At 58.7% G+C, this 57,671-nt stretch carries 41 protein-coding genes (2 of these 41 running past the window's edge); 27 read left to right on the top strand and 14 right to left on the bottom strand.

Features of this window, described 5'->3' with window-relative positions; genetic code table 11:
- Nucleotides 1-1,063, top strand: partial view of an FtsW/RodA/SpoVE family cell cycle protein gene (locus tag ABD796_RS13160; protein ID WP_344908527.1) — the 3' portion only. The gene continues 263 nt to the left of window position 1, outside the view; 1,063 of the gene's 1,326 nt are visible here — the last part of the coding sequence; the start codon falls outside the window, past its left edge; it ends in the stop codon at nt 1,061-1,063.
- Between the two features lie 69 nt (nt 1,064-1,132).
- Here ABD796_RS13160 and ABD796_RS13155 read toward each other — a convergent pair whose 3' ends face one another.
- Nucleotides 1,133-2,131, bottom strand: a complete 999-nt coding sequence (locus tag ABD796_RS13155; RefSeq protein WP_344908526.1) for an inorganic phosphate transporter — start codon at nt 2,129-2,131, stop codon at nt 1,133-1,135.
- A gap of 122 nt (nt 2,132-2,253) precedes the next feature.
- Nucleotides 2,254-2,874, bottom strand: coding sequence for a DUF47 domain-containing protein (locus ABD796_RS13150; protein WP_344908524.1), 621 nt, complete (start codon nt 2,872-2,874; stop codon nt 2,254-2,256).
- Between the two features lie 218 nt (nt 2,875-3,092).
- Here ABD796_RS13150 and ABD796_RS13145 point away from each other — a divergent pair, with 218 nt between their 5' ends.
- The 8 genes from ABD796_RS13145 to ABD796_RS13110 all read left to right on the top strand — a co-directional run bounded on the left by ABD796_RS13145 (nt 3,093) and on the right by ABD796_RS13110 (nt 11,534).
- Nucleotides 3,093-4,388, top strand: a complete 1,296-nt coding sequence (locus ABD796_RS13145) for an amidohydrolase (RefSeq protein WP_344908949.1) — start codon at nt 3,093-3,095, stop codon at nt 4,386-4,388.
- 28 nt (nt 4,389-4,416) lie between these two features.
- Complete coding sequence (locus tag ABD796_RS13140; protein WP_344908522.1) at nt 4,417-4,905, top strand: cell wall elongation regulator TseB-like domain-containing protein; 489 nt, start codon at nt 4,417-4,419, stop codon at nt 4,903-4,905.
- Between the two features lie 204 nt (nt 4,906-5,109).
- Nucleotides 5,110-5,643 carry a hypothetical protein gene (locus ABD796_RS13135; protein WP_344908520.1) on the top strand — a complete coding sequence of 178 codons (534 nt, stop codon included), beginning with the start codon at nt 5,110-5,112 and terminating at the stop codon, nt 5,641-5,643.
- Nucleotides 5,636-7,141: an AAA family ATPase gene (locus ABD796_RS13130; protein ID WP_344908518.1), complete on the top strand. Its 1,506-nt coding sequence runs from the start codon at nt 5,636-5,638 to the stop codon at nt 7,139-7,141. Before ABD796_RS13135 ends, ABD796_RS13130 begins: the two co-directional genes overlap by 8 nt.
- A gap of 191 nt (nt 7,142-7,332) precedes the next feature.
- Nucleotides 7,333-8,202: a 3-hydroxyacyl-CoA dehydrogenase family protein gene (locus tag ABD796_RS13125; RefSeq protein WP_344908516.1), complete on the top strand. Its 870-nt coding sequence runs from the start codon at nt 7,333-7,335 to the stop codon at nt 8,200-8,202.
- The gene (locus ABD796_RS13120; protein ID WP_344908515.1) at nt 8,199-9,455 is read left to right on the top strand and encodes an acetate/propionate family kinase; all 1,257 of its coding nucleotides are present in this window, start codon (nt 8,199-8,201) and stop codon (nt 9,453-9,455) included. Before ABD796_RS13125 ends, ABD796_RS13120 begins: the two co-directional genes overlap by 4 nt.
- Nucleotides 9,456-9,515: 60 nt before the next feature.
- Nucleotides 9,516-10,808, top strand: coding sequence for an asparagine--tRNA ligase (asnS, locus tag ABD796_RS13115; RefSeq protein WP_344908513.1), 1,293 nt, complete (start codon nt 9,516-9,518; stop codon nt 10,806-10,808).
- A gap of 24 nt (nt 10,809-10,832) precedes the next feature.
- Complete coding sequence (locus ABD796_RS13110; protein ID WP_344908511.1) at nt 10,833-11,534, top strand: DnaD domain protein; 702 nt, start codon at nt 10,833-10,835, stop codon at nt 11,532-11,534.
- A gap of 18 nt (nt 11,535-11,552) precedes the next feature.
- Here the strand turns inward: ABD796_RS13110 and ABD796_RS13105 are convergent, their stop codons facing one another.
- The 8 genes from ABD796_RS13105 to ABD796_RS13070 all read right to left on the bottom strand — a co-directional run bounded on the left by ABD796_RS13105 (nt 11,553) and on the right by ABD796_RS13070 (nt 21,020).
- Nucleotides 11,553-12,200 (bottom strand): methylthioribulose 1-phosphate dehydratase, encoded by a 648-nt coding sequence (locus ABD796_RS13105; protein ID WP_344908510.1) that lies wholly within the window; start codon nt 12,198-12,200, stop codon nt 11,553-11,555.
- Nucleotides 12,193-12,867 carry a 2-hydroxy-3-keto-5-methylthiopentenyl-1-phosphate phosphatase gene (locus ABD796_RS13100; protein WP_344908508.1) on the bottom strand — a complete coding sequence of 225 codons (675 nt, stop codon included), beginning with the start codon at nt 12,865-12,867 and terminating at the stop codon, nt 12,193-12,195. The genes ABD796_RS13105 and ABD796_RS13100 overlap by 8 nt, the downstream gene beginning before the upstream one ends.
- Complete coding sequence (locus ABD796_RS13095; RefSeq protein ID WP_344908506.1) at nt 12,864-14,156, bottom strand: 2,3-diketo-5-methylthiopentyl-1-phosphate enolase; 1,293 nt, start codon at nt 14,154-14,156, stop codon at nt 12,864-12,866. Before ABD796_RS13095 ends, ABD796_RS13100 begins: the two co-directional genes overlap by 4 nt.
- Nucleotides 14,157-14,159: 3 nt before the next feature.
- Entirely contained in the window at nt 14,160-15,032 is an 873-nt protein-coding gene (proC, locus tag ABD796_RS13090) for a pyrroline-5-carboxylate reductase (RefSeq protein WP_344908504.1), read from the bottom strand.
- A gap of 35 nt (nt 15,033-15,067) precedes the next feature.
- The gene (locus ABD796_RS13085; RefSeq protein WP_344908501.1) at nt 15,068-16,315 is read right to left on the bottom strand and encodes a glutamate-5-semialdehyde dehydrogenase; all 1,248 of its coding nucleotides are present in this window, start codon (nt 16,313-16,315) and stop codon (nt 15,068-15,070) included.
- Nucleotides 16,316-16,394: 79 nt separating this feature from the next.
- Complete coding sequence (locus ABD796_RS13080) at nt 16,395-18,146, bottom strand: proline--tRNA ligase (protein WP_344908498.1); 1,752 nt, start codon at nt 18,144-18,146, stop codon at nt 16,395-16,397.
- 10 nt (nt 18,147-18,156) lie between these two features.
- The gene (gene proB, locus ABD796_RS13075) at nt 18,157-19,263 is read right to left on the bottom strand and encodes a glutamate 5-kinase (RefSeq protein WP_344908496.1); all 1,107 of its coding nucleotides are present in this window, start codon (nt 19,261-19,263) and stop codon (nt 18,157-18,159) included.
- Between the two features lie 554 nt (nt 19,264-19,817).
- Complete coding sequence (locus ABD796_RS13070) at nt 19,818-21,020, bottom strand: pyridoxal phosphate-dependent aminotransferase (protein ID WP_344908494.1); 1,203 nt, start codon at nt 21,018-21,020, stop codon at nt 19,818-19,820.
- Between the two features lie 204 nt (nt 21,021-21,224).
- On the opposite strand from ABD796_RS13070, the gene ABD796_RS13065 reads away from it, so the two are divergent.
- Nucleotides 21,225-22,043 (top strand): carbon-nitrogen family hydrolase, encoded by an 819-nt coding sequence (locus tag ABD796_RS13065; RefSeq protein WP_344908492.1) that lies wholly within the window; start codon nt 21,225-21,227, stop codon nt 22,041-22,043.
- Between the two features lie 306 nt (nt 22,044-22,349).
- Nucleotides 22,350-22,781 (top strand): methylglyoxal synthase, encoded by a 432-nt coding sequence (locus ABD796_RS13060; RefSeq protein WP_344908489.1) that lies wholly within the window; start codon nt 22,350-22,352, stop codon nt 22,779-22,781.
- A gap of 33 nt (nt 22,782-22,814) precedes the next feature.
- Here ABD796_RS13060 and ABD796_RS13055 read toward each other — a convergent pair whose 3' ends face one another.
- Nucleotides 22,815-23,594, bottom strand: a complete 780-nt coding sequence (locus ABD796_RS13055) for an MBL fold metallo-hydrolase (protein WP_344908486.1) — start codon at nt 23,592-23,594, stop codon at nt 22,815-22,817.
- A 5-nt stretch (nt 23,595-23,599) separates the two neighbouring features.
- The gene (locus ABD796_RS13050; protein ID WP_344908482.1) at nt 23,600-24,511 is read right to left on the bottom strand and encodes a LysR family transcriptional regulator; all 912 of its coding nucleotides are present in this window, start codon (nt 24,509-24,511) and stop codon (nt 23,600-23,602) included.
- 306 nt (nt 24,512-24,817) lie between these two features.
- Between ABD796_RS13050 and ABD796_RS13045 the strand changes: the two genes are divergently transcribed.
- Genes ABD796_RS13045 through ABD796_RS13035 form a run of 3 tightly spaced genes read left to right on the top strand, consistent with a single transcriptional unit; the run spans nt 24,818 to nt 30,906 of the window.
- Nucleotides 24,818-25,819, top strand: a complete 1,002-nt coding sequence (locus ABD796_RS13045; RefSeq protein WP_344908479.1) for a Gfo/Idh/MocA family protein — start codon at nt 24,818-24,820, stop codon at nt 25,817-25,819.
- Nucleotides 25,819-26,847, top strand: coding sequence for a Gfo/Idh/MocA family protein (locus tag ABD796_RS13040; protein WP_344908477.1), 1,029 nt, complete (start codon nt 25,819-25,821; stop codon nt 26,845-26,847). The genes ABD796_RS13045 and ABD796_RS13040 overlap by 1 nt, the downstream gene beginning before the upstream one ends.
- A gap of 51 nt (nt 26,848-26,898) precedes the next feature.
- The gene (locus ABD796_RS13035; RefSeq protein WP_344908475.1) at nt 26,899-30,906 is read left to right on the top strand and encodes a heparinase II/III domain-containing protein; all 4,008 of its coding nucleotides are present in this window, start codon (nt 26,899-26,901) and stop codon (nt 30,904-30,906) included.
- Nucleotides 30,907-31,034: 128 nt separating this feature from the next.
- Here the strand turns inward: ABD796_RS13035 and ABD796_RS13030 are convergent, their stop codons facing one another.
- Both ABD796_RS13030 and ABD796_RS13025 read right to left on the bottom strand, forming a co-directional pair.
- Nucleotides 31,035-33,902 (bottom strand): helix-turn-helix domain-containing protein, encoded by a 2,868-nt coding sequence (locus tag ABD796_RS13030; protein ID WP_344908472.1) that lies wholly within the window; start codon nt 33,900-33,902, stop codon nt 31,035-31,037.
- A 340-nt stretch (nt 33,903-34,242) separates the two neighbouring features.
- Complete coding sequence (locus ABD796_RS13025; RefSeq protein WP_344908469.1) at nt 34,243-35,838, bottom strand: FAD-dependent oxidoreductase; 1,596 nt, start codon at nt 35,836-35,838, stop codon at nt 34,243-34,245.
- 295 nt (nt 35,839-36,133) lie between these two features.
- Here ABD796_RS13025 and ABD796_RS13020 point away from each other — a divergent pair, with 295 nt between their 5' ends.
- The 13 genes from ABD796_RS13020 to ABD796_RS12960 form a co-directional block, all read left to right on the top strand.
- Nucleotides 36,134-37,477 (top strand): ABC transporter substrate-binding protein, encoded by a 1,344-nt coding sequence (locus ABD796_RS13020; protein ID WP_344908466.1) that lies wholly within the window; start codon nt 36,134-36,136, stop codon nt 37,475-37,477.
- A gap of 55 nt (nt 37,478-37,532) precedes the next feature.
- A complete protein-coding gene (locus ABD796_RS13015) occupies nt 37,533-41,321 on the top strand; it encodes a heparinase II/III domain-containing protein (protein WP_344908463.1) in 3,789 nt (1,262 codons plus the stop codon).
- A 230-nt stretch (nt 41,322-41,551) separates the two neighbouring features.
- Nucleotides 41,552-42,973 carry a 3-isopropylmalate dehydratase large subunit gene (leuC, locus tag ABD796_RS13010; protein WP_344908461.1) on the top strand — a complete coding sequence of 474 codons (1,422 nt, stop codon included), beginning with the start codon at nt 41,552-41,554 and terminating at the stop codon, nt 42,971-42,973.
- 34 nt (nt 42,974-43,007) lie between these two features.
- On the top strand, nt 43,008-43,607 hold the full coding sequence (leuD, locus tag ABD796_RS13005) for a 3-isopropylmalate dehydratase small subunit (protein WP_344908459.1): 600 nt from the start codon (nt 43,008-43,010) through the stop codon (nt 43,605-43,607).
- A gap of 517 nt (nt 43,608-44,124) precedes the next feature.
- Nucleotides 44,125-46,029 (top strand): N-acetylmuramoyl-L-alanine amidase, encoded by a 1,905-nt coding sequence (locus ABD796_RS13000; RefSeq protein WP_344908457.1) that lies wholly within the window; start codon nt 44,125-44,127, stop codon nt 46,027-46,029.
- 125 nt (nt 46,030-46,154) lie between these two features.
- Entirely contained in the window at nt 46,155-46,688 is a 534-nt protein-coding gene (locus ABD796_RS12995) for a GerMN domain-containing protein (RefSeq protein WP_344908454.1), read from the top strand.
- Nucleotides 46,689-46,846: 158 nt separating this feature from the next.
- Entirely contained in the window at nt 46,847-49,591 is a 2,745-nt protein-coding gene (locus ABD796_RS12990) for an S-layer homology domain-containing protein (RefSeq protein WP_344908451.1), read from the top strand.
- Nucleotides 49,592-49,700: 109 nt separating this feature from the next.
- Nucleotides 49,701-50,366 carry an endonuclease III gene (gene nth / locus ABD796_RS12985; protein ID WP_344908449.1) on the top strand — a complete coding sequence of 222 codons (666 nt, stop codon included), beginning with the start codon at nt 49,701-49,703 and terminating at the stop codon, nt 50,364-50,366.
- A gap of 35 nt (nt 50,367-50,401) precedes the next feature.
- Complete coding sequence (locus ABD796_RS12980; protein WP_344908447.1) at nt 50,402-50,674, top strand: NAD/NADP transhydrogenase alpha subunit; 273 nt, start codon at nt 50,402-50,404, stop codon at nt 50,672-50,674.
- 271 nt (nt 50,675-50,945) lie between these two features.
- On the top strand, nt 50,946-54,614 hold the full coding sequence (locus ABD796_RS12975) for a dynamin family protein (RefSeq protein ID WP_344908444.1): 3,669 nt from the start codon (nt 50,946-50,948) through the stop codon (nt 54,612-54,614).
- 279 nt (nt 54,615-54,893) lie between these two features.
- Nucleotides 54,894-55,487 carry a hypothetical protein gene (locus tag ABD796_RS12970; RefSeq protein WP_344908441.1) on the top strand — a complete coding sequence of 198 codons (594 nt, stop codon included), beginning with the start codon at nt 54,894-54,896 and terminating at the stop codon, nt 55,485-55,487.
- Between the two features lie 338 nt (nt 55,488-55,825).
- Nucleotides 55,826-57,598: an ABC transporter ATP-binding protein gene (locus ABD796_RS12965; protein WP_344908438.1), complete on the top strand. Its 1,773-nt coding sequence runs from the start codon at nt 55,826-55,828 to the stop codon at nt 57,596-57,598.
- Nucleotides 57,595-57,671: the start of an ABC transporter ATP-binding protein gene (locus tag ABD796_RS12960; protein WP_344908435.1), read on the top strand. It continues 1,789 nt past the right edge of the window; the window shows 77 of its 1,866 coding nt (coding positions 1-77); its start codon is at nt 57,595-57,597; its stop codon lies beyond the right edge, outside the window. Before ABD796_RS12965 ends, ABD796_RS12960 begins: the two co-directional genes overlap by 4 nt.

Raw genomic sequence — 57,671 nt, 5'->3', positions numbered from 1 at the left:
CGTCTTTGCAGCCATCGGTATTATGGCCATGTACGCCGTTCAGGAGGGCTTGCAGAACACTCGGCTCGGTTCGGCAATTTCGTTGCTGAAGTATTCGGTTACGGTGATGGGCGGCCTGCTGCTGGTAATCGCCCTCTATTTTTTCGACCACCGCAAGCTGCGGAACTTCTCCTGGGTGATCTATGCGGCAACGATGGGCGTCATGCTGATCGAGAGCTGGAAAAGTCCGGTTAACGGAAGCCTTTCTTATATCAGCTTAGGACCGGTGAATGTGGATGGGGTGTGGATCGGAACGTTTTTGCTCGTCATTGCCGCCGCCGGTATATTGAGCGACCGGGAGCGTAAACCGTATTTTTGGCCGATTGTCACTTTTGCGCTGCTGCTGGCTCCGTCGTTGCTTATAGCCGGTTCGGCGAGGCTTCCTTGTCTGCTGCTCTATGTCGTCGCTTTATACGCAATGACCGGCTCCTTGACGCGCAGCTGGGCCAAAACGACGCTGCATATTGCGCTGCCGGTTGTACTGGTCGCCACCTTCTCATTGGTCGGGTATGGTCCGAATGCGCTAAGCTTTCGTCTGGAACGGTTCGGCGCCTTCTGGGACCCGTCCCGCGACCCGTTCGGCTCAGGCTACGTGTATAACCAAATCCGACTAGCGTGGGAATCGGCAGGGTGGCAGGGAAACGGCTTTGCGAAGCCGCTTCCGACTCTTCCGCACATTCACGCTGACTACATCTTCGTCTATTTGGGGTATAACTTCGGCTGGCTGGCCGCAATCGGGCTTGGCGCCGCCTTTGCGGGATATGCCTGCTGGCTTATTCGCTCGGCGCTCCGGGTCCGGGATCGGTACGGTAAAATCCTTATGGTCGGCATCGCCTCTTTGCTCGGCTTGCAGACCGGCTACAGCTTGCTCATGTCGCTGGGGGCCGTTCCTTTGATGAGCATACCGGTTCCTTTCATCAGCTACGGGTCCAGTCATTTTATCGCGGAAATGATTGCCGTCGGCTTGGCGCTATCGGTATACCGACGAAAATCTATGATATCCGGCTCCGCATTGTCAGCATAACCCGGAGCTTCCGACGACGGAAAACGAAAAAAAGGCGGGGGAGGCGTCCCCCGTCTTTTTGCACATGTTTTAAAAAATCGAAAAAATCAGCTTGTACAGCACGTAAGCAAGCGCCATGCTGATCGGAATCGTGATGACCCAAGTCATAATCATGCGGCTGACCGTGCCCCACTTGACATCCTTGAAGCGGATTACGCTGCCCGTACCGATGATGGCCGAGGTGATGACGTGCGTCGTCGACAAAGGCTGACCGATTGCGGTCGAGGTTTGGATAATAATCGATGAGGTCAAATCGGATGCGAATCCGTTGACCGGCTCGATTTTCATAATCTTCTTGCTGACCGTTTTGATGATTTTCCAGCCGCCGATCGAAGTGCCCAAGCCCATCGCCGTCGCCGCGCTGATTTTTACCCACAACGGAACGTCCAGCCCTACATGGTAGCCTCCGGCCACCAAAGCGAAGACGATGATGCCCATCGCCTTCTGCGCGTCGTTGCCGCCGTGCGAGAACGAGAGCAGACCGGCCGACACGACCTGAAACGAGCGGAATATCCGGTTCAGCTTGGAACGGGACTTGTTTCCGCTGATCAGAATGAGATATTTGATAATCCACATAATAATAAAACCGGCCGCGAAGGCAATAATCGGCGATAAAATCAAAATTTTAATGATACCCAGAAAACCGCTCCAATTGAGTGAATCGCTTCCGGCGCCGGCGATAACCGCGCCGCCCAATGCCCCGATCAACGTATGAGAAGAAGAAGATGGAATGGCATAATACCAAGTGAACAGGTTCCACGCGATGGAGGCGATCAGGGCGACCATGACGATTTTGGCGCCATTGTCGATTTCCGCCGGGTTGGCTATGCTTCCTCCCACGGTTTTGGCCACTTCGGACGATAGAATCGCTCCGATAAAGTTCAGCACCGCCGCATAAAGCACGGCGAACCGGGGAGACAACGCTCTTGTGGATATCGAGGTGGCGATGGCGTTGGCGGTGTCGTGAAAGCCGTTGATAAAATCGAACAGCAACGCCAATAGGACAATGAATATGATCAAAGTTAGCATGGTGGTCTCCTAACGCATAGTTTCACAACCGGTCGCATGAGCTGTTAAATGCCGGGCCGGGAGCCGGTGAGCCGTCCGCGGCACAGAAGGTACCGGGCATAATCGCAACGCGGAGCCGCTAATCAGGCGTACCGCAGAACGACGCTTTCCAATATATCCGCCACATCCTCGCAGCAGTCGGTCGTTTGCTCCAGACGCTCGTACAGCTCTTTCAGCTTGAAATCATGGTAGGGTTCTGTCGGGTGGGTGAAAATTTCACGGATGCCTTCGCGCATTAGCCTGTCGCCCTCGTTTTCCAGACTGTTGATCAATAAGGTATGCTCCTGAATCTGCATATATTTTTTCTTGGACAGCAGCTTGAAAGCGGCAAGCAAGTGTTCGCAAGAGGAGACGAGCACTTCGGAGAAATCTTTCATGTATTGGTTGGTGAACGTGATGTTCAAATAATCAAACCTGGCGATGGACGCTTCGATTCCGTCCAGGACGTCGTCGAGCCGGACGGCGAGCTCCATAATGTCTTCGCGGTCGAGCGGTGTAATGAATACTTTGTTCAGCCCTTTGAAAATTTCGTGAGTGAACGAATCGCCTATATTCTCGATTTCCTTCAGCGCCTCGAAGTATGTAGCAGGCGGCTTGTCTCCCATCATTGCGTTGCGGAACATATGAGCGCCCTTCAGCGTGTTCTCCGCGCCTTGAATGAGGAGATTAAGAAAATCGATCTCGCCCTTTTTGTTGAAAATCATCAAACGTAAAACCCCCAATGTGGTATAGATGAAATCATTAATTTACACAAAATTAAAATTATCATACAGGGGCAGGGAAAAGCAAACGAAACATGTCGAACATTTGCGGATTTTGGCTCGCGTGCGCCCGTTTCGCTTGATTTTGCTTAGATGAAGAGGTACATTGGAAGACGTACGCAATGATACGATAGTAATTCTTAGGCGAAAGGCTGATGGCCATGGCAAAAATCATCGTCCGCAACGGAACGTTCGTTACCGTCGGCGGAGAAAAACCGGTAATCCGGGGCTGTATGATCATTGAAAACGATACGATCGTATATATCGGGGAAAACGAGCCCGAGGGCAACGAAATATACGACCAGACGATCGACGGCACCAACAAATTATATATGCCAGGTCTGGTCAACACGCACTGCCATGCCGCCATGTCGCTGCTGCGCGGCTACGGCGACGACCTGGCGCTCCAAGTATGGCTAGAGGAGAAAATGTGGCCGAACGAAGCGAAGTTTACCGGAGAAGACGTTCGCTGGGGGACGCTGCTGTCGATCGCCGAAATGATCAAGGGCGGAACGACCAGCTTCGTCGACATGTATGATCATATGGACGAGGTGGCCCAGGCCGTCGAGCAGTCCGGCATGCGCGGCTGTCTGACCCGCGGAGCGATCGGCTTATGCCCGCCGGACGTGCAGGATCATAAGGTCAAGGAAGCGATCCAGTTCGCCAAGGACTGGCATGGCAAAGCAGAAGGTCGCATCACGACGATGATGTCGCCCCATGCACCGTACACGTGCCCGCCGGACTTCATCGAGAAGTTCGTACAGGCGGCGCACGATCTCGATCTGCCCCTGCATACGCATATGTCGGAAACGCTGCACGAGGTGCTGGAGAACGAACGCCAGTACGGCCTCCGTCCGGTCGATCATCTGGCGAAGCTCGGGCTGTTCTCGCGGCCGAGCCTCGTGGCGCACGCGGTGCATTTGACCGATGCCGAGATCGAGACACTGAGCGCACATCATGTACACGTATCGCATAACCCGGGAAGCAACCTGAAGCTTGCTAGCGGCGTCGCCCGCGTACCGGACCTGCTGAAGGCGGGCGTACTCGTGTCGCTCGGCACGGATAGCTCGGCGAGCAATAACAATCTCGATATGTTCGAGGAAATGCGCCTTGCCGCGCTCATTCACAAAGGCGTGTCCGGCGATCCGCTGGCCGTTCCGGCCACGGAAGCGCTCAAGCTCGGCACCGTCAACGGCGCCAGATCGATCTGGCTGGACCGCGTCGGGACGCTGGAGGTCGGCATGAAAGCCGATTTTATCGCGCTGGATACCGATCAGCCGCACTTTTTGCCGAAAAGCGATTATGTGTCCCATATCGTCTACTCGGCTTCGGCGAAAGATGTGGTCGACGTGTTCGTCGACGGCAAGCAGATCGTCCGGAACGGCGAATGCCTGACGCTGGACGAAGAGCGGATCAAGTACGAGGCGCAGAACCGGTTCGAGCTGTTGACACGCTAATTTCGCCAGGACGAAGGAGAAGACGGCAGTGGTTAAAAAAATCGCATACGGGACTGTTATCGGTCTAGTGTTGATCGCGGCCGTGCTCGTTTTCTTCTACCGGACGATTCATGGAGAGGAATGGGCGCTCGAAGCAGCCGCGAAGCAGACGGTCACCGAAACGACTTATATGAAAACGGTCGACAGGGTCGAGTCGTTCGTCGGCGAGAAGCCGTATATAATCGTTTTCGGGCAAGACCCGGACGGCAACAAAGCGATTGCCTGGGTGAACGACGGCAACGCCCACATGCAGTATGCCAGCACGGGGGTTAGCGAGGACGACGTGCGCGGCGTCGTCGAGCAGGCCAACCCGGACAACGAGGTGCTGCGCATCGTGCCCGGCGTGCTGAACGACAACTACGTGTGGGAGGCGCTGTATAAGCGCAAGGAGGAAGACGACAGAATCCGGTATTATTACGGCTATTATCGCTTCGACAACGGAGCGGAGATCGATACGTGGCGCATGACGAAGCGTTAATGCGTTGTGCGGGTCGTCGCGCATCAAGCAAAAAGAAAGAGCGGTTTCGGAGCTTAGGCTTCGCGAATCGCTCTTTTTTTGCATTTTGCAGGCTATTTCCACACATTGCATCGGAAATCGTATATATGATGTGCTATACTTTAGTATATCAGTTTGATCATCAAACTATTCATAAACAGAAGTCGAAGAAAGGGGGACGTAACCGTGAAGTTGCGTCTATGGCCTATTGTAACGAGTGTTATCGTTTCTTCGGTCGTCTTGTTCGGCGGATGGTTTCTATATGACAGTCTGGCAATGGAAAATCCTTTGTCTCGCATCGTGCAGGAGCAGCCCGGCATTGAGCAGTCCAAAATCAATATCGGCAGCAAGACGGTAACCGTCGAACTCACGCCGAAGGCGGATGCCAACCTTCGCGAAATTTACCAATCGATCGTAGAAAAAGGCGGTTCGATTATCGGCGCGCGCAACGTGGAGCTGGTCGTGAAAGATTCCAGCACGCCCGAGCTCGACCGCTGGTGGTCCGATGCTTTGTTCGATGTGGCGGAAGCGATGGAAGGCCGGCGTTATGCCGCCATACCGGCAGCGCTCGAAGCCAAGAAGTCGACATTCCCCGGCTTGCAAGTGACGACGGAAATGGATGACAAATACGTGTACATCCACCTGACGGACGGCTCGCATGACAAGTTCAGACTGCTTCCGCGTCAGGCCCAGAAGATAGGGGTGTGGCCGAATGAGTAAATTAGGTAAAGAGGTGCTGGCCGGCTTCGTGCCGGTTTTGCTTATCTTTCTGATGTTTCTCGGGGTTAATGTCATTCCGATCGTGCTGGCCGGCGTCATTCTATTTTCATTATTGTACCTCACGCGGATGCGCGGCAATCTGGGAGTCGCTTCCTCCGAGCGGAAAGCGCGGAGCCGGGCGCCAGCTTACTTGACGTTCGACGATATCGGGGGGCAGGACCGGGCCAAGCGCGAATTGGTCGAAGCGCTCGATTTTCTGATCAAGCATGAAGAGATTAGCAAGTTCGGCATCCGGCCGCTGAAAGGCATATTGCTGACAGGCCCTCCGGGGACCGGCAAGACGCTGATGGCGAAAGCCGCCGCCCACTATACGAATTCCGCGTTCGTGTCTGCGTCGGGCAGTGAGTTCGTGGAGATGTACGTCGGGGTCGGTGCAAGCCGGGTTCGCGATTTGTTCAAGGAGGCGCGCAGCCGGGCCGCGAAGGACGGCAAGGACAGCGCGATTATTTTTATCGACGAGATCGACGTTATTGGCGGTAAAAGGGAAGGCGGACAGCAGCGCGAGTACGATCAGACGCTCAATCAGCTGCTGACCGAGATGGACGGCATTCATACGGCGGATACGCCGCGCATTTTGATGGTGGCCGCGACAAACCGCAAGGAGATGCTGGACAGCGCCCTGCTGCGGCCCGGCCGGTTCGACCGGCACATTGACGTCGATTTGCCGGACAAGAAGGGCCGGCTGCACATCCTGCAGCTGCACGCCAGGAATAAACCGGTTGCGCCGGAAGCAAACCTGGAGCGGGTGGCGGGGGAAACGTTCGGGTTCTCGGGCGCCCAGCTCGAGAGCGTCATGAACGAAGCGGCCATTTACGCGATGCGCGATGCCCGAACCGAGGTCGACCAGCAGCATTTCTCCCTCGCGATCGATAAAGTCATGATGGGCGAGAAAACCGACCGCGAGGCGACGATGGAAGAACGCAAACGGGTCGCCCTGCATGAATTGGGACACGCTATCGCCGCCGAACGGGTCAAGCCCGGCTCCGTCTCGATGGTTTCGCTCAGCCCGCGCGGTCAGGCGCTCGGCTACGTGCGGCACAACCCGCAGCAGGATCAGTATTTGTATACCCGTACCGAGCTGGAGCAGCAGATTATGATCGCGCTCGGCGGAGCGGTTGCGGAGGAAATGTTTTACGGCGGGCGCAGCACCGGATCTCGCAACGATTTCGAGCAGGCGCTGCATCTTGTCCGCACGATGATGGATTCAGGCTTGACTTCGCTCGGCATTATCGACCGGCAGATGGTGACGCAAGAAGAGCTGATGAAAGAGAATTCGTCCATCCTGGACGGCCTGCACGGCTCTACTCGTACGATGTTGGACCAAGAGCGGCATGTGTTCGAGCAGTCGCTGGACATTTTGATCCGCGAGGAAGTGCTGACCGGCGATCAGTTTCGTCTCCTGCTGGCCGATGCCGGGGTGCCAATGACATCGGTATAGGACAGCGTATAGAAACAAAGCCTTTGCGTTCCGTCCCCACAGGCGGCCGCCAAGGCTTTTTTGTGTCGTTTTTGCGCAGGAAGCGCTTCGATCGGGTACTTTTTGTGTCCGGGATGAAAAATTTCTCTATTCGGTGTATCATTTAAGATAGAGCAAGAATAGCAGCGAGAATGGCGTAAAGGAGATTGGCCATGCAGATGACGAGAATCGGTGTAATCGGCGCGGGCACGATGGGACAGGGAATAGCGGAAATGCTGGCCGCGAGAGGAATCGATGTGCTGCTGCTGGAGAAAAGTCCGGAGCGGCTGGAGCAGGCATGGAAAAGCATAGAGATGAGTCTGGCGAAGCAGCTGGAGAAATGGGCGATTACCGAAGCCGAGCGGCATCTGACCTTGAGCCGCATTCACAAGACGTTCGCGGTCGAGCAGATGGCTTCGTGCGAGATGATCATCGAGGCGGTAACCGAGGATGCCGAGGTGAAAAAGGAGCTGTTCGCCAAGCTCGACGCGATATGCCCCGACGCAATATTGGCGAGCAATACGTCGACGCTCAGCCTGACGGAGCTGGCGGGAGAGACGAAACGGCCGGAACGGGTAATCGGTCTTCATTTTACTTACCCGGCCCGCAAAATACCGCTCGTGGAAATCGTCCGCGGCCTGAAAACGTCCGATGAGACTTACGCGGCGGTGCGGCACTTTGTCGAGCATACGATCGGCCGCAAAGGCATCATGGTGTACGAGTCGCCCGGTTTCGTAACGACCCGGCTGATCTGCATTCTGATCAACGAGGCGATGCATACGCTGTCCGAAGGGGTGGCCTCCGCCGAGGATATCGACACCGCCATGCGGATCGGGTACGATTTTCGCTACGGGCCGCTCGAGATGGCCGACCGGTTCGGGCTGGACTCGGTGCTGGCGGCGATGGAGCGGATGTTCCGCGAATACGGCGATTTGAAATACCGCCCGTCTTTCCTGCTGAAGCAGATGGTCCGGGCGGGACACCTCGGGGCGAAGACGGGGCAAGGCTTTTTCCATTATGACGAGGACGGTGACCGCATATGAATATACTGGTAATCAATGCGGGCAGCTCGTCGCTCAAATATCAGCTGTTCGACATGACCCGCGAAACGGTGCTCGCCAAAGGCAAGGTGGAGCGGATCGGGATGGAGACCGCCATGCTGACGCACGAGCCGGCGGACCGCCCGGAGCTGCGCGAAGTGAGCGAAATCTGGGATCATACGACAGCGATCCGTAAAGTGCTGCGCATTCTGGTTGACCCGAAGGAAGGCGTGCTCGCTTCGATGGAGGACGTACATGCCGTAGGCCATCGCGTTGTCCATGGCGGCGAGACGTTCTCCGGCTCCGTGCGGATCGACGACGTCGTCAAGCGCGAGATCCGGCGGCTGTTCGACCTGGCCCCGCTGCATAATCCCGGCGCGCTGACGGGCATTCTAGCGGTAGAAGCGAATCTGCCGCATGTGCCGCAGGTCGCGGTGTTCGATACGGCGTTTCATCAGACGATGCCGCCGGTTTCGTTCCGGTATGCGATTCCGAACGTATTTTACAAAAAGCACGGCGTGCGCCGGTACGGCTTTCACGGCACGTCGCACCAGTACGTCAGCGAACGGGCCGCACAGCGCAGCGGCAAGCCGCTGGACGACATGAAGATGATCACCTGCCATATCGGCAACGGAGCGAGCGTCGCGGCTATTCTGAACGGCAAATCCTTGGATACGAGCATGGGCATGACCCCTCTAGAAGGGCTGATGATGGGGACGCGCAGCGGCGATATCGACCCGGCGATCGTGCCTTTTGCGATGGATAAGGAAGATTTGTCGCTCGGCGAAGTGAACTCGATGCTGAACAAGCACAGCGGCTTGTTCGCCGTATCCGGAGGGATGGGCGACATGCGCGAAATCGTCGAGGCGGCGTCGGAAGGCGACCGCAACGCGAAACTTGCGTTCGACATGTACGAATACCGGCTTCGCAAATATATCGGTGCCTACGCGGCGGCGATGAACGGGCTCGATACGCTCGTCTTTACGGCCGGCGTAGGCGAGAACAGCGCCTTGCTGCGGAAAACGGTGTGCGAGCGTCTGACCTTTATGGGCGTCAAGCTGGACGATGCGGCCAACGAAAGCGGAACAGGCGGAGACCGCCGGATTTCCGCCGACGATTCGCAGGTTGACGTCTGGGTTATCCCGACGAACGAGGAACTGATGATTGCCAGAGACGCATTCCGCGAAGCGTCTGCGTCGTCGGAATGCGAGGGGCAGGCAAATCCGGACTCGACGGCTCCGTCACCTGCCCTATAGCAGGGGCGCATTCGCCACGGAAGATAGCGGGAAAAGGAAAACCATACGGGAGGCGTACATATGGAGCTTGCCACGATCAGGGACGTAAGCCGGCACGCCGGGCAATCGGTGCGCATCGGCTGCTGGCTGCACAACAAGCGGTCCAGCGGGAAAATTCAGTTTTTGCAGCTTCGCGACGGAACGGGATTCATCCAAGGAGTCGTTGTCAAAAGCGAGGTGCCCGAGGACGTATGGGAAGCTGCGGTCAAGCTGACCCAGGAAAGCTCTCTGTATATAACGGGTACGGTACGTGAGGACACTCGCAGCCAGAGCGGGTTCGAGCTGAACGTGACCGGAATCGAAACGATCCAGATCGCCGTCGATTATCCGATTACCCCGAAGGAGCATGGCGTCGATTATTTGATGGACCACCGTCACTTGTGGCTTCGTTCGCCGCGGCAGCGCGCGATTATGGTCGTCCGCTCGCACATCATCCGCGCCGTGCAGCACTATCTTGACGAGAACGGCTTTTATTTGGTCGACCCTCCGATTTTGACACCGTCGTCTTGCGAAGGCACGACCAACCTGTTTCATACGAAATATTTCGACGAGGACGCCTATTTGACGCAGAGCGGGCAGCTGTACATGGAAGCGGCGGCGATGGCGCTCGGCAAAGTGTATTCGTTCGGACCGACGTTCCGGGCGGAGAAGTCGAAGACGCGCCGGCATTTGATCGAATTTTGGATGATCGAGCCGGAGATGGCGTTCGTCGATCACGAGCAAAACCTCGTCGTGCAGGAGCAGTTCGTATCGTATGTGGTGCAGTACGTGCTGAAGCATTGCCGCAAGGAACTGGAGACGCTGGGGAGAGACGTGTCCCGTCTGGAAAACGTGCAAGCTCCGTTCCCGCGCATAACGTACGACGAAGCGATTCGCCGACTGCAGGAAAGCGGCCACGAGATCGCCTGGGGCGAAGACTTCGGGGCGCCGCACGAAACGGAGATCGCCAACCAGTTCGACAAGCCGGTCTTCATTACGCATTACCCGGCTTCGTTCAAAGCATTCTATATGAAACCCGACCCGACGCGTCCGGAAGTGGTGCTGTGCGCCGATATGATCGCGCCCGAAGGGTACGGGGAAATCATCGGCGGCAGCCAACGGATCGACGACCCGCAGCTGATGCAGGAGCGGTTTGCCGAGCACGAGCTGGGCGAAGACGCATACCGCTGGTATTTGGATCTGCGCCGCTACGGTACGGTGCCGCATTCCGGCTTCGGGCTCGGGTTGGAGCGCACCGTTGCCTGGATTTGCGGACTGGAGCACGTACGGGAGACGATTCCGTTCCCGCGTTTATTGAACCGATTGTACCCATAAGAGCGTTGAGAGGGAGGCGTGCGCATGTCGAGAGGGGAAGACCGCAAAGCACCCGAGCGGGGCATGATCGCGGCGCTGAACGCCGGCGGCGTGTCGGTTCCGCTGCTGCTGCTCAGTCATTATAAGAAGCTGAAGATGTCCGATACGGAAGCGATGCTGCTCATTCAACTGATGGCGTTCAAGGACCGGGAGGGCAAGGAATTTCCGACCATCGAGGAGCTGCAGGAACGCCTCGCGGCGTCGCCGGACGCGGTAATCAAGGCCATCGAGCGACTGATGAAGGAAGGGCTGCTGCAGATCGACGAAGATATCGATCAGGTCACCGGCGTGTTAAGCGAGATGTATAACTTGACGCCTATGTACGAAAGGCTGGCGGCCGTCTGGCTGGCGGGGCAGGACCGGAAGGCAGAGCCTGTTGGCGCTTCGCGAGCCGGAAGGGCTGCGCCGACGCCTCCGTCGGAAACCGGCGGGGACAATATTTTTACCGTGTTCGAGAAGGAGTTTGCTCGGCCGTTGACGCCGATGGAGTGCGAGAACATTTCGCAATGGTTGGACCGAGACCGTTATCCGGAGGCGCTCATAATGTTAGCGTTGAAAGAAGCGGTGTTCGCAGGCGTCATCCATTTCCGCTATATCGACCGCATTTTGCTGGAATGGAGCCGCAACCGCGTCCAAACGCCGGAGCAAGCGAAGCAATATACGCAAAAATTCAGAGGGGCCCGCTAAGGGGCCCCTTTGAATTTGTTACAGGTTCAGCGCTTTCCAGCGGTAAGCATATTCGAACAAAAACTCGAAAGCTTCCAAATGCCGCTTCGCCTCGAATACGTTGGTGCCCCAGGCGTAGATGCCGTGGTTGCGCAGCACGATGCCCGGCACGCTCTTGTCGATGCGTTCTTCGACCAAAGCGGCGATCCGCGGAATGTCCGTATAGTTGGGGAGAATCGGCACTTCAATGCGGGCGTTTTCTTCCCAAATGTTGAACGCTTTGATCAGTTCCACGCCTTGGAACGGAACGCTGCCTTGCTCCGCGTACAGCTCCGACACGATGTTGTTAAATACGGTGTGGACGTGGAATACGGCTCCGCAGCCAGTCAAGCGGTAAATCTCGCAATGGATGAGCGTCTCGGCCGACGGCTTCAACGTCGTCGCTTCGATGGGCCGTCCGCTGCCGTCGACGATCAAGTAGTCTTCCGACGTATGCTTCGACTTGTCTTTGCCGCTCGACGTAACGGCGAAGGCGAAGCGGTCACCAGCGAAGTCGCCGACTCGAACGGACAAGTTGCCGCTCGTTGCCGGGAACCAGCCGCGCGCCGCCAATTCGCTTTTTACCTCGCGCAATTGGGTGAAAGCCTGCTGTCGCTGCTCCAGCGTGTACAAGGAATCGTTACTCACGGGACTGTGCTCCTTCCTGTATCGTGTGCAGATGCTGCACGACGTCGTGGAACGTGTCGAACGGTACGTACGGCAAGCCGAGCTGCTCGCATTTGTCGATCAGATGCGATCGCGCGTAGACGAGATCGACGAGCTGCGCTCCGGCAAAATCGGTCACGCTGTCGCCGATCAGAATTCGCATGTAGCTGTCTTGCGGATAACGGCGGATGACCGTCGTTTTGCACATGCCGCAATCGTTCGAGCAATGCTCGTCGCACGGATGCGGCCAGACGATGCGAATGCGTTCCCCCGAGAAATCGCTGGCGTTGCAGTAAATACGGTCTTGCGGAATAGGGAAAGGCTCCAACAGAGGCTGCAGAAAAAAGTCGATGCCGCCGCTCGTGACGAGAAACTCGATATCGCGATCGCGGCAATATTGGAGCAGCTCCGGGAAGCCGGCACGGATGCGTGCCGTATCGAATACGAAGCGGGCGACTTCCTCGCGTCTCTCGGACGGCAGCAACTCGAACATGCGTCCGACACCGTTGCGGATGCTGATCTGGCCGCTGACGACTTGGTCCACCAGCGGCTTCCAGCCGGGCGGATCGAAGTGCCGCATAATCGCTACGATATTGTCGCTTTCCGTAATCGTGCCGTCAAAATCGCAAAACAGAACGGGCCGCTTCATTCTTTGGCCCCCCAACGCTCGATCGCCGCGCGCAGCTCCGGCCGCGTCTCGGCATAAGCGGACAGCGTCCGGCCTTCGAGCACGGCGTCGATCGCCTGGCGGAACGCTTGTCCGCCTGCCGCCGTGCCGAGCGGATGACCGTGTATGCCTCCTCCGGCGTTGACGACCACGTCTTGTCCGAAGTCGCGGATAATCCACGGGACAAGTCCAGGATGTATGCCGGCCGACGGGACGGGGAAGCTTGTCCGCAGCTGCGGGGCCGGGCCGCGCGGCGCTCCCGCATCGTCGGGCGCGCGGTAAAGGTAGTCTCCGTCGAGCTGTTCGGTTACGAGCGCGTGGCGGATCGCCATATTTTCCGCTTTCGGCATGACGACCGAGCCGTACGGCGACGGGAAGAGAACCAGATCGGCGCCGCTTAGCCGCATCAGCTTGCCGAGAAGCACCGAAGCCGCTATGCCGTAGTGCGGCGACGGATACAGTGCGCCGGCAAGCGCTGGGTGAGCGGCGATCGGGACGTTAATATCCGGATCGGCGGCCAGCTCGCGCATCGTATCGAAGCCGTAGGCAAGTACGTTGAACAGCAGGGCGTTCGCTCCCGCCCCGATCGCCTTCTTCGCCTGTTCGGCGAGCTTGGAGGCCGGGCCTGTGACGTTGACGGCGTAGAGCAGCTGCTGGCCGGTCGTCTCGCGGGCTCGGCGGGCGGCGGCCATGCACGTCTCGACCCGCTTTTCGATCGGAGTAAGCGGGTTTTCGAACAAAATCTCGTCGTCCTTGATCAAGTCGACCCCGCCGGCCGCCTGGCCGTAGAATTGCCGGCCCAGCTCGTCCAGATCGTGGCCCACCACCGATTTGAAGATGCTCATCAACAGCGGCCGGTCGTGAACTCCGAGCAGATCGCGGACGCCCGCTATGCCGAACTTGGGGCCGCCGAAGCCGCTCGCGAAAGCGGGGGAAAACTGCAGATCGATCAGCTTGATGGCTCCGTCCATCGACAGCTTGCCGAAGACGGTGACGAGCAATGCCGGAATGTCGGCGCTGAAGTTGACGTCCGGATAGGCGATGCGGATATCCGCGTAGCGGCCCGCAGCGTTCCCGTCCTGACCCGCTCCGGGTTCCGAGACTTCGACGGACAGCACCCGTCCGAGATGCTTCTCCATCTGCTTTTGTTGAGCGGCAGGCAGCTCCGTCCAGCTTCCGACCGTCAGTCCGACGGCGATCGATTGCGCTTTTTTATGAAAATTGGCATTCTCGTCGAAGCAGCGGTAGGTGGCTACGCAATAATCGCTCAACGGCTACACCCGCTTTCCGTGGGCCAACGACTGTTCGGCCAGTCCGAGGCCGATCTCGCGAGCCCGCTCCGCCGAGCGCAGCACCGCGCGGGAGATGGCGTCGGCTACGCCCTCGGACTCCATCAGCTTGATGGCGGCTTCCGTCGTGCCGTTCGGCGACGTGACTTTGCGGCGAAGCTCCTGAGGCGCCTCGTTCGTCGTTTTGACCATTTGGGCAGCGCCCAGTACGGTCTGTACCGTCAGCGAGCGCGCCGCTTCCTCGGACAGGCCGCCTTCGACGCCGGCCGCAATCATCGCTTCCATGAAGTAGTAGATGTAAGCGGGGCCGCTGCCGGATACGCCGGTCACGATTTCGAGCCGCTCCTCCTCGACGACGGACACTTCCCCGATCGCCCGGAACAGCGAAAGCGCCGTGGCCCGCCGCTCCGCCGTAACCGCCTCGGAGAAGCTGATGCCCGTGGCACCGAGCCCGATCGTGCTGGACGTGTTGGGCATCGTCCGGACGACCGGCAGGGGAGCGCCGAGCAGATGATGAATCGTCCCGATCGATAAGCCGGCGATGACCGAGACGATCAATTGATTCGGCCCCAGTAGATGGCGAATGTCCGAGATGCCGGCGGCCGCGTCCTTGGGCTTCATGTTCAGGATGACGATACCCGCTTCCCGAATCGCCGAGTCGCGTTCCTCGGGATCGCGCGATGCGCGCATGCCGTAAGTGTCCCTAACATAGGCGAGTCGTTCGTCGTTGCTCTGGTTGACCGCGAACAATTGCTGCGGCGCGGTGATGCCTTTCTCGATCAGGCCGGCAAATATCGATTCGGCGAGCGCACCGGCTCCTACGAAGGCGATCGTTTCGGTTAACAAAGTGTGGCTCATGGCGAATAGTTCCCTCCTTGTCGGTAGTGTGGCGGTTACCCGCGTATTTGGCCGTTCCCTTGCACGATGAATTTGGTCGAGGTCAGCGCAGGCAGTCCCATCGGTCCGCGAGCATGCAGCTTTTGCGTACTGATGCCGATCTCGGCGCCGTAGCCGAATTCGAAGCCGTCGGTGAAACGGGTCGACGCGTTATGGTAGACGGCGGCCGCGTCGACGTCGCGCAGAAACTGCGCGGCCCGTCCTGCGTGCTCGGTGACGATGCATTCCGAATGGAACGTGCCGTACTCGCGGATATGGTCCAGCGCCTCGTCCAAACCGCTGACGGTTTTGACGGACAGAATCAGTTCGCCGTACTCGGTGCGCCAGTCCTCTTCGGTCGCTTCGCCCATCCAGGGAACGAGCGTCCTGCTTTTGGCGCAGCCTCGCAGCTCGACGCCAAGCTCCTTCAGCTTTCCGGCCAGCTCCGCCAGATGCCGGGCGGCGTATCGCTCGTGCACGAGCAGCGTCTCCAGCGAGTTGCAGACGGACGGGCGCTGCACCTTGGCGTTGATGACAATCGGATCGGCGATGGCGGGATCGGCTTCATCGTCCAAATACGTATGGCAGATGCCTTCTCCCGTCTCGATAACCGGCACGGTGGCGTTTTTCAGCACATTCTGGATCAGCGAGCGGCCGCCGCGAGGAATGATGACGTCCAGCAGGCCGTTCAGCTTGAGCAGCTCGTCGACCGAAGCGCGGTCGGAGCTTTCGATCAGTTGCAGGCTCTCCGCCGGAACCGCGGAGCGGGAGAGCGCGTCATGCATGACGGCGATGATCGCCTTGTTCGATTCGAGCGCCGCAGAGCCTCCGCGCAGCACGACGGCGTTGCCGCTCTTCAGGCACAGTCCGGCCGCGTCGACGGTGACGTTCGGCCGAGCCTCGTAGACGATGGCGACGACGCCGAGCGGGACGCTGATTTTACGGATGTTCAAGCCGTTCGGTCGCGTCGTGTCGTCCAGAAGCAGTCCAGTCGGATCGGGCAAATCGATAATTTGCCGCAAGCCTTCGGCGATACCGGCGATGCGCTTCGGGTTCAAAGCGAGCCGGTCCAGCAGCGATTCACTCGTTCCGTCGCGCCGGCCGCGTTCCAAATCTTTCGCGTTCGCTTCCAGAATTACCGCACTTTCGGCAATAAGCGCATCGGCCATCAAAGCGAGCGCCTCGTTCTTCTGTTCCGTCGTCAGCCCGTTCATCAGGCGGGTGGCCTGTTTCGCTCTAGACGCTTTGTCGCGTACTTCACTCATTGGAAAAGCCTCCTTCGGTTTCGTTTATGGCGTTCGTTCGGGTATGTTCGGGTAACGGGCGGCGAGTTCTACAGCCCGCTCAGTGTCCGGTCAGAGCGGCCGCATAGCCCGGAAGCTTATCGGCTTCCAGCTCGAACGGTTCCGCCGCGCTTCGTGGCTTGCACTCGACGATGCCGTCGGCGGCCCGTTTGCCGATCGTGACCCGGAGCGGCAGACCGAGCAGGTCGGCATCGGCGAATTTGGCGCCGGGCCGCTCGTCACGATCGTCAAGGAGCACCTCGCAGCCGGCGTTGCGGAGCTCCCGGTACAGCCGCTCCGCCAGCTCGGCCTGTGCGGCATCCTTCGTCTGGATGACGATCAGATGTACGCCGTACGGTGCGACGGCGGCGGGCCAGACGATGCCGGCTTCGTCGTGATGCTGCTCGACGATGGCCGACAGCAGGCGGGAAACGCCTATGCCGTAACATCCCATTATATATGGCAAGGAGCGGCCGTGTTCGTCGAGAAAGGTAGCCCGGAGCGCCTCGCTGTACTTCGTGCCCAGCTTGAAGACGTGGCCGACCTCGATGCCTTTGGCGAATTGCAGCGGCTCTCCGCAACGTTTACAGGCGTCCCCAGGCGATGCCATACGCAGATCGCCGTACCGGCCGACCGGAAAATGTCGTTCGGGGACGACACCGGTCAAATGGCGGTCGACGGCGTTCGCTCCGACTACTGCGGTCGGCATGCCGCGTACTTCCTCGTCGGCGACGATCCCGACTTTGGGGTCCAGATCGACCGGCCCGATAAAGCCGGGCACGGAACCGAGCAAGCCGGCAATGTCGGCCTCGCTCATCATCTCGACGACGGAAGCGCCAAGCAGCCGCTTGACCTTCGTCTCGTTCAACTCGCGGTCGCCCCGGACGAGGACGACGTACGGGCGGCCGTCGGCGAGCAGAGCCAGCGATTTGATGATCTCGCGCGCTTCTACGCCGAGAAACCGGGTGAGCTGCGTGATCGTCCGGACGTCCGGCGTATCGGCGGTCTGCGGCTGCCCGGGCATGGTCGCGGACGCAGCATCCGTCAATGCCGCCGCCAGCCCCGGTTCCGGCAAATCCGCATCGGCGGCTCTTCCCGCCGATTCCGCCAGCTCGATGTTGGCGGCGTAGCCGCAGCTTTCGCAATGGACGATCGTATCTTCGCCGATGTCTGCCAAAGCCATGAATTCATGCGTATCCGTACCTCCGATCGAGCCGGAATCGGCTTCGACGGACCGGAACGTCAGCCCGCAACGGCGGAATATGGCGGAGTACGCTTCGTACATGACCGCGTAGCTCCGGTCGAGACCTTCCGGCGTGGCATCAAACGAATAGGCATCCTTCATCACGAATTCCCGCCCGCGCAGCAGGCCGTAGCGCGGGCGCCGTTCGTCGCGGAATTTGGTCTGAATCTGGAACAGCGTAAGCGGCAGCTTCTTATAAGACTTCACTTCGTCGCGGACAAGAGCCGTGATGGCCTCCTCGTGCGTCGCGCCGAGGGCGAACGACCGGCCGTGCCGGTCCTTGAGCCTCATCAGCTCATCGCCGTACAAGTCCCAGCGTCCGCTTTCCTGCCACAGTTCCGCAGGATGAAGGGAGGGGAGGAGCACCTCGACGGCGCCCGCTTTCTCCATTTCTTCCCTGACGATGCGCTCGATGTTGCGCAGAACGCGAAGACCGAGCGGCAAATACGAGTACACCCCGGAGGCGAGCGAACGAATCAGACCGGCCCGGATTAGGAAGCGGTGGCTGTTCGTTTCGGCGTCGGACGGGTCGTTGCGCAGCGTCGGCACAAGCGTATGTCTCAGTTTCATTTATCTGCCCTCACCTTCCCGCGAAGACGATCCATTCATCGCGATGCACGACCTCGATGCGGGATACGTCCACGCGCTTGCGTACTTCGTCTGTCGACAAGCCGGCGACGGCTTTCAACTGCCAGGAGGCGTAGTTGACGACGCCGCGTCCGAGCGTCCGTCCGTCGGCGTCCGCCACTTCGACCACGTCGCCGGGATGAAACTCGCCGACGACATCCGTCACGCCTGCGGGCAGGAGACTTCTCCCGCCGTCGACTAGCGCGTGCTCCGCGCCGGCATCGACGAGCACCTTGCCCTGCGCGTCGGAGTGGAAGCCAATCCATTGCTTTTTCGTAGACAGCGTGTGCGCGCTCGTGTCGAAATAGGTTCCTTTGCCCGTGCCGCGAACGGCTTCGAGGATGTCCTCGGGCTCCGTGGCGCGGCCGATGAATACGGGCACGCCGCCGCTCGTGGCGATGCGCGCCGCATCGATCTTGGAGCGCATGCCGCCGGTGCCCACCGACGAGCCCGAGCCGCCGGCGATACGGTAAATGTCCTCGCTAATCTCCTCCACGCGGTCGATGCGCCGGGCGGAGCTGTTTTTGCGCGGATCGTCGGTATACAAGCCGTCGGTGTCGGTCATAATGACGAGCCGGTCGGCTTTCAGCAGATTGGCGACGAGCGCCGACAGCGTATCGTTCTCGCTGAACTTCAGCTCGTCGACGGCTACGGTGTCGTTCTCGTTGATGATCGGAATGATGCCGCGGCTGATCAGCTCCTGCAGCGTCATCAGGGCGTTATGATTGCGGCCGCGGCTCCGGAAGTCGGAGCGGGTGAGCAAAATTTGCGCCACCGCATGACCGTATTGTGCAAAAGCTTCATTATAGCTTTGCATCAGCAGCGCCTGCCCGACCGCTGCGGAAGCTTGCTTCTCGTGCAGCGCCTTGGGCCGTCTGACGTAGCCGATCTTGCGAAACCCGGCAGCGACGGCGCCTGACGTCACGAGAGCTACGCTGTATCCTTCATCCTGCAGCCGGGAAAGCTCTGCCGCGAAATAATCGATCTTGGCGCGGTTCAGTCCGCCCTCGTCCGACGTGAGCGAGCTGCTGCCGATTTTGACCACAATGCGCTGGTGCATGATTGTTCCCCACCTTGTTTTAGCATAATGGCGCGTCCGAGAAGCCCGGAAAAAACAAAAAGACTTTCATCCTAATAAGGACGAAAGTCCGGCTTCCGCGGTACCACCTTAATTGACGTGCGCTCCCTAAATAAACAGCGCGCCGCCATCTCGATTCCCTGGTAACAGCAGGGGGCTGTTCAACTCGTCGTTGACCGTTCGGGGGTGGGTTTCGGCAAAGTCGTCGCGGTAAATTCTCGCAGCCGGTGGAATTTACTCTCTGGGCGCGCGGACTGTTCCTACTGGTCCCGTCATTACGTTATATTCGATACGGCTGCTGCCTAGTACCGTATAGGCGTCATGCATCCTTATTCCGGTAGCCGAATGTTCCGGTTCGTACGGATAAGTAAAACGAATGGCCTGTGCCTTCGTACGGGTACAAAGTAGAGCTGCCGCTGTGCATTCGGAAAGACGCCGTTTCCTTGCTAGGCAAGGGACAGCCGTCCTGACGCGAATACCGTTCAAGAATTGGCTTTGTACTAGAATACCATTGCGATTATCTTTTGTAAAGCCGATTAGCCGAACAAGCGGAGGGCGCCGATCCGCCGGACCGCCTCCTCCAAACGCTCCTCGGAAGAGAGCAGGCCGATGCGCACGAAGCCTTCCCCGTGCTTGCCAAAACCGATGCCGGGAGCGACCATCACATGGGCTTCATTCAGCAGCAGATCGGCGAACTCGGCGGAGCCGTAACGTTTGGGCACCGGCAGCCAGGCGAAGAAGGAGCCGGCCGACGGCTGCGCCTCCCAGCCGATAGAGGAGAGCGCGCCGAACAAGGCGTTGCGGCGGCTTTCGTACACCGCGTTCAATTGCTGGACGCATTCCTGCGGACCGGTCAAGGCGAGCGCCGCTGCCGCCTGAATACCGCCAAACAGGCTTACGTAGTAATGGTCCTGAATGAGATTGATCAGGCGCACGACCTCCACGTTGCCGAGCGCAAAGCCCACCCGCCAGCCGGCCATATTGTACGTTTTGGACAGCGTGTAAAATTCGACGCCGACTTCCTTGGCGCCCGGGCGCTCCAGGAAGCTGACCGGACGTCGGCCGTCAAAGCCGATGGCGCCGTAGGCAAAATCGCTAGCCACTACGATGCCGTTCTTGGCGGCAAAGCGGATCGTGTCGTCATAGAACGACGCCGGGGCGCACGCGGCGGTCGGGTTATTCGGGTAGTTGATGAACATCAGCTTGGCTTTGTTCACATCGTCCGGCGAAAGACGCGAATAGTCGGGAAGAAAGGCGTTGTCCGCCAGTAGCGGCATAAGCGCCATTCGGCCGCCCGCCAGTTCGACGCCGGACCAGTAGTCCGGGTAGCCGGGATCGGGGACGAGGCAGACGTCTCCGGGATTGAGCAGGCATTGGCTGATTTCCACGAGACCTGTCTTGCCGCCGAACAGAATGGCGACTTCCTTCTCGGGATCGAGCGTGACGCCGTAATCTTCCTGATACCGCTTGGCGATCGCTTCTTTCAGAAAAGCGTATCCGCTGAACGGAGAATATTTATGATAGGCCGGATTGGGCGCCGCCTCCTGAAGGGCGGAGACGATATGCGCAGGCGTCGGCTGATCGGGATTGCCTTGCCCAAGATTGATGACATCGTGGCCTTGCGCGATTTGCCGGTTCACCTTGCTGACAAGCGAAGCGAAAAATTGGGTCGGCAGCCGCTGCAGCCGCTCTGCGGCTTCGACAGGGAATGCGGAAGTCGGTTGTATGGGTAAATTCATCGTATTTCACTCCGAATAGTAGACTTTAAGTATCGATATACTTGATTATACCTGCCCGCGCCGAACTTTTCCATGTCCTTTTTTCCGGGCATATCCCTCGCGTAGTCCGTTCCGCCTGCGATTCCCGCTTGCGCTGTCCGTTGCTTAGGATGCGGCGATCGTCTATGATAGAAGCAATCATACGTAAACGGAGTGAAAGCCGCCATGTCATCCGATCAACAAACGCATAGGCTACAGGTAGCCGTCGTGCAGATGGACGTCGCGATCGGGGAGCCTGACATCAATTTCGCCAAGCTGTCCGAACTGCTGGAGGAGTGTGTAGGCGCCGAGCGCAAGCCGGATCTGATCGTTTTGCCGGAAATGTGGAATACGGGTTATGCTCTGGACCGCATCCATACGATAGCCGATCCGCAAGGGGAGCGGACGATTCGTTTCGTGTCCGAATTTTGCCGCAACCATAAAGTCAACGTCGTCGCCGGCTCGGTGGCCGAGCTGAACGGCGACCGCGTACGCAATACGGCGTTCGCCATCGACCGCGAAGGAAACGTAGCCGGGGAATATTCGAAAATCCATCTGTTTCGGCTGATGGACGAGGAGAAATATTTGCACGCCGGCGACCGGCTTGGCAGTCTGAAAGTGGACGGCGTACCGGCCGGCATGATGATCTGCTACGACATTCGCTTTCCGGAGCTGACGCGCAAGCTCGCGCTCGGCGGCGCGAAGCTGCTGATCGTCCCGGCGGAATGGCCGCACCCGCGGCTGCATCACTGGCGGACGCTGCTTACGGCCCGGGCGATCGAGAACCAGATGTACGTCATTGCCTGCAATCGCGTCGGGACTAGCGGAACGACTTCGTTTTTCGGTCATTCGCTGATTATCGATCCTTGGGGCGAGATTTTGGCCGAGGGAGACGAGGCGGAGCGGGTCATTGCGGCGGAGATCGATTTGTCCGTCGTGGATAAGGTACGCTCGACTATTCCGGTGTTTGCGGACCGCAGGCCGGAGTTGTACGGAGGCGAATAACGCGCGTAAACGACAACAATCCGCCCGATTCGCCGAAAACGTCAAACTTTAGACAAAATCGGACCTGCCCGATGTAGAGGTATATAGTATAATATAAGAGTGGCTGTCTCCTGTCGGGGGCGGCTACTTTACGTTATATACGCGTTATATAATCTAACGCAAGAATGGCGTTCAGAAAAAAAATTCAGCTTCGCGTTATATAATCTAACATTAAGTATTGCTTTATCCAAGAAGCTGTTGTAAAATTCATTCATAACCTAAAGGGACGTAATGATTTCTAACACAAACAAAAGGGAGAGGGTAACCATGAACATCGCTTTGATTGCCCATGACGTGAAAAAAGAAGAGCTGGTCAACCTCGTAATCGCCTATGATCAAGTGTTCACACAGCATACTTTGTTCGCCACTGGCTCGACGGGGCAAAAAATCGCCGAGGAGGCGAAGCTGAGCGTCATCAAGCTGAAATCAGGCCCACTTGGCGGAGATCAACAAATCGGAGCGCTCGTCGCCCAAAACGAGATCGATGCGGTCATATTCCTGCGCGATCCGCTCGTCGCCCTCGCCCACGAGCCTGACGTAACCGCACTGCTGCGTCTGTGCGACGTGCAATGCGTCCCTGTCGCGACCAACCTGGCGACTGCCGAGCTGCTGGTCAAGTCGTTGGAGCGCCATGACCTCGCTTGGAGAAACGTCGTGCACCGTTACCGCATGGAGCGCCGAAGCGGCACGGAGGGCTAACCGCGCGCCCTCGTTCGGCAGCAGGCGGAGAGATTATTCCCCCGTCCGAAGCGAAACGGTCAGCTCGCGGCTGGCCAGCGTCACATGCTCGGGCAGCGGGTAGCCTGCATCGATGTCGACACCGTGAGACATATGCGTGAAATAGACACGCTGCGGCTTTGCTTCCGCCAGCAGCTCGAGCGCTTCCTTCATGTCATAGACGGAGCGCGATTCGACCCGGGCCTCTTCCTTGTAAAAATTCGTGCCAAGCACCAGCATGTTCAAGCCGTGAAGCGGCTTTTTTTGTTTTTCCGTCAAATGAATCGCGTCGGGGCAGTACGCCCACGCATAACCGTTTTTGACAAACCGGTAAGCGAACGAATACCCGTTCTTGCCATGACACACTTCCCACGGCGTAATCTGCCAGCCTCCGAACTCCATTCCTCCATCGTTCGGCACGAAAGCGAGCTTCTTCTCCAGCCACGGATATTGCCGGCGGATCGTCTCGAATACGATGCCCGGAGCGAACACCGTGCCGCGGCTGCGCGTCCAGCGGCATGCATCGAACCATTCCGGCAGTCCGGCGATATGGTCGTGATGCGGGTGCGTCACGAGAACGCGCGTCAGCGTACGCTGCCCGAGCCCCTCCATCTGTTCGACCCAGTCCGGTCCGCAGTCGAGCAGCAGCTCCCCTTCCGCGGTGCGCAGCAGGGCCGACGAACGGAGCCTGCGGTTGCGTCCGCCGCTTCTCGCTTCCTGGCATACCGGACACGTACAGTATACGCGCGGTACGCCCATCGAATCTCCCGTTCCGAGAAAGATCAGCTGATCCACGGTCGCTAGCCTCCTTTTTGGTTGTTTCCCCCGATCAACTCGAGCATAGTGGCGATAAACGCTTCGGCAGCCTTGGACACGTACCGGCCTCGGCGCCGTGCGATAACGAGCGTGCGGGTCGGCCTGCTGCTGACGGACAAGTAAACCGGCGCCGCCTCGCTCCATTTGCCGCGCTCTACCATAGCGGGCACGAAAGCGACGCCCATTCCGGCCGCCACAAGCGACTGCACCGTCTCGATATTGCTGCTTTCGAAGACGATGTGCGGCGAGAAGCCGGCGTCCAGACAAAAATCGATCGCGGTCTGGCGCAAGCCTTGCCCCTTCTTCAATACGATGAACGGCTCGTCGCGGAACCGGGCAAGATCGACTGTCCCCTCGCCGGCGGCCGAGGCTGCGGGGTGGAGGGGCGGGACGGCAAGCAAGATTTCTTCCTCGACGAGCAGCTCGTATTCCAGCGATTGCTCCTGCAATGGCATCGACAGCACGCTAAGGTCGGTGCGCCCTTCGATCGTCAGCTGCGACAAATTGGCGGACGTTTCCTCGACCAGCAAAATCTCGATTTCCGGGTATCTCTCCCGGAATACGGGGAGAACGAGCGGCAGCATATGCGCTCCCGTAATCGGCATGCTGCCGATAATGAGCCTACCCTTGCGCAGTTGGGATATATCGTCCATCTCCTGGCGGATTTCGCCGAGCATATCGACGATCTTCTGGGCTTTGTCCACAAATAAAGAGCCGGCGTGCGTCAGCTCGACGGAATTCGTATTGCGGTGAAACAGCAGGACGCCCAGCTCTTTTTCCAGCTTGGACAACTGCTGGCTCAACGAAGGCTGCGCGATATGCAGTTTTTCCGCAGCTCGTGAAAAGTTTTTGTCTGCGGCGATTTGGATGGCGTATTGAAGCTGCCTGAATTCCATTCCGGTATGTTCCTCCTGATTCGGCCGGCCATCCCGGGACGGGTGCCGGCAGGCGAATGGCAATCGCGTTTTTTGATTCTCTCGTATTCATCATATACGAAGTTCGTTCTTCCTATAAAGGGTTATCGGCGTTTTTTTGCGCGATTCGGCCGATTGGTACTCTGGTGACGGTTCCGCCGCCTTCAATTTGCTTTTTTCCCGAGGGTCATGAAAGTACTGACGGAGAGCATCAGAGTGCATTGTCCGCCCCCGATCGGGTTTGTATAATGGGCATCATGATCGAAACGAAACGAAGGGGGAAAAGGTATGAAAACGTTGCGCATAGGCTTTATCGGCTGCGGCAATATCGCGCATGGTCACGCTCTGCGGCTGTCCCGTCTCGACGGGGTACACATCGCCGCGCTGGCCGATCCGGTTCAAGGGGGCAGACAGGCGCTCAAACAAAAGTTCTCGTTGAACGGAGCGGAGGAATACGACGATTATGCCGACATGCTGAAAAACGGCGAGCTGGATGCGGTTCTGATCTGCTCGCCGCATACGATGCACTTCCGGCATGCCCGGCAATCGCTTGAGGCGGGCATGCACGTGCTGATCGAGAAGCCGATGACCTGTTCCTCGAAGGAGGCGGAGGAGCTGATCGCCTGTGCGGCTGGGCACGGCAAAGTGCTGCAAGTGTCGTTTCAGCGCCACTTTTTGCCGCCGTTCATGTATATCCGCTCGGCGATTGCCGATGGGGTCATCGGCAAGCTTACATCGGTGACGGCAGCGCTGCATCAGGATTGGAAACGAGCGCAGGAAGGGACGTGGAGACAGCGGCCCGAGCTGTCCGGGGGAGGTATGCTGATGGATTCCGGCAGTCATATTATCGACGTCCTGCTTTGGACGACGGGGCTGACGCCGACGCAGCTATCCGTTCAACTGGAATGCCACGGCGCCCCCGTCGAGGTCGATACGCTGACCGCGATCCGATTCGCCGAAGGGGCGGTCGGCAGCATGAATGTGATCGGTCTGGCGCCGCTGTCCAAGCTGAAGGAAGCTTACGCTTTTATCGGAGAGCGGGGAGGCATCTTTTACGACAACGGCAGCGTCACCCTTCATCTGAATGGGCAAGAGCCGATCGAGCCGGCGTTGCCCGAAGCCGTTACGGACCCGGACCGAAGCTTCGTCGACGCGATCAGGGGCAAGCACGAGGTGGTTGTACCCGGCGAATATGCGCTGAAGGTCGTCCGCTTCACCGAAGAGATCTATGCGTCCGCGGGATATCATGTTTCGGCGCCGGAAACCGGCGCGGCGAGGAGGGAGGCGTGATGGTGCTTAGAACAGCTGTGTTGAGCTTTTGGCATGTGCACGCCAGAGGGTACGCCCGGCAGCTGAGCGAGCGCAGCGATTGCGCCGTCGCTGCGGTGTGGGACGAATCCGCCGAGCGCGGCCGGGAAATGGCGAAGCAGCTTGACGTTCCGTTTGTCGACAAGCTGGAGGATGTCCTGGCGAATCCCGATATCGATGCGGTCGTCGTCAACGCCCCTTCCCTTCTGCATCCGGAAATCATCTTAGCCGCTGCCGAGGCGGGGAAGCATATTTTTACGGAAAAGGTGTTGGCTCTGCGAACGGCGGACGCCAAGCGGATTTTGGAGGCTGTGGAGCGAAGCGGAGTGAAGCTGATCGTCTCGCTGCCGAGGCTGGGCGACAGCAGAACGGTGTACGCCAAGTCGGTGATCGACGAAGGTTTGCTGGGGGAGGTTACGCTGGTGCGCGCCCGGCTCGCCCACGACGGGGCGCTGCCTCGGGAAGGCGCGCCGGACGGCTGGCTGCCGGCGCATTTTTTCGATAAAACCGAATGCGGCGGCGGCGCTCTGATCGATCTGGGGTGCCATCCGATGGGGATCGTCCACGAATTATTGGGCATGCCGGAAACCGTCTCCGCCCAATTCGGCTACGTCACCGAGCGTGAGGTCGAGGACAACGCCGTCGTCACGCTGCTTTATCCGAAAGGAGTATTGGCGGTCGTCGAGGCGGGCTTTGCGAGCCGCTATTGTCCGGCTCTTCTGGAAGTATACGGAACGAAGGGCTGTCTGCTCATCGGCAATGAGACGATGCTGCGCAGCGATCTGCTGCCCGCCGCGTCCCATGCCGGTTGGGTGCGGCCGGACAAGCTGCCGCCGGGATTGTCGTCGCCGCTCGACCAATGGGCTGATTACGTTCTGTACAGTAAAAAGCCGTCGATTACGGCGGAGCAAGGCTTGGCGTTGACGCAGCTGATGGAGGCGGCTTATGCGTCTGCCGCCGAAGGGCGCGCGGTGGCGCCGGACCGCTTCGGCGAAAGCGACGGTCGGTAAACGTTGACGCCTGCAACGGCGGGGCGCGGCGGAGACGGGAGGATGGGTCGGATGAAGCAGGGAACAGGGAGCGAGGGAGAAGCCGGATCGGCGGAGGTGAGGCTGTTTCCGGACAAGTGGGCGATTATGCGTTACCCGTCTATTTGCCGGCCCGAAGCCGGCTTGGCGATCGGACCGGACTGGGAAGGATCGGCGGAGCTGACGGGATTCGTGACGGCGTTTCACAACGAGCCTGCGGCAAGGGATACCCTAGTCCGTGCGGCCTTGGCTGGGGATCGGCTGCACTTGATGCTGGAGAGCGGACCGGGCGGCGATATATTGCCGGAAACGGAGACAGAGACGGTGTTTGTGCTGATCTCCCTGCCCGAGGACCGGGATATGTTTTATACGGTGGATGTGGAGATAACGGCCGGTGCGCACCGGTACCAAATCGGCTACAACAACTGGACCCGGACGGAGCGGCGGGACCAAAAACAAACCTTCGTTCGCCTGGCCGGGGAGCAGGACGTCCGCCCGCTTGTAGAGAAGCGCATGAATGGAAGCTGGACGGCAGAAGTAAGTATTCCGCTGGAACTGCTGGGGAATCCGGACAGGCGGGAGGGTGCCGAGTGGAGGTTCAACGTCGTTCGATATGGCGGGCCCGAAGCTTCTGAGCCGATGAGCTCGTGGGTGCCGATCCGTACCGGCACGATCCGAATGGACGATATTCATCGCCCGCTCGACGAGCGGATATTCCGTGTCGAGCTGTTCGCGGCCAATGAAGGGCGGCTCGGCAGCGTCTTTATCGGCCGTCCGCCCGCGCCTCCGTCCGCAGCTGATACTACGGAGGGCGGAGGCGCGGGACCGGACGGTCCGGCGGAAGCGGGGCGCGCTCTAGCGGCTTCCTTCTTGCCGTCGGCTGCCGCGTCCGGAACGATGCCTCGGGAAACGACGTTGTCCGCCGCCCTGCTGTACCGCAGCTTTACCGCCAAAGCGCTGCGGCTCTCCGGTCCTGCGGGCGGATCGCTCGACGCAGGGCGGATTTCGCTTGTCTGGGTCGACCCGCTGGGACGGCAATCGATCATCGTTCCGAGCGGTTTGCCCGCCCGCGACGGAAACGGCGCGCTGGAATTTGCCCACCCTGCTCCGCTGGAGGAAGGGCTTTATCATCTGCGGGTGTTTTTGCGAAACGGACACGAAGGTCTTGGCGAATTCTGCTCCTTCGCTTTCGATCGCTGCGGGCTGATCGAGGCCGGCGAAAGCTGTGCGGAGCAACGGGCAACCGAAACGGCAAAGCGGCGGCAAATCGTCATGAAAGATCCTTCCGAGCGGGTCGAGCAGCTGTTGAGGCTCATCCCCGACCGGATCGGTTTTTTCGCCGCAGGCGTCCCCCATGCCCCCGTGCTGGGGTTTCGCTCGGCCAACTACACTTGGAGTCCGGATAATCCCTGGAGCATCGTATCGGTTGACGAAGACCGCGTGGCGTATCCGAACGACAGCTACCCCGAGTCCAAATCGGTTATCGTGCGCAATAAGAAGGGAGAGCCGGTCGATTATCCGTATTACGAGGATGAGCGGGGCCGGCGGTATTTTTTGTCGGCCCACCTGTGGCATTGGCAGCGCCGGTACGCGGTGAACGAAACGGCTCTGCTGGCCGCGGCCGATCCGCTTGGCGCGGCCCGGGTGCTGTACGGGTTCGCGCAGGCGTACGCGGGCTGGGTGCGCTTTAATGATTCGGTGTGGGTGCAGCACCCGATCGACGGCCGGGCGCATCCGCCGTATCCGTATTTCGGCGGCATGTGGGACCGCTGGAGCCTGATGGATCTGCACGGGCTGCTGCCTTTGATCGACGCTTTTATCGAAGTGGACGGCACGAACGCCTTCGAGCTGCTCGGCCGCGAATGGGGGGGTGACGTGCGCGGGACGATCGTGGACGATATGCTGCGCCCTTCGCTGGAATCGGCACTCTCGTATCCGGTGCTCCAGCACAATGTCGACTATCCGAACTGGATCGGGCTTATCCAGCTCGGCAAGGCGCTCGGCGAGCCTCGATACGTTCATGAGGGAGCCGAGAGGCTGGCTCGTTTTGCGCAGAATGCGTATTTGTCCGACGGCTTCTGGAAAGAAGTCTCGCTGTCCTATCATCGTCAAACGTACGAGGGCATTGTCGCTACGGCGCGACGGCTGAAGGGCTGGAGTGACCCGGAGGGCTATGTTTCGCCGCGGGACGGCACGCGCTTCGCGTCGTATGACCCGGAGGCGTCGATCCCCCGCATCGGCCGAATGCTGCGGCTGCCCGATATGCTGTCGTATCCGGACGGCTTCTGTCTGCCGGTAAACGATACGTGGGCTTTTCAGCGGGCTGAGCGCCCCCTGTGCACAGGCTCGCTGCTGCTGCCGTTCGCGGGCATCGCCAAGCTGACCCGGGGACGCGGACGCGGGCAGGCACAGCTTTATTTGACCTTTTGCCCGAATAACGGACACGACCACAAAGACCCGTTGAATGTTGCGCTGTATGCCGAAGGACGGGAACTGCTGCCTGATATCGGCTATACCCATACGTTTTACCGGCAGTGGACGTTATCGACGCTCGGCCACAACACGGTAACGGTCGATAGCCGCGATGCCCGGCTTACGGAAGAGGCTAGATGCGGCGGCAATATCGAACTGTTCGCCGGTGCGGGAGCCGCTCAGCTGATTCGAGCGCGGCAGGAGAACGCTTACGAGGGGGTGTCGGCCTATTCGCGCGAGCTGTGGCTGATCGGCTTCGAAGGGGCGGAGGCGGACAGCGGGTATACGCTGGATCTGTTTCGTGTGGCCGGGGGGAAACGCCACGAATATACGCTGAACGGGGATGCCAACCGAGATTGCCTGCTTGTTCCGAATGTGCCGATGACCGAATACGGGCCGTACTTGCTGGAAGGCACGCCGCAAATCATCGAACCGAAGCAGGAAACCGATTTCGGCGGAACGAGCGACCAGCAATATTATGCATATGCGTTTGTTAAGGATGTGCGGACGGCGGAACAGCCGGACGGCATCTATACGCTGACGATGACTTCGCGTGACGGCCAGGACGGGGAAACGGACAACGGATGGAGCGGAAGCGAACAGGACGGAAGCGGCCCGGCGGATAGCGACGGCCCGGGAGGAGCCTCGCGGGGCAGCGGAGAAGCGGTGCTGAAGGTGCACGGCTTTGCCGGAGCGGGAAGCAACCGGCTCTTTGCAGGCAGGGCGCCGTCCTTGAGGGCTACCCGCTTGAACGGGCTGGACGGGGACCGGAACAGCGAGGCGATCCGCTTCGATATGCCGAAATGGATCGTAAGGCGCGAAAGTCCGGATGGCTCCGAGCTGCTCAGCCAATTCATCCACGTCTTCGAGCCTTACGCCGGCGGGAGTGTACCGGCGATCGACCGGGTGAAGGTGCTCCATGCGGACGAAGCCGCGGAGGAAGCGGTTGTTGCCGTTACGTACGGGGAAGTTACCGACATCATCTTGAGCGCTCCCCGCTATGAGTGCGAGACGCTTCGCTGCGGTCCGTGGGAGCTTGCCGGCAAAGCCGGCTTCGTCCGGCTCGTCGGCGGAAAGGTACAAAGCCTGATGCTGGTCGGCGGGACGCTCCTGAGAGCCGACGGGCGGGAACTGACAAGTCCCGGTCCGGTTGCTGGACGTATTCTGGAGGTGCGCCATGCGGCCGGAGCGGAGAGTGGGCGGCAGACGCTCGTTACGGATGCGAGCGTTCCGGAATCGGCTGTTGGCCAATATGCGGTGATCGTCCATCCGGACGGGACGACTCACGCTTTTCCGGTCGTATCCGTCCAGATGGATCCAACAAGCGGGCGGACCGAACTGGGCTTCGATGAAGATCTCGGTTTCGACTATACAGGCGGTTCGGATGACGGCGTCGGCAGAGTACCTACCATTGAGGAATCGGACGCTTCGTCCGCGTCTCGCGAATCCCGCGCTTTGGCGGGTCTAGCCAGACCTTCAGCCATGACCGCCTACCCGCATGCCGAGTGGCGGGGCCTGCATACGTTTCGTATCGATGGAGTGGCTACGGCAGCGTTTCCGCCGGAGTGAACGCCCTGTGCAAGACCGGAATCGAAAGACTGGCTCCTCGTGCGCTTGCTCCATTAAAGGGCTTGCCTATATGCTGCGAATGCCGTTCGTCATTTCCGCACACGGCTCGTGCGCTATCGGTACGGTCATCATGGCTTCATCTCGCCCGGCGTGACTCCCCAGTATTTGCGAAACACGCGAATGAAATAGCTGGCGTCCTTGTAGCCGGTATGCTCGGCGGCCGCGCCCACCGTCGAGCCGGCCAGCAGAAGCTCCCGGGCGAGCTCCATCTTTTTTTCCAGCACATAGTCGGAGAACGGCATCCCGATTTCCTTCTTGAATCGGCGGCTCAAATACGAGGAGTTCAGATGCAGCCGGTCGGCGACGGCCTGCAGAGAAAGCTCCCGGTCAATCTCCTGCATAATCATATCGGTCGCCAGGCGGACGGTCTCATGCGTCCGGCCGCCCTGGCGGTTATCGTAATCCACGATCAAGGCGGCCAACTGCCGCAGTGATTCGTAAGCCTGCCCGGCGTCATGGTCCGGTTCGAGCTGAAGCAGGCGCAGCTGCTCGTCCCCCGCGACTTCGCTCAGCGTCCGGCCCTTCCGTTCGACGGAGCGGACGAACAAGCCGTTCATATACAGCCAGTGCTCACGAAGCTCCCCCGGCGCCCCGGCGGAAGTCGTTCGGACCTCCCACCATTGCGCCAGCGCGGACAGCGCCTTGTCCGCATCTCCCGTTTCCAAGCCGATCTCGACTTCCTTCTCCCATTCGCCGACCGTCCGTCTGCTTCCCGCCGCTTGCGCGGGCTTCGCCGCCAGCCGGGCTTCCGAAGCTATGGAGAAAGCCAGCGTAATGCACAGAGGCTCCCTTCGTTTCGCGGTCTGCTCGCGAACCGTCAGCCGGATCGTTCCGGCTTTCCGCTGAACCGACCACGTCCCCGGCACCGGTTGCTTGCGCGAGCCTGACACCTCCCGCCACAGCTCGCCGTCGACCCGGACAGCCGCGGGCTTATTGTGCATATGCACGACGATTTCCCACGTCCGCTCCCCGGGCATGCCGTAGAAGTCGCCGCTGCGCGGAGCGATCTCGAGCAGCAGGCTTTGCTTCTCGTACCGGCAGCCGATATGCGTCTCCGCCGTTTGTCCCCGCAAATAGTCCAGCGATACGCCATCATCTTCATACAACGTACAGGCGTTCGCCCTTCCCGGATACAGATGAAGCTCCAGTCGTTCGGTAGACTGCTGGTGCACGTACTCCATATCCGGAGCCATCGGCACAATTGCCCCGGCGCGCACGAACAGCGGCCCGCCGAACGGCTCCGGCACGTCGCAGTGCAGGTCTGTCGGGCCATGGTGACGCTCCCCGGTCCAGTAGTTGATCCATTCGCCTTCCGGCAAATACACCCGTTCGGTAAACACGCCGACGAGCAGCTCGTCTCCGAACATGTACTGGTTTTGCGTCGCGGCGGCTTTAGCGTCTCCGGGAAATGCGAGCGGCATGGCCCGGGCGATCGGCAGACCGGTGCGGACGGCGACGTGCGCGGCCGAATAAATATACGGGAGCAGCCGGTAGCGCAGTCTCGCGTACGCCTTGAACATGTCGAGCAGCCGTTTCTCCAGCAGCAGCGGGTGCCGCCAATAAGCCCAGCTGTTGACCTCCGACCACGGCTGTAAAAATCCGAAATGGATGCCGGCGGGCGTATGCAAATTCATCGCCACGCTCATGTGCGGGATGCCCGAGAGGCCGAGACTGAGCACGGACAGGTGCGGCTGCTGGCGGCCCCCGGACCACATGGCGGCATATTTCTGAATCCCGGTATAGCCGACGGGGCTGTAGATCATTGGCCGGCGGCCGGTTTGGTTCGCAAAGCCTTCCATGATCGAGCCGCTGATCGAGCCGGCTTCCGTCAAGGAAACGGATTCCTCGCCTTGATCTGCCGAGACGGCGGCGCGGGCTTCCGGCGGAAACGGCAGGCTGGTACACAGCTTGAAGCCTTTGACACCTTGCGCCACGAAAGGCCGCAGCAGCTCGTAAAACGCCCCGGACGCAGGCTTTTCGTCCCCGATCCGTTTTTTTTCAGGTAAAGGGAGGCTGAGGCTCAGCTTGAAGCCCATCGTTTTCAGCGCACCCATAAACGTGTGTTCGCCTTCGGGCATCCACTGAGGAATATAAAACCGGTCCTGGTTCCAACGGACCGGGTTTTCGTAATCGAACGGCCGGTCCATCCAGCTCGGCTCCAGCCCGAGCATGTCGCAGGGGATGCCCTCCCGGCGGAATTTCAAGCCGTCCTCGATCAAATCCCTCGCGGTAGACTGCTGGTTGCAGATGAAGGTAAGCCCGTACGCCCACTTCGGCAGCAGCGCGGCCGGTCCCGTCAGCTCGGCGGCTTTGCCGAGCAGCTCCGCAAGATTGCCGCCGACCATCCAATAAAAACCCCATTCGCTTCCTGCACCCCGGATCAGCAGCTGATCCGGCTCCGAGCGGCCGACATCGAATTCATGCTCCATCTCCGTGTCGCTGAGCAGCGCCCAGCCCGCGTCCGACAGCAGCAGCGGCACAGGCGCATGCACGCGTCCTACGCGCAAGCCGATCGTGACGGAGCAGCCGCGCTTCATCAGCGGGGTGTCGTATTGGTCGCCCAGCCCGTAAACGAGCTCGCCGCCGGTCAGATCGAAGCGCGCCTCGAAGTCATCTGCATCGATGGGGGATAACCCGCTCAGGCGGGCGAGCAGACTGCCGTTCCGGTCGTAAAGCCCGATAGCCCCGCATAGGCGCTCGATGCGCAGCGAGGCCAAGCCGGTATTCAGTTCAATTGCTTCCTCCGACTCCGCCGAATTCCAGAGGACGTCAGCGGCAGGAGGGGCTACTAGTCCGAGCGAGGCAAGCGGCCCGCAGGCGGCGAACGTTCCCGTCCGGTTGAGGCGGATATGAAACGTGTCGGGCGCGATCGGCGCGATGTTTATATACAGTCCGGCGGATAAGAGACCGGTTGCGGACGTGGCTGTGCAGTTCATGGCAAAGCCCCTTTCGGATAGGCTGGAAAAGGACGGAATGGCGCCCGCTCATCGTTTGTTTGCGCTTTCTGTCGAGTTTGTCCCCCTAATAGTAGCACATTTTGCTTGCTGCGGGGCAGGGATGGCGGCATTCGCGCTACTCTCTTCCTGTCTCCCGATCGAACCGGGTGCTTGGCGAGAAGCGCATTTCGCGAAAAAGCCGACCCGCATGGCAGGTCGGCCGAAAAAAGGCTTATGGCCGCAATCGGGCCGCGCGAAAAGAAGCGTCCCCAAGCGCTGCCGGCATGGGAGCGGCTGCTTTGCCCTGCGGCCGATTGCCGCGATTGCCGCGAGGCGGCGCTTATCCGCCCAGGGCGGAGTCCGGCCATGCCAGCTCGAACCCTTGGCGGATGAGCTCGTTTTGAAAATCCGCGAGCAGCGCGGGATCGTTCCGCACGGCGCGCGGCGCTTCGCTCCGATCGAGGCAGAAGGCGGCCAGCGCGCCCGCTGCCTCGCCGATGTTCCATTCCACCGGATGCAGCCGGTAGCAGCCGTTGGAGATATGCGTCGTGCCGATATTTTTGCAGGCCGCAAGCAGATTGTTCATCCGCGCCGGGATCAGGCTGCCGAGCGGGATTTGAAAGGGAAGGGCGGCCAGATGGATATAGTGGCGGTTGCCCGTGCTAGGATGCAGGTCGATGCCGTAATGTCCGATGCCGACGGAGTCGCGGAACGTTTCGGCTCGTCCATCCGGCCGGTCCAGCGGGTTGACGTGCTGCTCCAGTACGGTGAACTCGGCTTTGATTCTCCGCGATTCCCGAATGTACGGGTAAGGGGCCAGTCCGTCATCCGTGCCGAATACGTCGCGGCGGAGACGGAAACCGGGGTAACCGCATGCGCCGTCCGGACGCGGGGCTTCCGTCTGAAGCCAGTACAGCAGCGACAGGCTAAGCTCCTTGGCGCCCTTCAGATGGAGGGCTTTCTCCTCTTCGCCGACGTCGATAACCGAACCGAGGAAATAGTCGTTTTGCGGCCAGTTGACGACGGTGACGTCTCCGCGAAACGTTCCCGGAGCGAAGTGGTCGGCATCCGCGAGACGCCGGTAGGACATAAGCGAGAAACCTTCCCAAAACGTCAGCCCCGATCCGCCGGGGAACAGGTCGTAGCGCACCGGCTCCAGGGTGGAGGGACGGACTCCGGCGAAGCTGAGCAGCCGGTCGGGCCAAAAATCGGGACGGAACGATTGCCAGAACGAATAATGGTCCGGCTTGTCGATCGTATGGTCTTCACCGTCGATATGATCGACCACAAAGCAATGGGTAATCGCCTGCATGTCCTGCGGGTCGGCCGGTCCTTCCAGCGCGTGGCGCTCATTCGTCTCCGCCTGCGACTCCGCGCCGGTGACGTACTCCGTTCCGCTCAGGGGAAGCAGGTCCCCGCAATCGGTCGCGTCGAGGAAGAGAGGCGCCGCGCATACCGTGCGCGTTCCCGTCAACGTATTCCGCACCGTTACCGATCGGATGCGGTCGCCCTCGGTCTCCGCCTGCTCGGGCCGGCAGTGGGGCAGCACGCCGACCCGGCCGCTGTACAGGTGCGGGGCAAGCATTTCCTGCAATACGGCAAGAGCGGCACGCGGATCGTGGCTGATGCGGCTGACCTTCGCATTGCCTGGATTGAAATGAGCTTGCGCCGCCGCTTCGGGCGTTAGCGGAAAGTGTCGACGGTAGTAATTCCGAATGCCGTCCCGCAACCGGCGGTAGCTCTGCGTGCAGCCGAATTGTTCGATCCAGCGGTTTTCGTCGGGGGGGACCGCCTGGCTGGTCAATTGGCCGCCGATCCATCCCGTTTCTTCCGTCATCAGCACGGTTTTTCCCATACCGGCCGCGGCCAGAGCGGCGGCGCAGCCTCCCAGACTTCCTCCGACGATCACGATGTCGGCCTGCATTTCACGTAACATGTCGATTCCTCCGTGTACGGTGTTGTCTTTCTTCCCTATCGTATAAGGGAATGTCCCCGGGCATAAGCGAGCTTAATGACCAGTAATGGTACTTTGATGACCTCGTATTTCGGAAAGGCGGAAAGCGCGCCAATGGGGGAACAATGGGTAACGAGAATACCATGCGAGGTCATGAGGGTTCCTTGTTGGCGAAATAACGAGTCCGTATAATCGAGACAGCGGAAGTGAAAACGCTGTCACTATGCAAGCTGTCAAGCTGCCGCCCAAATCAACTGTCGAGAGGGGCTAGACGAACATGAATGGTGGAAAGGCAAGATGGTCCGGTGCAGTCGCGGCGGCGGCGCTACTGCTATTGTCCGCATGCGGCAAAGGGGGGGATGCGGGGACGGCTCCGCCATCCGGGGAGCAGAAACCGCCCGATAGCGCTGCGGCGCAGCCGTTCGATCCGAATACGGCGGCAGAGCTGACCGTGTATTCGATACTGAGCGGCAATTATGAAGGCTTTATGAGCTCCGAGGGGCAGTATATACAGCGGAAGTATCCGAATTTCAAGTTTAACTTCATCGCCCCCGGAACGAGCACCACCCTGAAGGACGTCGTGACCGCAAAAACGCCGATCGACATTATTATCTCCACCCCGGACGTGCAGCCGGTCATCGATGTCGGACTCAATTCGGACATTACCGATCTGGTCAACAAGTACAAGTATGATTTGAACCGATTTATTCCGGTGACGATTGACATGATGAAGCAGATTACCGGCGGCAAGCTGCTCGGTTTGCCGAGCCGGGTCAGCTCCTACACGGTGTATTACAACAAGGACCTGTTCGATAAGTTCGGCGTGCCGTATTTGAACGATAAGATGACGTGGGAAGACATTTTGGAGACGGCCAAGAAACTGACCCGGTTTGACGGGGGCGTGCAGTATTACGGCTTTGCGGGGGATATTATCGCGATGCTCGACATGAACGAGCGCGCGCCGCAGTATGTCGATCCGAAGACGACCAAGGCGACGCTGGCCAACGATTACTGGAAGCGCGTGTTCGATCGCACGCTGCCGCTCTATACGCTCGTTCCCATCGCGCAGCCGACCAATCTCACAAGCTTGACATCGGCCAGAACGATGTTCGAGAAGGAGAAGAATGTCGCAATCTTTGTCGGGGTCAACGATGCGGGCGTCCGGGCGGCCAACGGGTCCATGGACATGAATTGGGACATCTCGCCGTTTCCCTCCTTCAAGAGCGCCCCGAACGAAGGGCCACAGCCTAGCACGCGCTATTATCTGATATCTTCGACAAGCAAAAACCGCGAAGCGGCATTTGCCGCCATTACCCAATTCGTCTCGGATGATATCCAGCGCGAACTGGTCACGACCGGGGCCACGCCGCCGCTGCAAAACGTCGATTACATCAGCCAGCTCGGCAGCGGCATTCCGCAGCTGAAGGGCAAAAACGTTAAGGCGCTCGTGCCGCCTCACTACGGAGAGATGAACGTGAAGGACCAATACTACATCGCATCCCGAGCCGCCCTGATCAATGCGTTCAACCAGGTCGTCGCCGGTCAGAAGGACGTCAACACCGCGCTGCGTGACGCCGAGGACGCGGCGAACAAACAAATTGCCGAACTGAAGAACAAATAGAGGCCACAATTCCCGACGGGCAGACAGGAAACGAATTGTCGAAGGGGAGATACGAATGAAGCCGGTTCGTGCATCGAAATTGGTTTGGCTGCTTATTTTTGTACTGGCGCTGCAAAGCGTCGTCCTGTCAGGTCGGCAAGTGGCGAATTCGCAAGCTTATCCCGAGGTTGATATGCTGAACGACCGCTGGGGCATTGTAACCCGTTCCACCTACGGTCCGATTGCCGTCGACGGAATCCCGAACGAGCCGGTATGGGCGCAGGCCGCCGCTCTGCAGCACTTTAAAACGTTTTTCGATCACCGTCCCGCCGAGCATGACACGGTTGTGAAGGTCGTGTATGACGCGAGTCGGCTGTACATTTCGCTGCAAAGTCCGCTCGGCTACGATAGCCCGCCGAAAGCGGAGCGGGTGTTTGTCGTTCTGGCCGATCCGGGCAACGACCAGAAGTTTTATACGATTCCTGTGGTCGTTACGCTCGATTCCCACCCGGTCGGCATCAGCTTGCGCAATTGGACGGGCAGCGATCCGAAGGTGAGCGGGCAGCAGTTTGTCAATTTGGGCCAAAGCAATCAAGTGAAGCCGGTCGTAAACAAGCAGCCGAACGGAAGCTGGACGGCGGAAATGGCTGTTCCATGGAGCGTCATCGGCTCTCCGCAGCTCGCGCCCGGAGCAGAGCTGCGCATGAACGTCATCCGCTACTACGGACCGGATTCCCCCTATCCGGCCAGCTCGTGGGTGCCGATCCGCACCTCTACCCTGATCGACGACGACCGGAACCGTCCGTTCGACCAACGGTCGCTGACGCTGCATGGCGACGTGACGAACGAGGGGAGATTGGGCAGCCTGTATTTAGAGGCGCCGCCGTCCTCTGCCTTCGGTTCGCCTGCGGAGGCTTGGAAGCCGGAGGACTCCGCGCTTCAGTTCCGCAGCTTTGGCGAGAAAGCGCTGACATTCGCCAAATCCGCTTACCCGGGACTCCAGCAAAGCGACATCGCTGTGGTCTGGACATCCCCATCGGGCGAGCGGACGGAGGCGGGCGATATCCAACTGGGCGAAGAGGGGCAGAAGTGGAGGATCGGTTTCTCGCATCCTGCGCCGCTCGAGGACGGCCTGTATTCGTTGAGCCTGTTCGTACGCGGGCAGGGAACCGCGACAGGGAAACTGGCGATATTCGCCTTTGACCGCTACAGCCTGATCGAAGCCGGGGAACAGCTATACCATGTTGACGCGGCCCCGACCGCGGTCACCCATGTCACCTATGCTCCTCCATCGACGGAAGTGCAGCTGCTGCTTCAGTTGGTTCCCGACCGGATCGGCTTTTTCGCAACGGGCGTTCCGCACAATACGCAGCTCGGCTTTCGCTCGGCGAACTACACGTGGAGCGTCGCCAAGCCGTGGGCGATAACGTCTGCGGATGCGCTCAAGCTGGATTACCCGAACGACACTTACAGGGAAAACAAATCGCTGACCGTGACGAACAAGCTCGGGGAGCCGGTGGAATACCCTTATTACGAGGACGGCTCGGGCAACCGCTATTTTTTATCGGCCCACCTGTGGCATCAGCAGCGCTTATACGCCGTCAAGCGGACGAAGGAGCTTGCCGCCACCGACCCGCTCGGAGCGGCCCGGCTGCTGTATCAGTTCAGCAAAAAGTATGCGGGCTGGGTGCGGATCAACGATACGATTTGGAACCAGTATCCGTTCGAGGGGACCGCGGCTGCGCCTTATGCGTATTACGGGGGAATGTGGGACCGTTGGACATTGCAGGATCTGGTCGGGCTGCGTCCGTTGGCCGATGCGTTCGCCGAGGTTGACAAAACCGATGCGTTCGAGCTGCTGAGCGCCGAAGCCGGAGAGGATGTGCGGGACCGAATTGTCGACGGGATGCTGCTGCCGTCGATCGAGGGGCTCCATACTTATACGGAGCTGAACAGCAACGTGGAATATTCGAATTGGATCGGACTGATACAGCTCGGCAAGGCGTTGAAAGAGCCGCGTTATATTCATGAAGCGGTCGGTCGAATGGACGCATTTTCCAAAAGCTCCTTTCTGTTCGACGGCTTCTGGAAAGAGATTACTTTGTCCTACCACAACCAGACGATCAATGGCGTGCGCGGCACCGCCAGCTATGCGGCCGGATGGACGGACCCTGCCGGTTATCTCTCTTCCCGCAGCGGACAGCGGTTCGACAATTTCGACCCGTCCGCGCCGCTGCCGCAGATCGGCTCGATGCTGAACATTCCGAATTTGCTTGCTTATCCCGACGGCCGCTATTTCCCGGTCAACGACACATGGGCGTTTCAAATAGCGCCGTCGCCGCAAAGCAACGCCTCGCTGCTCATGCCGGCGGCGGGAATCGCCAAAATGGTGCGCGGCACCGGGACCGGCCAGTCGCAGCTGTACATGACGTTCTCGCCGAATTTCGGGCACGACCATAAAGATCCTTTGAATTTGGCGCTGTACGGGGAAGGGCAGGAGCTGCTGCCGGATATCGGGTACACCCATACGTTCTACAGGCAGTGGACCCTCTCCACCTTGGGCCACAATACGGTCGTGGTCGACGGCAAGGATGCCGCGATTCAAGGCGCCGTCAAGCAGGGAGGAAGCTTGTCCGCCTTCAACCTGCTGTCTCCGTCGGGGGATGTCCAAGCGATGGGCGCCCGTGAGGAGCAGGCGTATCCCGGCGTTTCCGAATACGCTCGGGAGCCGTGGTTCGTCGGCTTCGACGGGGCTGCGGGCGGGGAAGGGTATGTGGTCGATTTGTTCCGCGTAGCCGGCGGCGGCCGGCACGAATATACGCTGAACGGCGATGCCAATCGCGATGCGACCTTGACCGCGAATGTGCCGCTCGTTTCCTACGGGCCTTATCTGGTGGACGGCACGCCGACGATTATTATGCCCCAGCAGGAAACGGATACCGGCGGCACGAGCGACAATCAGTACTATGCTTATACGTATGTGCGAAATGTGCAGACAGCGGAGGTGCCGGACGGCGAATACGAGCTGACCATGACGACAAAGACCGGCAATACGGACAAGGCGAACCTGCACGTTTACGGCTTCGCCGGCAGCGGAGACAACCGGATGTTCATCGGCCAATCGCCTTCGCTGCGGGCTACCCGCATGAACGGGCTGACCGGGGACACGAATACGGAGGCTGTCAGCTATACGATGCCCAAATTCGTCCTGCGTAAAGAAGGCGACAGCCTGCAAAGCCAGTTTATTCATGTCATGGAGCCTTATGCCGCAGGAGCCGCTCCCCGAATCGACAGCGTGAACGTGCTGAAGTCGGATGAAACGACGGGAGAGGCGATTATCGCCGTATCGTACGGGGACACGACGGACATCATTCTCAGCGCGCCTCATTACGCCGGTCAGCCGCTGACAGCCGGGGACTTGACGATGAACGGCAAGATGGGCTTTATCCGTCTTCAGGCAGGCGTGGTCACCCGGATGTATTTGGCCGGAGGCGCGCTGCTGCAAAAAGGAAGCGAAAGCTTGACCGGGGCGGGACCGGTTGCCGGCGACATCCGCAAAGTAAACCGCAACGAAAATCCGGGTGAAACGAATGGATTCGTCACGACGACGGATGTGCCGTCGTCCATGGTCGGACGCTATATGCTCGTAACCCATCCCGATCAGACGGTGCACGCTTATCCGATTACGGGCATCGCCAGGGACCCGGTAAAGGGCGAGACGACGATCGACATCGGCACGGACCCCGGCTTTGCGTATACGGGCGAAGGACCTGCGGAACAACGGCCGTCCCAAATGTTTTATTATCCCGCCACCAAATGGAAAGGGACTCATACGTTCGAGATCGACAATGTGGCTTCCAAATGACGCAGGGGCTGCCATTCCGATCAAACGCTTAAAGCTCCATGATTCGAACAACCGCGGGCATTGCTGCCTGCGGTTGTTTTGTCGACTATACCGCGAAAGCCTGCACTGGATGCGGCTGACCTTCTCATTCCTTTATTGCTTTTTCCTATGGCTCTTATAGAAATTATATCTTGGAGCAATCAAGGGGGACGTGTTATGATGATTGACAAAGATCGGAGAGGTGAATCCTTATGGCAAACAAGACGCTTTTTGAGAAGATTTGGGAAAATCATGTAATTCATCAGGAAGAGGGCAAGCCGAGCATTATTTATATCGACCTTCATCTGGTTCATGAGGTCACTTCGCCGCAGGCGTTCGAAGGGCTTCGCTTGACGAACCGCCAAGTGCGCCGTCCGGAGCTGACGTTCGCCACGATGGACCATAACGTGCCGACGAAGGACCGCTTCAACATCGCCGACCCGATATCCAAGCAGCAGATCGATACGCTGTCCAAAAACTGTGCCGATTTCGGCGTCATGCTGTTCGACCTGAACCACGTCGACCAAGGCGTCGTACACGTAATGGGCCCTGAAGTGGGATTGACCCATCCGGGCAAAACAATCGTTTGCGGCGACAGCCATACGTCCACGCACGGCGCTTTCGGCGCCCTGGCGTTCGGGATCGGCACAAGCGAGGTGGAGCATGTGCTCGCCACCCAATGTCTGCAGCAGTCCAAGCCGAAGACGATGGAAGTGCGCGTCGTCGGCAAGCTGAAGCCGGGCATTACCGCCAAGGATTTGATCCTCGGTATTATCGCCAAATACGGCACCGACTTCGCTACCGGCTACGTCATCGAGTATACCGGCGAAGCGATTCGCGACCTCACGATGGAAGAGCGGATGACCGTCTGCAACATGTCCATCGAAGCCGGCGCCCGGGCGGGCATGATCGCTCCCGACCAGACGACGTTCGACTACTTGCGCGGCCGCGATTATGTGCCGCAAGGGGAAGCTTACGATCGTGCGGTTGAAGAGTGGAAGAAGCTGATCACCGACGAAGGCGCTACGTACGATACGGTCGTCGAATTCGACGCCGAGTCGCTGATTCCGCAAGTAACGTGGGGAACGAGTCCGGGCATGGGCACCGACGTAACCGGCAACGTGCCGGTACCGGCCAGCCTGCCCACGGAGAACGAACGTAAAGCCGCCGAGAAGGCGATCGAATACATGGGATTGACTCCGGGCACGCCGATGACCGAACTGAAGGTCGATCGCGTCTTCATCGGATCGTGCACGAACGGCCGTATCGAGGATCTGCGCGCGGCCGCCGAGGTGGCCAAAGGCTATACCGTATCGTCGCACGTCAACGCAATCGTCGTTCCGGGCTCCGGACGCGTCAAGCTGCAGGCGGAGAAGGAAGGATTGGACAAAATCTTTTCCGAAGCGGGCTTCGAATGGCGCGACGCAGGCTGCAGCATGTGCCTCGCGATGAATCCGGACGTGCTGAGTCCCGGCGAACGCTGCGCCTCCACATCGAACCGGAATTTCGAAGGGCGTCAAGGCCGGGGCGGACGGACGCATCTGGTGTCGCCGGCGATGGCGGCAGCGGCTGCGATCGCAGGGCATTTCGTTGACGTACGCGATTGGAAATTCAAGGTCGAGGCAGGCGTGTAAGCGCAGGCTACAAGCGATAAGGAGAGGATACCCGATGGAAGCATTCAAGCAGCATACCGGTCTCGTAGGCCCGGTCGACCGGGTCAACGTCGATACGGACGCGATTATACCTAAACAATTTTTGAAGCGGATCGAACGGACCGGCTTCGGCCAGTTTCTGTTCTTCGAATGGAGATTCGACGAGCAGGGCAACGTCAACCCGGATTTCGCTCTGAACAAGCCGCGCTATCAAGGCGCTTCGGTGCTCATTTCCCGTGCGAACTTCGGCTGCGGCTCGTCCCGCGAGCATGCGCCGTGGGCGATTATGGACTATGGCTTTCAAGTGGTGATCGCGCCGTCGTTCGCCGATATTTTCTACAATAACTGCTTCAAGAACGGCATTTTGCCGATCAAGCTGAGCGAAGAGCAAGTCGAGGACTTGTTCCAGCGCACGGCGGCGAACGAAGGCTACCAACTGACCGTCGATCTGGAGAGCAAGACGATCGCCGACAGCCAGGGCCTGAATATCGCCTTCGATCTCGACGAGCACCGCCGCCAGTTTCTGCTGCTCGGTCTCGACGATATCGGCTTGACGCTGCAGCATGAGGAACTGATTTCCGCTTATGAAGCGAAGCAAGCGGCCCGTATCGGCTAAAGTCCGGCACTTGCCGATTCCTGCCTGCCTAATCCTCCAGTGAGCTTAACGATCGGATGATCGGATACGCTGAGGATGGAGCAAGCAGGGGGTGCTTTGACCCGCATGCATAAGCGGCTTTGCCCCGAAGTGCGAACGTGGAAGGCTTTCGGCCCTCCCGTCCTCACTTCGGGGCTTTTTGCCGTGTCCGAAATCACTTTGCCATGCCTGAACTCAGCAATGGGGAGGTTGTGGACGAGCTGCCTTACTCGCGAGCGCCGGAGCCTTCCTTCTCTAGCAAGCTCTTTTGCGAGCTTTTTCAATCTTTTTCATAGAATTCTGTCAAATAGACAACCTTTTTTGCCGATTTTGCGCAACTTTTGGGTGCGAAGGGACGTCTAACCGTATGTCTGACGCTGGCAAATCTATGCAATCTGCCGTCCTTTGCTCCCGAATTTTGCTAGAATCGGACAGGCTGATTGGCGGTATTCGCCGCGTAAGGCTCCCAAAAATTCGAAATGAAGCTTAGAGGTGAACGATGAAGTACGTAAAACTGTTGCTGCCGATCCTATTGATCGCCTTGATGCTGCTCGTGCCAATCCAAGCGTTTGCTGCCGACAATCCGATCCAGCTTTTCTTGAACGAGAAGAAGCTGGTCCCCGAAGTGGCTCCCCAAATAGTCAACGGAGGAACGACAATCGTTCCGGTACGGATCATTTCCGAGGAATTGGGGGCGAAAGTAAGCTGGATCCCCAAAGAACGCCAAGTGAAAATCGAGCGAAAAGATGTAGCCATTGTCATGACGATCGATAACAAAGTCGCTACCGTCAATGGAACCAAACAGCCCGCTCTCGACGCCCCGCCGGTCATTCAGGAGGGGAACACGCTCGTGCCAATCCGCTTCGTCGCCGAGCAGTTCGGCCTCCAGGTCGGCTGGGACGGAGAAGCGCAAGCGGTCAAGCTGTTCGAGACCGAGCAGCGCTCGGAAACGTCCGGCTCCGGCAAAGACGGCGGACAAGCTCCCGCAGGCGGAAACGGCAAGGACGACAAGCCGGTCGCGGGGAGCAGCGCAGGCAGCGGCAATCCGGCAACAAAGCCGGATGGGACGTCTCCTTCCGACCCGGGCAAGCCGTCGGGAGATGGCACGCCTTCGGCCAAGCCGGGCGATTCCGCCGGGACGAATGGAGGCAAGCAGCCTACCGATCCCGCGGGCGGCAAGGGAGACGGTCAAGGGTCGAACAAACCGACAGAAGGAACTTCCGCCGGGACGGATGGCAAACCGGGCGGGAAAGGCGATGCCGGCAACAAGGCATTGCCCGTATTGACGAAGCTGGAGCTGTCCGGGGAGAATGTCATAATCGAGACGAGCGGCACCGCTGTGCCGAAAACGTCGACGCTCACCAATCCTTACCGGATCATTATCGATTTGCCGAATGCCGAGTTGGGTACGTTCGCCAAGCCGGGTACGCCCGGTCAAGGATCGGAGATCGCGGTTCAGCATCCAAAGATTGACAAAATCCGTTACGCTCTATTTAGCGACAACCCTTCCACGGTGCGCATCGTGCTCGATATGAAACGAAATACGGACTACCAATTGAAGGAAACGAAAGCCGGCCGCCAATGGTCGATCGACTTTCAGGACAGGAAGTACACGGTCGTCATAGACGCCGGTCACGGCGGCTCCGATCCCGGCGCGTCGTCCTTAAATTCGCGCAAGGAAAAGGATTTTACCCTCCCGGTGGCGAATAAGGTATATAAGCTGCTTCAGCAGGAAGCTTCCATCAAGACGATTATGACGCGTACGGACGATACATACCCTACGCTTGACGATCGCGTCCAACTGGCCAATGAGGCCAAGGCCGACCTGTTTGTCTCCATTCACGGCAATTCGTTTAAGCAGAAGCCGACGATAAGCGGCACTGAAACGTATTACAGCCGTACGGACAGCGTTCTTTTTGCCAAGCTAATGCATAAGTGGCTGCTCGAGGCGACCGAATTTGCGGACCGGAGCGTTCGCCAGTCTGATTTTAAAGTTATTCGCGAAACGACAATGCCGGCGCTCTTGCTGGAAGTCGGTTATTTGACCAATGCCGGGGACGAAGCGCAAATGTACAGCGAACCGTTCCAGGACCGCGTAGCCGCTGCAATCGTGAACGGAATCAAGGAGCAGCTTCAGCTGTCCGGGAATACTCCCCAAACGGCCTCGGCCACGGGCGGTATTGGCGATAAGGATACGACAAAAGCGGGGCAGGACGCCAGCTCCTCTAAAGAGACGAAGGATGCGGCAGAACAGGGCGGCCAGACAGGCCAGACCGCCAACGACAAAGCATCCGGGAACCAGACCGTGAAGGCCGCCTCGGAATCGTCCGGGACGAAAAACGAAACGGAATCGGCCGATCTGAAGCAAACGAATAAGCAGCAGAACGTCCCTGTCGCAAAGTAAGCCGCGCGTTTGCTTCACGCAAAGTTTCAGCAGCGCTTACGAAGTTTACTGTGCTATATGGCAAAGTTCAGCAGCGCTTTATGAAGCCGGCTTTGCCGTTAGCAAAGTTCTGAGGAGTGATTTCGATGAAGCGAAGGTTCGGTTACAAGCAAATACTTCTTGGTGTGACGCTCGCCCTTGCGGTGACCGGCTGCGCAAACGCGAAAACCAAAAGCGAGCCCCCGGTTACCGGTGCGGGACCCGGTACGAATACGGAAGCCCCGGCCGCCAAGCAGCTTAAAGTCAAAACGTATTTCACCGACGACAACTTGAACAGTCTGATCGAACGCGAGGCGACCGTATCCATCAAGGAGGATGCGGACAAATACGAGGCTGCGCTCAATGCGCTGAAGGTGCCGCCCGAAGGTACGCTTTCTTCGCTTAGCAAAGGCATAACGTACCGTTCCGTCAAGAACGACAAAGGCAATTTGACCATCGATATTGCGATCGCCGACACCGGCCGCCTTGGCGCGCCGGGAGAGGACTTGCTGCTGCAATCGATCAAAAAGGCGCTATTCCAGTTTAATGAGGTGCAAACGATCGATATTCTGGTCGACGGCAAAAAGCTGGACAGCCTGATGGGGCATATGGACCTGGAACATCCGATGAAACGGAACTAGTACAAAGTCAGACCTTAAACCGTATTCGTGGAATGGACGAATCCCTTGCACCGCAAGGGACGGGCCTCCCGGGATACATAAGAGCAGATCTGGCTTTGTACTGGAGCAAGAGACTATAAGACGACGACAACCTATCGGAATAGCGGGGGATTATCGGGATGAAACGCAAGATGAAGAAAACCTTGAAAATGGCCGTGGCCTATTCGCTCGTGTCTACCATGGTGATGGCCGCTCCGGTCTATGCGGCGGAAAACGGTTCGACCGGCAATACCAACAATTCGCAAAATTCGTCGGGCTCTACGTCGACTACGATTAAATTGAGCTTCCCCGACGTGCCGGCAACTCACTGGGCCATCAAGCACGTAACGAAGCTCGCTGTGGAAGGCATCGTCGAGGGAGACGACCTTGGACGTTTTGCGCCCGAAAGCGCGGTCAGCCAGCAGGACGTTATCATTATGGCGATCCGTATGATGGGTCTCGAGAGCGCGGCGCAGCAAAACAAAAACTCGGCGGTGCTGCCGTTCGCACAGGACGATCTGAGGAATGATGCCCGTCCGTATGTTGCCTATGCGGTCAATCAAGGTCTTCTCGATTTGCAGGAAGAATACACGCCGGGAAAAAAATGGGGAACGCGCGAAGCGGCGCGGGAATGGGTAGCCAAGATCGTCATCCGGGCGATCGGCAAAAAGCAAGAAGCGCTGGCCAAATCGCAAACCCCTACTTCGTTCGCGGATAACGACAAAATCCCCTCTGGTTCTGCCGGATATATTAACGAAGCGCTGTCTCTGGGCATCGTCAACGGCTTCGAGGACAATACGTTCCGTCCGGCGGGCAGCGTTACGCGCGCGCAGATGGCTACGTTCTGGAGCCGTGCCGAGAACTATTTGGCCAACCCGTCCAGCCGCGTCTTGAAAGGTACCGTAATGTCGATCAACGGCAACAAGCTGACGATCCGCGACAGCGCCGGACAAACGAAAGACGTGCAGATGAGCACAAGCGCCGTCTACTATACGGTCAAGGACGATACGACGCGGTTGTCCAGCTCCGACGTGAAGCTTTACAACGAAGTGTACTTGCTGCAAAGCCAAGGCGTCGGCTACTTCCTGGAAGTGACGAACACCGAAGTGCCGATGAAGAGCTTCGAAGGCAGACTGGTGAGCGTCAACATCAACGATTTGACCGCTTCAATCGAGATGAACGGCTCGTACTATACATACGAGCTGGCTTCGAACGTATCGGTCCGCGATTTGAACGGAGCCGGCTTGAGCCTCGGTTCGCTGCTGGAAAATTCCGTAATCGAGCTGAAAAAGCACGCGCTGATCGATGACGCCAAAGTATCGCAAATTATTGTCAAAAAGGTGCCGCTCAACAAAACCGTGAACGCGGCGTTCCAATCGTTCGATCCGTCGGCGATGACGGTAACCGTCAAGGACAAAGATACGGGCGCAGACGATGTTTATCAGATTTCCGACAAATCTATTATCGTCCAAGGCGACAAGCCTTTCGATCCGATCAATTTGTTCCCGGGCGACATCGTACGAGTCGTCGTGAAGAACGACAAAGTAACCTCCGTCGAAGTGGTGCAGCAAATCGTCGAGAAGCGCGATAGCGGCAAGCTGCTTAGCGTCAGCGAAGACAAGACGATCGTCACGATCCAGAAGGCCAACGACGAGCTGGCCTCCTATAAAGTGTCCGACAAGCTGCTTGTCGTGCTCGGCAGCAACCAGTACGGCTCCGTCAAGGACTTGATGCCGGGCGACGAGGTCAAGCTGGAGATCAACCAGAACAAGGTCGATAAAGTGACCATCGGCAGCCGGACGATCGACAACTTGACGCTGGCGACCATCGAAGACTATAATGCGGAGAAAAAATATTTGATTTTGAAAGACGATCTGGGCAAGCTGAAAATTTATACGATTACCGATACGACGACGCTGAAATACGACGATAACGCGCTTCCGCTGGATAGCTTCAAGACTTATTTGGCTAAAGGCAAGCGCGTCAATGTGGTCGCTTCCCAGGATAAGTTGATTTCGATTCAATTTGCTACTAAAATGGAAGGAACCATCGTATCCGTCAGTGCGACGACCGGTGAGGTGACGATCAAGACGGCGAACGGCGTTTCGCAGACGTACAAAACGGTCAGCAATGTCTATGTGAGCCGGTACAGCCAATCCATCGGCAAGCTTTCCGATCTGAAGGCGGGCGAATTCGTACGCGGATTTTTCGACTCCACCCAGGAGAACGTAGTTTCGTTATCCGTACGCGAAACGCAGCTCGTTCACACCGTCTCTGTCGACTCGTCGACGAATACGGTGACCGTCAAGGATTCGGCCGGCTCGAACAAGTCTTACTCGCTGTTCAGTGTGCCGCTCCATCACAACGGCACGGCCGTAGGCACCTCCAGCATTCAGCTGGACGAGCCTTTGCAGATGAACTTTATCGGCAGCTCCCTCGAAAGCGCTCAGGTCGTCGACGGCATTCGCGGCAAAGTCTCGTCGGTTGATGCGGCTGCCGGGAAAATTACGCTGATCGACTACGCGAACAAGACCCAGGTTGTCGAGCTGGGCACGAATGTGACCGTGTTGAGCGGGGCTACGGCATTGGCTTCGATCGCCGTGCTCAATCCGGAAGACCGTATCGAGATCGTCAAGTCGGCCGACGGCAAAACGACCGTGCTGCTTATCACCGGATCGCAGTGGACGGTGCAATCGTACGATGCCGGAACCAAGGAAATCACATTCATGCGTCGTACGATCAGCGACAAGCCGAACTACTTCCTGCATGCCAAAGCGTACTTGCACCAAGGTACGCAGGTGATTGCGCCGACATCGCTGGTTGCGGGCGACGTCGTAACCGTTTATTTCCTGAATGATAAAGTGCTGGAAATCGCCAAGCCGTAGCGTGCAAGATCTCTACGTTCGGTTAGCGTCGCCGGAGCGGGTTTCAAGCTCCGGCGGCGTTTTTGCGTGAATGCTCGGCAAATTCTGCGCTGCTAGCGAGGTGATAGACATGACGGCCAAAAAGACGCGGCACATTCTCGATACTATTGCCGAATTGTTCCCCGACGCCCATTGCGAGCTTCATCACTCCAATCCGTTCGAGCTGACGATTGCCGTACTGCTATCCGCCCAATGCACCGACGAGACAGTCAACAAAGTGACCGCAGACCTGTTCCGCAAGTACAAGTCGCCGGAAGATTACTTGGCCGTGCCTCTGGAAGAGCTGGAGCAGGACATTCGCCGCATCGGTTTGTTCCGCAATAAAGCCAAAAACATCCAGAGCTTGTGCCGCATGGTGCTGGACAAGTACGGCGGCGAAATTCCGCGAAACCACGAGGAGCTGGTCGAGCTCCCCGGCGTAGGGAGGAAGACGGCCAATGTCGTCGTCTCGAACGCCTTCGGAGTCCCGGCGATCGCGGTCGATACGCACGTGGAGCGGGTTTCCAAGCGGCTTGGACTGGCTGCGCCGGACGATACGGTGCTGCAGGTGGAGCAGAAGCTGATGAAGCAGGTGCCGCGCGACGAATGGACGCTGACGCACCACCGCCTTATTTTTTTCGGCAGATACCATTGCAAAGCGCAAAACCCGCAATGCGACATTTGCCCGCTGATCGACTATTGCAAGGAAGGCAAGAAGCGTATGAAAACGCCCGTAAAGAGGAAGGCTATCAAGTAGGGAAATACAGCCAATAATTGAAGGTGGGAATCAGCATGAAATGCATAGCCGTCTACACGAACGATTTCGAAGTCTTTTCCGATATTTACGAGAAGGTGCTTAACACTCCGCTTGCCGAGAACGAAGAAACCGAGATCGAAGGCATCGTCGTCAGCGAAGCCGGAGAAGTGCCGGAACACTACGTCGAACGGATGAAAGTCAAGCCGGATGTCGTCGTCATGAAGGTAAGAGAAAAAGACATTACGATTCTGCAGCACGGCGAAGTATTCGAAATTCTTATACCTGAAAAAGAAAGTGTGGTACACTAGTACAAAGTCGGCGGTTATGCCGCGTATCCGGGAATGGACCGGCGTTTGCCTGCAGGCAAACCGGTCGGCTCCAGGGATGCCGGATCCTTCCGACGTTGTACCGGTAACAAGCCAGACCAAAGGCTGCGCCACGCGGCTTTTGACTTAGCACCAGAAACCGGAGAAATTCGGTTTTTTCTTTTGTCCGGGGAAATTCGGCTGTCAAGCGACGGCAGTCGGAATATAATGGACATCGGCAGCATGCAATTTCGTACATGGGGAGAGCTAGATCATGACTACAGCGGAGATCCGGGGAATGACCAGCGCAAGGGAGGCGATTCGTTCCGTCGGGCAGCTTATGGCCGATGCCGGAGACGGCAAGCATGCCGACAAGCTGAAGCAGTTGGCTGGCAAAGCGGCCGAGCAAGCGTTGAACGTCGCATTCTGCGGTCACTTCTCGGCAGGGAAATCAAGCTTGATCAATGCATTGTGCGGGCATCCGCTCTTGCCGTCGAGCCCGATACCGACGAGCGCGAATGTCGTAACGATACGCAACGGAGAAGCTGGCGCGACCGTACGGTCCGTAGAAGCACAAGAGGGCCCGGCGGCAAGCGTCGAGGTGCCGCTCGACAAGCTCGACGAATATTGCAAAAACGGGCAGGACATCGAATCGGTCAGCATCCGCTTTCCGATCCCGCTGCTGGCAGGCGGCGTAGCGCTATTGGACACGCCGGGGATCGACTCGACGGACAACGCCCATATGATGGCGACGGAATCGGCGCTGCATATGGCGGACGTCGTCTTCTATGTGATGGATTACAACCATGTTCAGTCGGAAATCAACTTCGCCTTCACGAAACGGCTGAAGGAATGGGGCAAGCCGCTCTATTTGATCGTCAATATGATCGACAAGCACCGGGAGCGGGAACTGCCGTTCGAGGAATATAAAGAGAGCGTACACAAGTCGTTCGAGAGCTGGCATATCGAGCCGGACGGCATCTTGTTCACGTCGGTCAAACGGCCGGACGATCCGAACAACGAATACGCGAAGCTGCTGCTGTTGATCGGCCGTCTCGGGGAATTGGCTGGCCCGCTCGGAGAGAGCAGCATCAACAAGTCGGTGCTGCATTTGATCGGCGAGCATGGAGTCTGGTTTTCCGAACGCAACGAGGAAGCGAAGAGCAGCCTGCGCGAGCGGATCGAGCGGGAAGGCGAGACGGATTTGCCGGAGCTCTATGAGGCACTCGTGAAGCGCATCGAGGAGCGAAAGGGCGACGGGGAGCGGCTGCTGACCGAATGGCGCAAAGACACCGTTCAACTGCTGGACAATGCGAACATTACGCCCGCCACCACGCGGGAGCTGGCTCACCATTATTTGCTAAGCCGCAAGCCGGGCTTCAAGGTCGGTTTGTTTTCGCGCGCCGCGGCGACGGCGAAAGAAGTCGAAACCCGTCTTCATGCTTTCGCTGCGGACTATGCGGAGAAGGTTGAGGCGAGCATCGTCTGGCATTTGCGCGGACAGTTGATCAAGGCCGGGGAGCCGAACGGAGTCGGGACCGAGCGGATCGACGAAGTTTTGACCGCGGTGCTGCGGGGTGTGGACGGTGCTTGGCTGGCAGCACAAGTGCAAGCCGGCTCTGTGATCTCGGGCGAATATACGTTGAACTACTCCAAACATATCGCAGCGGAGACCAAAAGCTTGTTCCGCCGCGCGACGTTTGGGCTGATCGACGACATCGTACGCAACGTCCACGCCCAGGCCGACCGCGACGTTGCCGCACTGCTCGGCGAGAAGGGACAGCTGGAGGAGCGGCTGGCGGACTACCGCGAGCTCCGGTCGATCGAGGACGCCGAAAGGCGTCATCAGGACACGCTGCTGGCGCTCTATCCGTTCCGCGGCCCGGACCTGACGGGCAGGCTGCCCGATCCGGAGCAGCTGTTCGCGGGGAACGGCGGGGCAGGCGCTGCGGCGTCTGGCGGCGGGCAGCAAGCGTCAGAGCCAGCGAGCGGCTATCAGCTTTCGCTGGACCGGGACGGCGATGCTGCGGACAGCCGGCCGGGGACAGCGGCTTCCGGCGGCTTTCGCTCCACGATGGCGCGGACCGCGGCAAAGCTGACCGAGGCTTGCGAGCTGCTGCAGCCGATTCCGTCGATGCAGTCGATTGTCCGATCCATGAATGAGAAAGCCGAGCGCCTGGCGCAGAGCCATTTTACGATCGCCTTGTTCGGAGCGTTCAGCGCGGGCAAATCGTCTTTCGCCAATGCGCTTATGGGCGAATCGGTTTTGCCGGTATCGCCGAATCCGACTACAGCGGCAATCAACAAAATTATGCCTCCGACCGCAGAGTGGCCGCATGGGGCGGTCAAGGTGAAGATGAAGACGGCGGATACGATTGCCGGCGACGTGCTCTTCTCCCTGAACGTGCTGGGCGACCAGGCGGATAGCATGGAGGTGGCGCTGTCGCGCATCGAGCGGCTGTCTCCGGACCGTGTCGGTCCGAGCGGCAAGCCGCACTATGCTTTCCTTAAAGCCGTGCACAAAGGCTGGGACGAGGCCGAGCGCTTACTGGGCTCCGAGCTGCGCGTCGACCTGGAGCAATTCCGCCATTTTGTAGCGGAGGAAAGCAAATCGTGCTTTGTCGAGTATATCGAGCTGTACTACTTGTGCCCGCTGACCGAGCAGGGAATGATTCTCGTCGATACCCCTGGGGCCGACTCGATCAACGCCCGGCATACGGGGGTCGCCTTCAACTATATCAAGAACGCCGACGCTATTCTTTTCGTCACTTATTACAATCATGCATTTTCCCAAGCGGACCGCGAGTTCTTGCTGCAGCTCGGACGGGTGAAGGATAGTTTCGAGCTGGATAAAATGTTTTTCCTCGTCAACGCCGCCGATCTGGCGGCAAGCCGCGAGGAGTTGGACGGCGTCGTCGGCCATGTCGGCGACAACCTGCTGCGCTACGGTATCCGCAATCCCCGCATTTACCCGGTTTCCAGCCTGATGGCGCTGGACGGCAAAATGCACAAGGACGAGGCGCTTGCCGGAGCGAGCGGCATTTCCGCCTTCGAGCGTGACTTTATCGGCTTCGCGGTCGACGAGCTGGCCGGTATCGCGGTGCGCTCGGCCGGGCAGGAGCTGGAGCGTTCGGCTTCGCTGCTGAACCGCTGGATCGCAGGCTCGCGCGAAGGGGAAGAACAGCGCATGCGCAAGCTGGCTGCTTTGCGGGACGCTCAGGTTCGGGCGAACGAGCTGCTGGACGATACGGATACGGCGGTTGACGTGCGCGAAGCGGGCAAAGATATTCAGGAGCTTTTGTATTACGTCAAGCAGCGGCTGACTTACCGCTTCGGAGAGCTGTTTCTGTACGCGTTCAACCCGGCGGCGTTGCGCGAGGACGCCGGGACGATCCGCAGTTCGATGAGGGCCGCCTGGTTCGAGCTGCTGCGGCTGATCTCGTACGACTTGTCGCAGGAAATATACGCGACCACGCTGCGGATTGAGAATGCGTTGAACCGGCTGGCCGGCGAGAGGCACGGTCATAGGGAGGAGCGCATCGCCGCGCTGCTGGAAGGCTTCGAGGCAGGGGACTACGAGGCCGAGCCGTTCCAGACGCCTGAAGTGGCGGAGACGTTGGACGTTCCGGTGGACGAGAAGTGGCTGGCGGGCTTTTACAAGAACGGCAAGCACTTTTTCGAAGGCCCGGGCAAAGGCCAGCTGAAGGACGCGGTGGAAAAGGCGCTCACAAAGCCGATCGCCGACTACGTGGAACGGCATGAGGCGCAGTTCCTGGACGAATACGCTGTGCAGTACCGGGAACGGGCCGTACAGGTGCAGGAACGGCTGCGCGGACGGATGACCGAGCATGCGGAAGGCATGCTGGCGGCGCTCGAAATGAAGATCGATCTGGAGCAATTGACGGCGACGAGGGCAAAGCTGCAAAGCTTGATCGGCGCGTAAGACGGATGGTAGTGAAAGGGCGCTTCCTGGCGGGTACGCAACTGGCGCAGAAGAGCGAACATTCCGGTGACTGGCAGCGGTGCTGACGGTCGTCGGAGCGGGGACGATTTTGCGGCATCGCGTACAGGGGCCGGGAGCGCTTTTTTGCGTTTTTTTCGCAGGCGGCGGCGCTTTCCGGTTCAGGGCTGGCGAAATCGGGTAAAATAAGTCGAAATAAGTAAACTTCAGGCGCAACCATTTCCGTATTTTTCCGTCTAATGTTGCAGGGGGGAGAGAACGATGCTTCGTGAATGGTCTATCCGGATAGGGGCTGTCCTTGCGCTCGCCGCCGTACTGCTTGCCGGATTGTTCGAAACCTGGCAATTCCATATTTATCGAGTCGCCGCCGTCTCGTCCGACTCGGCTTTGCAGGAGGACCAAAGCTGGCTGTTCGATCCCGGTTCGGTGCGTTCCGGCGATACGGTTGCCGGCATGTCCGCCCAGTCTGTTCAGCCGGGGGCGCAAGGGGACCATACGGTCGCGGTGCAATTTGCCGGAACCAAAGAAGTGAGCGGGCGTTTTCGGGTGTTGGACAAGGTGACGGGGGATTATCGGCCGGGTGACGTTATTTTTACGTTGGACGAGAGGTCGGCGGATCGTTTGCCGAGAGCGGGCGAGCGGGAAGAGACGTCCGGCAGCTTCGCTCTCCATTTCGAGGATGTCCGGGACAAGTCGAGATTCGGTCCCACCGGCTCGACGGGGGTCGGTTCCATCGTGATCTCCGCTTACACCGCCGTCTATGCGGACAAGCCGGAAACGTTAACGGACAAGGCGACCTTGGCCGAAGTGAGGACGCTTCACGTCATTCCGCCGAGAAAGTCCGGAGACGGTTGAAACATAAAGCATAAGCGAGATCGAGCCGGGCGGCAGCGCCCGGATATTTTTGTTGGATTCGACAATTGATTTCCATTTTCCGGGAGTCTCAAAAACGTCCTGAATGCAGGAGCGACGGCACTTTGTCACCCAATTTTCATAACTTTCGTGAAAACGCATCCATGCCCGGGGAACCTGATGAAACGGAAGAATCGCATGGATTCCTTCCCGTTTTCGTCTTAATTTGTGGGTATAAGAGGGATAATGAACGTTTCTCCCGATTATGGCGATTGCTCGAACAAACAGATGGTGATAAGATTCATAAAGAATTTGCAAAGCAGCCGGCTAGGAGGGCGAAAATGGACGTTTTAAAGCAATTAAAGCAGTTTTATTGGAAAGACCGGTACTTGCTATTCGTCTCGATGATCTGTCTGATCTGTTCCACCGCTTTGGGACTGGTGTACCCGCTTTTGCTCCGGTACCTCATCGACGACGTCATCCGGAAGGAGCAGTTCCAATGGGTGCCCTATCTAGCGCTGCTTGTCGTAGGAGTCGTGGCCGTCAAAGCATTGTTCGCTTACACCCATGGGTATACGGGTGGCCGGCTTGGCAACCGGGTTGCATTCAGCATGCGCAACGCCCTGTATGAAAAGCTGCAATATTTGTCGTTCCAGTATTACGACCGCGCGAAGACAGGCGACCTGATGTCCCGTCTGACCGCCGATCTCGAAGGAATCCGGCAGTTTATCGGCTTCGGTTTCGCCCAACTGCTCAACGTGTTCCTGATGTTCATCTTAGGCTCGATCATGATGTTCTCCATGAACTGGAAGCTGACGCTCGTCACGTTCGTCACGATGCCGTTTCTGGTCATTACCGCCCTGCGGCTGGAACGCAAAATCCATCCGGAGTTCCGCTCGATCCGTCAAGCGAACAGCGATCTGACCACGGCCGTTCAGGAAAACATCAACGGCGTACGGACCGTCAAATCGTTTGCGCGCGAACCGTACGAAGTCGAGAAATTCGCCGTCCGCAACGGACAATTCCGGGCCAGCAACATCAACTTGTCGTACACCTGGTCCAAGTTTTTCCCGATGCTCGAGCTATTGTCCTCCGTCTGCGTAGCCATTCTGTTGACGACCGGCGGCATGTTCGTCATCAACGGCTCGATGAGTCTTGGAGAGCTGGTTGCTTTCTTCAGCTTCATCTGGTACATTATCGCGCCGATGCGGGATATCGGTTTTCATATCAACAACTATACGCAATCCAAGGCTTCGGGGGAACGCGTATTGGAAATATTGAATCAGTACGTACACGTAAAAGACAAGGATGAAGCAGTCGCGCTGCAGCCGGATCAGGTGAAGGGAACGATCCGCTTCGAGCACGTGACGTTCGCCTACCCGGAGAAACAGCCGGCCCTGACCGATCTGAATATCGAGGCTCCGGCGGGCTCGGTCATCGGGCTGCTTGGAGGAACCGGTTCCGGCAAGTCAACCGTCATTCAGCTTTTGCTGCGCGCCTACAACATTAAGGAAGGCCGCATTACGCTCGACGGCAAAGATATCCGCGATATCAAGCTGGAAAGCTTGCGCCAGCAGATCGCCCTCGTCTTCCAGGAGACGTTCCTGTTCTCGTCGACGATCCGCAACAATATTTCCTACGGTCGCAAGGACGTGACGGACGAGGAGATCGTGCGGGCCGCGAAGCTGGCCAAAGCCCACGACTTTATCATGGAGCTGCCGCTCGGTTACGATACGGTCGTCGGCGAGCGGGGGATGGGGCTGTCCGGAGGTCAGAAGCAGCGGATCGCCATTGCCCGCGCCCTGATCAAAAACCCGAAAATCTTAATTATGGACGATGCGACAAGCGCGGTCGATATGGAGACCGAGCACGAAATTCAAGCCGGCTTCAAGGAATTGATGAAAGGGCGGACGACGTTCATTATCGCCCACCGCATCTCGTCCCTGAAACATGCCGACGAAATACTTGTGCTCGAAGGCGGACGCGTCATTCAACGCGGAACGCACGAGCAGTTGCTCCGCCAGTCCGGGCATTATTTGGAAACGTACAAAATCCAATATTCGGATCATCCCGATTTCGCCGAACACAAGGAAGAACGGAGAGTGGCGAATTGAGCCAGTTAAACGGTCATTCCGAGGAAGAACGACAGAATAGCCGCGAACATGCAAACACGAGCAAAAAAACGCA

The sequence above is a fragment of the Paenibacillus hodogayensis genome (genome assembly GCF_039536325.1).
GTDB classification, from domain to species: domain Bacteria; phylum Bacillota; class Bacilli; order Paenibacillales; family NBRC-103111; genus Paenibacillus_AB; species Paenibacillus_AB hodogayensis.
The sequence above is the reverse complement of the archived record's forward strand: the minus strand, read 5'-3'. Positions and strand labels throughout refer to the sequence as shown.

Excerpts from the sequence above, each read along its gene's own strand:
- ABD796_RS13085 (WP_344908501.1), bottom strand. The coding sequence starts at position 16,315 with ATGAGTGAAGTACGCGACAAAGCGTCTAGAGCGAAACAGGCCACCCGC.
- ABD796_RS12970 (WP_344908441.1), top strand. The coding sequence starts at position 54,894 with ATGCTTCGTGAATGGTCTATCCGGATAGGGGCTGTCCTTGCGCTCGCC.
- ABD796_RS13110 (WP_344908511.1), top strand. The coding sequence starts at position 10,833 with ATGTCGAGAGGGGAAGACCGCAAAGCACCCGAGCGGGGCATGATCGCG.
- ABD796_RS13070 (WP_344908494.1), bottom strand. The coding sequence starts at position 21,020 with ATGAATTTACCCATACAACCGACTTCCGCATTCCCTGTCGAAGCCGCA.
- asnS (WP_344908513.1), top strand. The coding sequence starts at position 9,516 with ATGGAGCTTGCCACGATCAGGGACGTAAGCCGGCACGCCGGGCAATCG.
- ABD796_RS13145 (WP_344908949.1), top strand. The coding sequence starts at position 3,093 with ATGGCAAAAATCATCGTCCGCAACGGAACGTTCGTTACCGTCGGCGGA.
- ABD796_RS13020 (WP_344908466.1), top strand. The coding sequence starts at position 36,134 with ATGAATGGTGGAAAGGCAAGATGGTCCGGTGCAGTCGCGGCGGCGGCG.
- ABD796_RS13100 (WP_344908508.1), bottom strand. The coding sequence starts at position 12,867 with ATGAAGCGGCCCGTTCTGTTTTGCGATTTTGACGGCACGATTACGGAA.
- ABD796_RS13040 (WP_344908477.1), top strand. The coding sequence starts at position 25,819 with ATGGTGCTTAGAACAGCTGTGTTGAGCTTTTGGCATGTGCACGCCAGA.
- nth (WP_344908449.1), top strand. The coding sequence starts at position 49,701 with ATGACGGCCAAAAAGACGCGGCACATTCTCGATACTATTGCCGAATTG.
- ABD796_RS13060 (WP_344908489.1), top strand. The coding sequence starts at position 22,350 with ATGAACATCGCTTTGATTGCCCATGACGTGAAAAAAGAAGAGCTGGTC.
- proB (WP_344908496.1), bottom strand. The coding sequence starts at position 19,263 with ATGCACCAGCGCATTGTGGTCAAAATCGGCAGCAGCTCGCTCACGTCG.
- ABD796_RS13050 (WP_344908482.1), bottom strand. The coding sequence starts at position 24,511 with ATGGAATTCAGGCAGCTTCAATACGCCATCCAAATCGCCGCAGACAAA.
- ABD796_RS13000 (WP_344908457.1), top strand. The coding sequence starts at position 44,125 with ATGAAGTACGTAAAACTGTTGCTGCCGATCCTATTGATCGCCTTGATG.
- ABD796_RS13155 (WP_344908526.1), bottom strand. The coding sequence starts at position 2,131 with ATGCTAACTTTGATCATATTCATTGTCCTATTGGCGTTGCTGTTCGAT.
- ABD796_RS13150 (WP_344908524.1), bottom strand. The coding sequence starts at position 2,874 with ATGATTTTCAACAAAAAGGGCGAGATCGATTTTCTTAATCTCCTCATT.
- ABD796_RS13025 (WP_344908469.1), bottom strand. The coding sequence starts at position 35,838 with ATGTTACGTGAAATGCAGGCCGACATCGTGATCGTCGGAGGAAGTCTG.
- ABD796_RS13035 (WP_344908475.1), top strand. The coding sequence starts at position 26,899 with ATGAAGCAGGGAACAGGGAGCGAGGGAGAAGCCGGATCGGCGGAGGTG.
- proC (WP_344908504.1), bottom strand. The coding sequence starts at position 15,032 with ATGAGCCACACTTTGTTAACCGAAACGATCGCCTTCGTAGGAGCCGGT.
- ABD796_RS12995 (WP_344908454.1), top strand. The coding sequence starts at position 46,155 with ATGAAGCGAAGGTTCGGTTACAAGCAAATACTTCTTGGTGTGACGCTC.
- ABD796_RS12990 (WP_344908451.1), top strand. The coding sequence starts at position 46,847 with ATGAAACGCAAGATGAAGAAAACCTTGAAAATGGCCGTGGCCTATTCG.
- ABD796_RS13130 (WP_344908518.1), top strand. The coding sequence starts at position 5,636 with ATGAGTAAATTAGGTAAAGAGGTGCTGGCCGGCTTCGTGCCGGTTTTG.
- ABD796_RS13030 (WP_344908472.1), bottom strand. The coding sequence starts at position 33,902 with ATGAACTGCACAGCCACGTCCGCAACCGGTCTCTTATCCGCCGGACTG.
- ABD796_RS12965 (WP_344908438.1), top strand. The coding sequence starts at position 55,826 with ATGGACGTTTTAAAGCAATTAAAGCAGTTTTATTGGAAAGACCGGTAC.
- ABD796_RS13045 (WP_344908479.1), top strand. The coding sequence starts at position 24,818 with ATGAAAACGTTGCGCATAGGCTTTATCGGCTGCGGCAATATCGCGCAT.
- ABD796_RS12980 (WP_344908447.1), top strand. The coding sequence starts at position 50,402 with ATGAAATGCATAGCCGTCTACACGAACGATTTCGAAGTCTTTTCCGAT.
- ABD796_RS13125 (WP_344908516.1), top strand. The coding sequence starts at position 7,333 with ATGCAGATGACGAGAATCGGTGTAATCGGCGCGGGCACGATGGGACAG.
- ABD796_RS13065 (WP_344908492.1), top strand. The coding sequence starts at position 21,225 with ATGTCATCCGATCAACAAACGCATAGGCTACAGGTAGCCGTCGTGCAG.
- ABD796_RS13015 (WP_344908463.1), top strand. The coding sequence starts at position 37,533 with ATGAAGCCGGTTCGTGCATCGAAATTGGTTTGGCTGCTTATTTTTGTA.
- leuC (WP_344908461.1), top strand. The coding sequence starts at position 41,552 with ATGGCAAACAAGACGCTTTTTGAGAAGATTTGGGAAAATCATGTAATT.
- leuD (WP_344908459.1), top strand. The coding sequence starts at position 43,008 with ATGGAAGCATTCAAGCAGCATACCGGTCTCGTAGGCCCGGTCGACCGG.
- ABD796_RS12975 (WP_344908444.1), top strand. The coding sequence starts at position 50,946 with ATGACTACAGCGGAGATCCGGGGAATGACCAGCGCAAGGGAGGCGATT.
- ABD796_RS13080 (WP_344908498.1), bottom strand. The coding sequence starts at position 18,146 with ATGAAACTGAGACATACGCTTGTGCCGACGCTGCGCAACGACCCGTCC.
- ABD796_RS13120 (WP_344908515.1), top strand. The coding sequence starts at position 8,199 with ATGAATATACTGGTAATCAATGCGGGCAGCTCGTCGCTCAAATATCAG.